Here is a 57,671-nt window from a genome sequence, read left to right as displayed (position 1 = left end):
CTACGCAAAACCTGTCCCTCTCCTTGGTAAGGAGAGGGATGTTCGTTAGGACAGGGTGAGGTTTTTGGGTAATTCTCGGTGCTTATTAAGACTCAATATTGAGATTCTATCCAAGGGTGAGAGACATTATACATCATAAATTTTTGTTGCAAATATTACGGTCTATCCCTAGCGTAAAGTGGACAATTTGACAATCTTTAATACTAAAACTACTTGGCGTATAGTCATAATCTGTCCGCACGCAACAAGAACGCAAGACACCTAATATATGGTTCGAGAACTCGAAAGAAAACGCCAGAGTGCAAAGTTTCCCGAAACTGCACCGGCTGCTAATCCCGTATTTTTTAGAACCTATAGCCGCCGTACAAAGGCGGGACTAAGGGAAACATGGGATGAGGTGTGCGATCGCACTCTACTCAGCTTAATCAAGCTAGGGAAGCTAACTCAACAAGAAGCTGCCATACTCGATCAGATGCAGCGCAACTTGAAAGCTATGCCCAGTGGACGCTGGCTATGGGTTGGTGGTACAGACTGGATAAGCAAACCAAAGAACTTTTCCGGCGCTTATAATTGTACCTCTACCAATCTCGAAGACTGGAGTGCCTTCGGATTAATGATGGATTTGGCAATGATGGGCTGTGGCACCGGAGCCGTCCTAGAACCACAATTCATTAACAAGTTACCCCCCATCCGTAATCATCTGAATGTCACTGTACAAGGTGAAATTGGCAGCACTCCTCAACAAAATCGGCGTGAATATACTGAAACTCATATAGAAGGCAACAGCGTCACTATTCACGTTGGAGATAGCCGTGAAGGTTGGGTTGAATCATATCAAACCTTGTTGGAACTCTCCACTAATGAACAATTTTCAACAGAAGTTGAAGTAATAGTTGATATCAGCGATGTCCGCAAAGCCGGAGAAACTCTTAACGGCTTTGGAGGAGTTGCTAATCCGGTGAAATTACCCGGACTTTATCAGCGTTGCGCCTCCATCCTGAATAAAGCTGTAGGACGACAATTAAATTCAGTTGAATGCTGTTTGTTAATCGATCAAGGCGCTGTAACAATTGTTGCTGGGAATATCCGAAGAAGTGCGGGGATGCGTCAGTTTGATTCTGGCGATCGCCTAGCAGCCACCGCCAAAGATAACTTATGGCAGCAAGATGAAAATGGCAACTGGCGAATTGATCCAGAGCGCGATGCTCTAAGAATGGCAAACCATACCAGAGTTTTTCACCGCAAGCCGACCTTAGAAGAATGTATTGATGCCGTCCGCAAACAGTATTATAGTGGCGAGGGAGCAATTCAATGGGCTGGTGAAGCTGTAGCGCGATCGAACATTGATTTGCTACCAACACAAGCTCTGAAAGTTGAATTTTTGCAAGCTTATGAACAAGGAACAGCAAAACAGTGGTTACAGGAACACAATTCCAATCTTGATGCTAATGAGTTAGAACATCGTTTAGCTCGCTACGGTTTAAATCCATGCATTACTGCTGACACTTGGATTCACACTGAACAAGGTGCGCGACAAGTTAAAGACTTGATAGGCAGACAGTTGAGCGTATATGTCAATGGAGAATTATTCAGCACTACAACCGATGGCTTTTGGTTTACGGGAGTCAAGCCTGTATTTAAAGTTATCACTCAAGAGGGCTATGAATTACGTTTAACCGGAAATCATCAGCTACTCAAAGTGACTGCTCAAACACAGAAAAAGCAATACTCTGAGTGGGTAGAAACTCAAGATTTGATCCCTGGTGACTATATTTTGGTTCATAACCATCGTGGGGTTCAACCTTGGGATAGTTTTGGTACTTTTGATGAAGGCTGGTTGCTTGGCAATCTGATTGGTGATAGAAGCATTGCATCAACACAATGGGGTAAAACAGCCTATCTCCGATATTGGGAAGATACCCAAGACGAAATGGGAAAATATGCTGTTACCTTACTCAAAAATGCTGTTAATTTTCCCAGTTCCACAGAATCTGGATGCTACCATCAACAGCTAAAACATCGAGTTATCAGCTCATCAGGCTTGGCTCGATTGACAGCAGATTATGGTGTTACTTTAGAACACAAAATACCAACAGACAAAATTGAGCAAGCCAGCTATGAGTTTTATCGTGGTTTTTTGCGTGGCTTGTTCGATGCTGATGGAAGTGTACAAGATAATCAACAAAAAGGTGTTAGTGTCAGACTGGCACAAAGCAATCTTGAAACCTTGAACATTGTTCAAAGGATGCTGGCGCGGTTGGGCATTATTTCAACGATTTATCAAGAGCGTCGTACTGAAAGCTATCGTCATCTTCCTGATAGTAGTCGTGAACCAGCCTTATATTTTTGTAAGGCACAGCATGAGCTTGTTATCTCCAATGATAATATCTATTATTTCCACAAAATTGTGGGATTTCAGGAGCCTAAAAAAGCTGCACGCTTACAAGAATTATGCAGTGGATACAAACGAAAACTAAACCGTGAGCGTTTTTCCGTTAAAATCAAGGAAATTGTGCCAGATGGTTTAGAAGCAGTTTATGACTGTACTGTACCAGCAGTTTCTCGATTTGATGCTAATGGAATTGTTGCACACAATTGTGGCGAGATAATTGGCGCCAACTTCCATTGTGTGAGTGGTAATACCTTGCTCATCACTAGAGATGGAATGCATAAAATCAAAGATGTTATTGGAGATGAAATTGAGGTTTGGAATGGTCAAAAATGGAGTCAAGTAACACCATTTAAAACTGGTAGCGAGCGCCATCTGTATAGAGTCAAATTTGCAGATGGTACTTATTTAGATGCAACCGCATATCATCGCTTCTTTGTCAAAGATAGATTTGATCAAGAATACAAAGAAGTGCAAACTAAGGATTTGATGGACGTTAGTAGATATGCCATTCATACTGAGCCTTTTACTATTCAGTATGAAGATGGATTAAATATCGATCGAAGCTATGCCTATACTTTGGGGATAGCTGTAGGAGATGGAACTACAGACCAAAATGGTAATGCCAAAGTTAGACTCTATAAACAGAAAGCAGCTTTATCTGTAATCGGAAGTAAGTCTGGTGAAAGAAACTATGACTACTTACCGACTTTTAAAGATGTAACAGACTTAGGTTTTTCTGGAGAATTTTTAAAGAGTTTAAAAACAAATCCAGAGTCACTGAATGTAATTGCTAGTTGGAATCGCCAAGCCATTTTACACTTTATCGCTGGTTTAGCGGATACAGATGGCACAAATACACATAGCAATGGCATTAGGATTTACATCTCTGATTACGAACGTGCGTATCGAGTGCAGTTATTACTAACTAAATGCGGTATCCGTTCTTCTTTAAATCTTTTAGCTCATCAAGGGTCAGTAACTAATTATGGTGTTCGCAGTCAAGATTTGTACTACTTGCAAATCACTGACTGTAAACAAATTCCTTGCCAGCGTTTGGATGTGAGCAAAGGGTGTGATACCAAATACAAAGGTAAATGGCAAATAGTCAGAAGTGTGGAAGAATTGCCAGGTTTACACGATACTTATTGCTTCAATGAACCGGAATATCACAAAGGAGTGTTTGGTAATACTTTAACTGGCAATTGTAATTTGTCTGAGGTTCACCTTAATCAAATCGACCCACATAACTACAAAGAACAAGAGGAGGCTTTCACTGCTGGGGCGTTATCTGTAGCAGCACTTTTAAATCACAAATTCCTGGAACCACGCTATCAATACAGCCGTGAATTAGACCCGATTGTGGGAGTTTCTTTTACAGGTTTATTTGATTTCTTTGTCCATGCTTTTGGTGTTGATTGGCTGCGCTGGTGGGAAGCAGGAAGACCTGCGACTGCACAAGGATTAGCTTTCAAACGTCAGGAAGAAAAATATCTAAGTTCCTGGAGAGATATTGTACATCGGGTTGTTTGGGATTATTGCGATCGCCACAATCTCAAACGTCCAAATCGCTGTACCACAGTCCAACCCAGTGGCACCAAGGCTTTATTAACTAATGCTAGTTCAGGATGGCATCCCCCGAAAGCCCAAAGATTTATTCGCCGCATTACCTTCGGCAAAAATGACCCAGTAGCCTTAGCTTGTATTGACTATGGTTACAACGTCATTCCCTCTCAATCTGACAAAGATGAACAGGGCAATTTGCTCAACGATCCCTTTGATTCACGAGTAAGTGAATGGTTAGTAGAAATCCCTGTTTCTGTATCTTGGGCTGATTTACCAGGGGCTGATGAAATTGATGTTTCTAAGTTTTCAGTTTTAGCCCAATTTGATTTTGTCCTTCAGGTTCAACGTTGGTATGTGACTCACAACACATCAGCTACTTTGGAACTTCGCTCTGATGAAATCGAACCTTTGGGACAGCGTATCTACGAAACTATCCAGAATGATCAGGGATATATTTCAGCCGCTCTTTTAGCCCGTTTTGACGATCTGCAATCATTCCCACGTTTACCATTTGAACCAATAGACAAACCAACCTACGATCGCTTGAATCAAGAGGTGAAAGCACGGCGCAAAACAGATGATTTCTGTGCAGTCTTAAGCCGCTACGATTCCGGCGAAATGGCTGAGGCTGGCCCTAGTGGTTGTGACTCTGATAAGTGTATGTTTCCCGATCAGCAACCAAGCTCATAAGGCAAAATGACTATCAACTTCGGGTAGGGCTATTTATCTATAGCGCTTCTCCAGTTGAGTGCAATACAGACCTAACAAGAACAGCCCCAACCCTTGTAGCGTTGGGGAGTAAGATTTAAAGCCTCTCTCCTAAAAGGAGAGAGGTCAAAGTGTATTTTCCATTCGAGAACCGCTATATTACAATAAAAAGCAGTGGTTTAACATGACATTTAACGGTACGCTATTCATCTCCACCCTCAATGGACTCATACTCTTGGGGATGAATAGCGGGGGATGAGGATTACATCTGGAATTGATTTAAAACATAAGTCTAATTGCTTTTACCAAGTCAGTGAGATGCCGTTGGATGTCCGTGAATGGACTTGTCCACAATGCAATACTCATCATTGGCGGGATGGGAACGCGGCAGCGAATATTAGGGCAGAGGGCATCAGAATGATAAAGGCTCCTATGTTCAGCCGTCTCTGCTGTAGGAGGGGAGGTAAGTCCTAGTCTTGGGCGAAAGTCTATAGTAGTGGCACTCCCCCGTGATTACAGAAGCCCCTCCCTCAGCCTACTTGCTGGGTGGGGTAGTTCACTAGTCACCAAGAAACTAACAACTCAAATGCTCTTATTGGGATTTTTTCTGGGTTTAGCGGTAGGCATTGGGTTTTGGGTTTGGCAGCAGGTTCAACTTCACCGCTACCTGGGGCGCTTACTCCGGCCGTTAACCTCGCATCTTTACAAGATGCGACTGTTGCTGATTCCTGGGCTGCGGCAGGAAATAGCGCTGGTGAAACAGCAACGGCAAGATTTGCAGCAGTCCTTGCAAACTTACCAAGACCTGCTCGATTTTGCACCAGTGGGATATTTGCAGGTGGATGAGGAAAATCAACTGCTGTGGTGTAATCGACAGGCACAGGAAATTTTGTATCTGCAAAGGTGGCAACCAGAACAGGTGCGTTTGTTACTAGAATTGGTACGGTCTTACGAACTTGACCATTTAATTGAGCAAACTCGTGATTCGCAAAAACCACAGAAGGGAGAATGGGTATTTCATCCATCTTGTGAGGATGCGGCAGAGATGCCAACAATAAAATCTCTGGCTTTGCGGGCGTCTAGCTTGCCTTTACCCAATGGACAAGTGGGAGTCTTTTTAGAAAATCGTCAACCCCTATTAGATATAAATCAAGTACGCGATCGCTCTTTTTCTGATCTAGCACACGAACTCAGAACGCCCTTGACTTCGATTCGCTTAGTTGTGGAAACTTTACAAAACCGTTTGGAACCACCTTTAAATCGCTGGGTTAACCGCCTAATGCAAGAAGTTGACCGACTGATTAGCTTGGTGCAAAGCTGGTTAGAACTTACGCAAATGGAAGCAAACCCAAACATCCAATTGCAAGCCAAAACTGTAGAATTGCGATCGCTGATTGCATCTGTTTGGGAAACACTAGAACCCTTGGCAGGGCGCCAACATTTGTCTTTTTCTTATTCGGGCCCAGAAAATCTGTGGATTAAGGCAGATAAAGCCCGTATTTACCAGGTTTTTCTCAACTTGCTAGACAATAGCATTAAGTACAGTCCTCCTGGTACAAGCATTGAAGTCCAAGCAAAAATTCTATCAACGAATAATGGGAGCAATGCTGCTTCCCCAATTATCGAAATAAATCTTATTGATTCTGGAGTCGGGTTTTCTGAGGCAGATTTACCCCACGTTTTTGAGCGATTTTACCGAGGAGATAAAGCGCGATCGCATTCCCCCCAAGATAGTAACTCCATAGGCGCGATCGTTGGAAATGGGTTAGGTTTAGCGATCGTTGAGCAAATTCTGATCGCTCACGGTGGTTCAATCAAAGCTATGAACCATCCAGAAACTGGCGGTGCGTGGATGCAACTCCAATTTCGTGAAGTTATGGCAAACTCCCTAAGCCAAGACTATAGTTAATAATATCTTCACCTTTGAGACAACAAGTAAGTGTGAAAGCTATCGATTATAGTCCCAATCCTCAAAGACCCCAACTCGCACGCGCCATTAGGCGCTTAGAACGGGATGTATTATGCATGGGTGCTTTGGTAGAACAATCATTTCGCCTCACTCACCAAGCGTTATTTGCTCGTAACTTAACAGCAGCTGGGGAACTTCCCCGATTAGATAAAAAAATTGATCGCTTTTATAGACAAATAGAATCAGACTGTACGGCGATTATGACGCTGCAAGACCCTACGGCTCAAGATTTGCGCTGCTTGAGTGCCTTTATGCAGTTGGTGCGAGACTTAGAGCGCATTGGCGATTATGCTGAGGATTTAGCTGAGATTGCGATTAAAATTTTTCCTTATCCGCCTCATACGTCTTTGCCAGACATTGAAGCTATGTCCCTTCACGCACAGGCGATGCTAGCAACTAGCTTAAAGGCTTTGGGAGATTTCGATGAAGCCGGTGGACGCCGTTTAAAGCACCTAGATGATACCGTAGACGATGCTTACGATCGCGTTTATCAGACTTTAGCCCAACAACGGGATGTGCCTGGTGTCGTCGAGCCAATTATACTGCTAGCACTGGCAATTCGTTGCCTGGAACGCATGGCAGATCACGCCACTAATATCGGTCAAAGGGTAGCATATATTGTCACTGGTCAACGCTCTTAATTGACGTGCTGCCTAGATCCCCGACTTCTTTAAGAAGTCGGGGATCTAAATCCAGGTTAAGTAAGCGCCATTCCACCCTACTATCTTCTAATTATTTGCGCCTACATACATACTTACTTAGTCTTCAGAAAATACTAAATAATTAAAAATAAGTTAACTAAATATTTTACTAAAAGCTTACCTATTCTTAAACTTGCACAATTAAAGTAACGGATAAACAACTGAAAAATTCCACCCTATCTCACTGATAGATACCTCAAACCAGAAGTTGTTTCCATGAAAAGATTTTGAGTTAGTCTCTAGCTCTGATTGAGAACAATACACTTCAGAAACATAGGTAAAATTTGATACAAATTATTAGAGTTTCTTAATCATTGTAAATAGCGAGATTCCCTGATAATTATGTAGTTACGGTTAATCATGTATTCCACAAGTCCTACTTCAAACTCTTCTGACGTGTCAAATAGCTCTGCTTTAAGCGGACAATTACCCCAGCAGATATTTACCCGTAGGGAAGTAATTCCACTTCAAAATGACGTGCTTTGGCGTATTGATCGCGGTGCAGTTCGTACCTTAACGTGGAGTGAAGACGGAACATTCATCACTCTCGGTTATTGGGGACTGGGGGATCTGATTGGATATCCTTTGTCTAGAGTCAAGCCCTACCAGATTGAATGTCTCACAGGGGTGGAAGTAAGCATTGTGCCACATCATTTGTGGCATCAAAATATTAATGCTTTGTTGTCTCATATTCAACAAGCAGAGGATCTCCTAAGCATTGTGCATCGAAAACCAATTTCGCTACGCTTATCGCAGTTTTTAGTCTGGTTAAGTGAAAAATTTGGACGTGATGTAGATAAGGGCAAGCTAATTGATCTAAATGTTACCCATCAAGATATTGCTGAAGTGTTAAATACTACACGAGTAACAGTTACCCGGCTCCTACAACAGTTGGAGGAAGAAGGAACAGTTTTACGTCACAAACGCCGTATTATTTTGCCCTTACCAAATAAATTAATTAAAAATTATAGTTCAGCAGTATGCTAATTGACTTGTATTAATCATAGGATAAAGGTATAATCATTGCTGTGATTGTGTGTAGAATCCACGAAAGGGAAGTGTTCAAAGCATTTTATCAGGATTGGATTATTGTAGGTGTGAGTGAGAGTAAAAACATGACAAAACAATTCTGGAATCTTTTTAAGGTTAGTCCGGTTATTGTAGCTGCTGCATTTTTCGCTGCAAATAGTGCCTTAGCTGCTGAAGTCAACGAACAGGTAACAAATGTTGCCCAGTTATCTGAAGCTCAAGATTCTAACGACATGGGTCAGGTAACATCAGTTTCGCAATTTTCAGATGTGCAGCCTACAGATTGGGCATTCCAAGCTTTACAATCCCTAGTTGAGCGTTACGGCTGTATTGCAGGTTATCCCAACGGTACCTATCGCGGGAACCGTGCTATGACCCGTTATGAATTTGCCGCAGGTTTGAATGCCTGTTTAGACCGGGTTAACGAACTGATTGCTACAGCTACAGCCGATTTGGTCAGTAAACAAGACTTGGCTACTTTACAGCGCTTACAAGAAGAATATTCTGCGGAACTAGCAACCTTGCGCGGTCGTGTCGATGGACTAGAAGCCCGCACTTCGGAGTTGGAAGCTAATCAGTTCTCTACTACCACCAAGTTGGTTGGGGAAGCGGTTTTCGCCGTATCTGATGTTTTTGGTGGAAATAGAGCAGTTGCTGCTGGTAATTCAAATCAAAACTTAGATTCTAATACCACTTTTTCTGACCGCGTTCGTTTGAACTTGTTCAGCAGTTTTACTGGTAAAGACCAGTTGCAAATCCGTCTGAATGCTAACAACACCATTTCTAATGCTGCTGTGAGCGGTACTAACATGACCCGCTTGGCCTTTGACGGTAATAACAACAACTCTGTTGTGATCGATAAAATTAACTATGCTTTCAACTTTAGTGACGCAGTGCGCGTTAAAGTTGATGCTACTGGTGGTGAGTTATACGAAAACCTCAACACCTTTAACCCTGACTTTGCTAGCTCTGCTAGAGGTGCGCTCTCCCGTTATGGACGTTTCAGCCCCATATATCGCCAGGGTCAAGGTGGCGCTGGTTTAACTGTTACCTTCAATCCTAAAGGCCCAATCAGCTTGAGCGGTGCTTATTTAGCTAGGACTGCTAACGACCCTAGCCTTAATAATGGCCTGTTGGATGGTGATAACGCAATCTTTGGTCAGTTATCTTTCCAACCCAGCAAAGCTTTTAATATTGGTCTAACCTACGCCCGCACTTATCAAACTAATCTTGTTAACAATACTGTTAACAATAACCTTTTCCAAGGTACAGGTAGTACATTTGCCAACAATCCCTTTGGGAATAACAGTCGTACCGAATCCAACAACTACGGTGTAGAGGCTACCTTCCAACTTGGCTCTAAGTTGGCTATTAGTGGTTGGGGAGGTTATACAACTGCCGATGCTATAACTGGCGCTAATGCTGGTGCAGACGCAGATATTTGGTACTGGGCTGGTTCACTTGCTTTGAAAGACTTTGGTGGAGAAGGCAACGTCTTAGGTATTATCTTTGGTCAACCACCCAGAGTCACTGGTGGCAGCATAAAAACAGCCGCCGGCAATACTAACTTAGACGACAATACCTCTTATCACTTAGAGGGTCTTTACAAGTTCAAGCTTTCCGATAATATTCAAGTGACCCCTGGTTTGTTGGTAATCTTCAATCCAGAGAACAACAACAATAACGACACTGAATATGTAGGCACTCTACGTACTACCTTCACATTCTAAAATTGGTGATGAAATATACAGTAGAATTCAGAATTCAGAATTCAGAAGGAAAACAGGGTTTATACCTCGCTTTGGGACGAATCGTTGTGTACTTCACTTTCCTTGAAATCTGCTGTAAAACGCAGAATTAGATAAACAAAACCCCACTTAAAGGTGGGGTTTTGTTTAGATTTTTCAATCTAGGGGAACCAGTATCATATTTGCCGTAATATAGCGCTTTTCAGATAGTCAATGGTAGAGCGATGCCTACGGCGGCAAGCTACGCCTCACCTACTATATAAATAAATATTGGGTAGTGCGATGCCTACGGCGGCAAACTACGCACCACCCAACCTAAAATAATCTTAAATCTAACGACTAATTGGCTACTTCAGCCAGTTCAATAACGCGCCCTTCATAGTCCTTAACCAAAAAATTCAGGGGCTTCTGGTTACGAATCTTAAATTTCAAACCGCGCGTTTCGACTCGCATTAAAATCATTTCTAGGCAGTCGTGGTCAAAACAAACGTGGCGTTGCTGATTTTTGCTACCTAAACTCGCGCCAGTAATGATGTGTAGCTGGGTATTTTTCTTCAATTGATACCACAGCCCATCATTGGCATTATTCAGCATTTTATTAGATAAGCTCGGCCCTGTAGACATATATAGTGGATCAATGCCAGTTGCGCCGATAGTTTGTTCGTAGTTGTAGTAGTAGTGCAATGGCACCTCAGCTGCTGGCAAATCTAGCAGCCCTTCATACAACTGTCGGGCAATCTCCAAATCTGACACCATTACAGTGTGTACTTTTGGGGCACTGGTGAGGAACATCCACATGGCACCAGCGTAAGCTGCTAGTAGCATTACCATAATGCCTTGGGTGGAAAATAGGCTATCTAAGGGCAGGGAAGGCAGAAAGGAGCCTAATGTCAGGGGACTGAGCAGGAACGATATCACACTAACCGCTATAACCATGAACAAATAAGGATTCTATAAGTGAGCCGATTTTATGATTGTCGATTAAGACTAAAATTAAGTCCTTGTTTCTAGTTTATCAATACTCAAGTAGTCTGAGTCTGGGCTATAAACTGGGCAACACCAAGATATTATGCGATTAACTACGGGAGTTCAATTCCCAAAACTATTTTAACAATTATCAACTCAAAGGCTTATGCAAATTCCTCATTTTCGCGAAGCTAATCACCCCCTGGTGAAGTCGCTGTTTCATCACAGTGACGATGAACTACTGACTCTATTCCAGCGTTATCCAGATGCAGGAAAGTATTTTACGGTGATTTTTTGCCGCTATAGTCCCATAGTCTATACCTTAATTCGGCATTCGGCGCGATCGCCTGTGCAGGCAGATTATCTGTTTGCGCTCACCTGGCGGCATATTTACTACGAACTCGGTGGACTACATTTAACAGACTCTCAATCAGGTGAGCAAGCCTTAACCATGCAAAATTGGTTAATTAATATGACAGCTTTCTGTATTAACGAGATTAAACTACCACCCACAGAGGCAATTCATTATTCTCTGCAAGCGACTTCGCCCCCACTATGGTGCTATGTAGAACAAGCGTTAGACCAACTACCACCAGTTTTACGATTAATGGTGTTAATGGCTCAAACTTTCCACTGGAGCGAAACTAGAATCGCTGCCTATCTGCAAGCCGAAGGAGAAGCGATCGCTCCTACTGAAGTAGCCAATTCTCTCCAGGAAGGCTATCGTATGTTAGAGGATAAATTACCCACAGATATTCGCGCCATATACTTTGGGGAAGATTTAAGTCAATCTTAGCTTAAGTATAAACGCGTATATTGATTGTACTCAATTTAAAAACTTAAAACCTCTTCTTAGACCTTCTGCTTAAACCCGCAACTTTACGGGTAATTTTTATGAAACAACGGCTTGTATTTCCCAGGCAAAAGGTAGGCTTAATTTGTGTCGGTAAGCCAGTGCGTTGCTCATCTCAACAGAGTTGTAGTAACTGGCGGGCGATTTCTCCTCCGCAGGTACTTTTACACAGTATTTTACTATTTACTTTTTTGCTGAGTCCGATCGCGGCGGGTGCGGTTGATATTACGCAACAACTCCATCGCCCTTTAAATAGTTCCGTCGGGCGACAATCAAGAGATGAAGCAGACAGCTTACTGGGTATCGGTCAACAACAATACGCTTCAGGATATGCTGATAAAACTATTACGTCTTGCTTACGGGCACTAAAACTATATCACTCAATTGGCGACCTGAAAGCACAAGGTCAGACTTACAATTTGCTTGCTAAGGCTTATGTCCAGCTAGGTAGTTTAAAAGAGGTGGAAGATTCTTTACGGCGAGGATTAGCGATCGCTCGTGATACTCAAGACTTCCAATCTCAGATTTTTGTGCTAAATAATATCGGTACATTTCTGCTGCAACAAGGCGAATCTGCTGCTGCTGGTAAAACAGTTGAAGATGCACTCACAATTGCTCACAATGTCAAAAACATTGAAGGGGAAGGACTATCTTTGAGTAATTTGGGATTAGTAGCAGCTAGGTTGGGAGATTATAACAGAGCGATTAAATTGTATGAAAATGCTTTAATTTTCCGTCGTCAGACTGGCGATGCCATCGGTGAAGCAAATACCCTAAATAATTTAGGAGATGCTTATTTAGCATCTAGAAATTATCAGGATACCATTGCTACTTATGGGGTAGCAATGCAGACAGCTAAAACTAACCGCGATCGCACTAATGAATTACGGGCAATTGACGGTTTAGTTAAAGCTCACAGTGCTGTAGGACGCTACGAACGAGCTTTGGATTTACTAGAACAACGTTTAACACTCGCTGAAGAATTCCAAAATTTGCCAGAAGAATTAAAATCTTTTGAGTCTTACGCTAAATTATACGAGCAGCAAGGTAATTACCTAACTGCCCGTAATTTTTACGAAAGGGCGATTATACTGGCGCGGACATTGAAAGACAGCAAACAAGAAACGCAATTGCTGGAGCAGGTAAGTAAAATGCTGCGGCGAAAGTAGGAGTACGGCATCGAAAATCTTTTACATCCTTGAAAGTAGGGGCAATACCCTGCGGTCAGCTAAAGCTACATGAATTGCCCCTACTGTTTTGCGTAAGTCCTATATAATTTAACCCACGCTCTGACTCTAACTTGATTAATTCAAGAACACTGAACCGTTTTTTTCAATTCTCATCGCACTTCTACCCTGTGCTGCATCGGTAGCTTCGTTAAATTTAACTTCTAAGCTTCCTGGTTCTGAAGAGGTTTGTGGAGTCACTAGCAACTGTCCGCCATCATCTCGTTGAAATGTCACCGTTACTGGTGCGTTTAAAGCTTGCAATATTACATCTGTGTTACCTTGTAGCGATCGCGGTGCCGTATCGCCAATCACTTGATAAGTTATATTAGCCGCAGTGTCATTCACAAACCTGACATTAACTTTACCATTATTTAGTGCGATCGTCGCGATCGGGGTTTGTGGTGGTTGGTTACTGGAATCCCCCTCTGGTATCGGCTGTTGATTTTGATCTCCAGGGGCTGGGACTGGTGATGTGACGCCTGGTTCTGTTGGAACTGGAACTTGACTTTGGCTTTGTGATGGCGTAGCAGAGATAGGAAGAAGCCCTTGAGCAGCTAATCTTTGTGTTATCGCATTGGGAGGACATCCCGGCGGCACTACAACCTGATTATTATGTGGTTCTTCGTAAAAAATCTTCGGACAAGGGTTAACTTTGGGAGCAGATTGTTGTGCTATTGCTTGAGGAATTGCTGGCAGACTAATCAGTAAGCCCCCACAAATAGCGCCAAACAACTCAGAGGACTTGCGAAATTTTTGAGACTTCATAATTGACTCCTAGAAAAACTTGATTTTTCTCTCTTAAATGTTTTTTAAAGCAGTAAATTAAATTAGGTTTAACTCATTAGTTCACATATCCAACTTTAGCAAGTGGCTCTATTTTTTGTATCTAACCAGAGGCTTGAAAATAATCTCAAGTTAGACATAAATTTTTTATCCTCAAGGCTGAAAAAGCTAAATCATTAGTGATAAATCCCAAAATTAACCAAAAAAAATAATAAAACAGAATTCAGGAGTCAAGTCAAGAGCTAGAATTCAGAATTTATTTAATTGCCATGAGCTTCGCCTGCCCTGACCCCTTCGACAAGCTCAGGGTAATACCATTTCACACAAACCCTGATACATATAGATTTCTCGTAGGGGCACAGCATTGCTGTGCCCCTACCAACGTATTTGTATCATCATTAAAGTAAAACGGGGTAAGACCTGCCGAAGTATTAATTCTGAATTCTGACTCCTGAATTCTTCTTTAAGCTTCTTCCCAAAGTTGGCGAACTTTATCAGGTAGCCAGCTAGCAATTTCCTGAATTCGTTCTGGCGATAATTCGTCTTTAGTAGCAGAAAACACCGCCTTAACAACCTGTTCGCGTTCTACATTTGGTGGCATTCCTCCTTCATTTGCCACCCGAAATAAAAAGCGATCGCTATTAATTTTAAAGATGCCAGGACCTTGCCAAGGTGGACGCACTCGACTTAAAAATCCGACAATTGGATTTGTATCGTGCCACAGGTCTGCAATATCCATTTGCAGCGATTTATCATCGGTGATTTCGGCTGGTTTTTGCAGTTCTTCCTCAACTCGGTCAGCAGCTTCTGTAGTCATCAGGTCACGCATTACCCGGAATACTACTTCGGTGATGTCTCTGGCATCGTAAAGATCAGGCAAACCACTTTCAGCCTTGACTTTTTCTAAAAATGGTATATCTTTTTCCTTGATCTCACTGGAAGAAGTTGGCATTTAACCCTCCAAAATATTATTCTTGATAGATGCATATTTGCCAAAATAAAATAGCAGTATTTACAACTACTCCGACAAAGCAGGAAGAGTAGAAATATCAAACTGTAGGAATTCAATAAATGGCTAAATATTGCAACTGTTGTTATATAAAGTAATAAATTTATTTACTTTTCTACATCTACCACAGGAAACAAAAATTTATTGCCGAATTAAGACTCAAGAGTTATTGGTAAAGTGACAGTAAACGTCGTACCCTTGCCAAGAGTACTTTCAACTTGAATATGCCCCTGGTGATGATCGACAATAGCTTGAGCGATCGCTAATCCCAATCCTGAACCAGTAGCGATCGCTGTTGCTGTATTCCCAGTTGTATGAGTACGTGCCGGATCTACCCGATAAAAGCGGTCAAACAAGCGTGGTAGTGCTTCTGTTGGAATTCCAACTCCGGTATCACTCACTTTAATTTGCAATTGGGCGCTGGTGTAACGTAGTCCAGAAACGCGATTTATTCCCTCTATCCGCGCTAATTCAACTTTCACCCGTCCACCTGCTGGACTGTAATGCAAGGCGTTAGCAATTAAATTTGTAAACAGCCGCACCAGTTGATCCCAATTGCCCACAAGGGTAAACCAATTTTCCAGTAATTCTGGGCTAGTTTCGGATGCGGGAGGATCAACTAAATCTAAAGAAAGGGCGATTTCTTTTTCAGAGACTAACAATTGTTGTTCTTCAACCACCTCCATCAGCAAAGCATCCATCGGACAAGCTGAAAAAGTATCTTTGCTAATACCACTATCCTGCCGTGCTAAAAACAGTAAGTCATTGACTAACTTACCCAAACGCTGCGTTAACCGTTCCACCACCTTTAACTGTTGCCGATACTGCAAAGAAGTAGTCGCTTCTGTCTCTGCTAAATCCAAGTCAGCAAGGGCAACTTGCACATTTGTTTGAATCAAAGTAATCGGACTTCTAAGTTCGTGGGAAGCATCAGCAGTAAATTGTTTGAGGCGTTGATAAGACTCATCTACAGGTTTCATCGCTTTACCCGAAAGAAACCAGCCACTGGCGCCAACAGAAAGCACCATTAACCCAATACCTAGCGCCAAATCAAAAATTAACTGGCGACTGGGTTTAGTGACTTCAAACCAGGGATGACTAACACGCAGATATCCTAATACTTGCCGTCCCACTTCTACCCGTTGTGTGACTTGGCGTAATAACAGTGGGGAGTGGCGAGTGGCGAGTGGGGAATTTTCACTATCTCCCTTGATTACCCGCACAGTTTCACCAGTGCGATCGCCATGAATGGGAATATTTAAAGGTTCGGATAAAGTTGACCAAAGTAACTTACCAGTTGGACTAAACCACTCTAGGTCAATGTGGTCATCTTCTACAGTGCCGGTATTGTCACGAAAACTAGCTTCTACATTAATTCGGAATCGATCAGCATGGTTGTTGATTGGCTCAATCACCAAAGATCGCTCGACTATTTCCACTACATGGTTAAGGGTATCATCAATCCGCTCAATTAGGGTACTACGAACATATAAATAAACGCCACTGGCAAACAGTAGTAGTAATACAGCAGTGACGGCAGTGTACCAAATTGCAAGACGGCGACGAGTAGCCTGAAACATATTTTTTCACCGACTTTTTAACTGAATATCCTCATAATTAATTACACAATGTCATTGCGAATGGAAAGATCGCGGTAGCGTCTGCAAGAGTAGCACAATCAAGCAACCAGAAACCCTGTGATTGTTTTTCTACACGGGTTATTTTATTAAGTATGCGTATGTAGATAAGATTTTATATAGCGAATTATACTATGCACGTTTTCTAAACTGTATTATAAGTTTCAGAATTCTTACTGAACTCATCCTGCGCTAGAACCCGTATCGTTGATTACATAGCCCACCGAAAAGGGTAAGCAATATTCGTAGTTAATGCCGTGTCAGATACTTTGAATTTCCTGCCACTCTAACCCGTCAAAGGCAGACTTTATCTCAGATCAAAACAAGTTCTGAGGAGTTAGGGTTGGATGTTATGAATTCGACGGACACGGTATTAAGGATAGATGCCAATTTGTCAACCAGCATATCAGCTATTTGGAGAATTAAGTATATGATGTTACGCCGTTTTGCTTTAGCTTCTGTTTTACTAATCGCTAGTTCTGCTGCTCCCGCAATGGCAGGTTCAGCTCCTGCTGACATTATTGTAGGAGCTACAGTTATTAATAGTTGCACTATCACTGCTGATCCCCTGGATTTCGGTGACTATGACCCACTAGTAGCTAATAAGACTCTTGATTTAGATGTCTCAGCAGATGTGAAAACAACTTGTACAAGTGGTTCTACACCGAACATTAGCTTAGGTCGGGGTTTAAATGATATTACTGGATCTGCTCTTGTCCCTGCACGTCGCTTGAAATCAGGAACCACCGACTACTTGGCGTACAACCTCCACTCAGGTTCAGTTACTGGACCTATTTGGGGAAGCGGTGGTATAGACCCTGTTGCTGACGACGGTACAGAGCAAACTACCACTGTTTTTGGTCGAGTTCCAGCTGGCCAAGTGGGCATTGTGGTGGGTACTTACGCTGATACTGTAGTAGCTACTGTCAACTTCTAACACCAAATACTTTTAGATGCTCTAGTGTCAGCACTCTCGAAAAAAAACTTGATTTTTTCAATCATAGCGGTGTTTGCCCATGAACAGCTTTTGTCACTTTGGTTCATGTAAAAATCAAAAGCCCTGATTTTATCGCTCTTGATGAATTTAAGCCTAAGTTGGATAGCCATAGAAGTTTGCAATTGCTTGGAGTAGGGGCGCACAGATGTGCGCCCCTACCCTGTATCTCATTCAAATGAAAATTGCTATATAGCGCTTCTCGTTTTTATGCAATACACTCTGATTTCACTTCCATTCCTCTCTCCTAAAAGCAGAGCCTCTAATCAAATAAAATTGCTATGGCTGCGCCTGAGTCTGGCTAAAGCGGAATATTTCAACAATTCATTCATTATTTACAAAAACTTTAATTTCTACAGTGTTTTTATTAATTATTTCAGTATTATCACTAATGCCAATTCAGTATATTGTTCATTAGATTACAGACTTGTATAATTCATAATTTGAAATAAAAATTCAGGGTTTCATCCCTGGCGAGAAGGCAAATGGGACTATCCCATATTGCTACAAATTTGCAGTGTTAAACAAAATTGGTAATGTTATGTTTTTCTTTAACAAAAAAAGTTCAATAATTTTGAGTTTACTGCTGAGTATGGGGCTGGTCATACCAGAGAAAGCTGGGGCGAGTAACTTCAGAGTCTCTCCGATTACAGTATCACTTTCTTCCAGGGTATCGAGTAAAGTTCTCACGGTACACAATGACAGTAATGAGACTTTACGCTTTCAACTTCACACCTATGCTTGGAAGCAAAATACTAAAGGTGAGATGCAGCTTGATGCTACACAAGACCTAGTAGCTTTTCCTGGCTTATTTGCCTTAAAACCTGGACAAAATCGCCTCGTGCGTGTTGGCACATTAACTCCTGTCAGTTCTATCGAAAAAACCTACCGCATTTTTATAGAAGAACTTCCCCCAGAAGCAAAACCTAATCAACAGCAAAATGTAGTCCGCATCTTAACAAAATTAGGAATTCCTATCTTTCTTCAACCTACCAAGCAAGTTGTAGATGGAGGCATTGAAAATATTGTTGTTAGCAAAAATCAGATAAATTTTCAGGTCAAAAATAGAGGCAACGTTCACTTTATTGCTCAGAAGTTGCGGATAAAAGGTATTGATGAGTCCGATAAAAGTGTTTTTGACCGCCAACGAAATGGTTGGTATGTTCTTGCTGATTCATCTCAGTCCTATGATCTAAAAATGTCTCAACAGGAGTGTAGCAAAACTCGAACTTTAGTAATTGAGGTCAAAACAACAGATAATAAAATGTTTACAGAAAAGCGGGAAATGCCCAAAGATGCTTGTAGTGCATCAAATTAAGCGTTATCCAGAGGCTAGCACAATTAAATCGTTCAAAAAATGCTTCTAATTTTAGAGGATATTTGAAAAGCTAATTTTTATCTATCCTGGCAATTAGAAATCCCGCGCCAGTTGCTCATAGGAAGAACCCGCCCAACGCAGTGTTTCCCCATCACTTGGAAAAAGACCGCACTGGCTTAGGCTATACAGACAAAACTTGCCTCCGCAGGTTATGAAACTCTTAATTTTTCCTGCTTCCCACGCAGGTGGACTTTGTTTGTGTAGTAGCGTTCGCGTCCGCGTGCCGGAGGCTCTATTCTATTCGCCAAAGACTTTTAAAACATCGTCTTAGAGAAACTTATTTAGTTAATGAGAAATTGGCATTCATTACAGTTTCTTGGTAGCCTCACTTTTTTTTTAGGTTCTAGCCTTGTAATCTGCTCTCAGGTGGCAGCACAAGATCAAAAAGCTATCTTAGAACTAACTGTTAACCAGGTTTCCCAAGGAGAAATTTTTGTTATATTACGGCAGAGCGATATTCTCGTTCGCACGTCAGACTTAGAAAAAGCACGATTACAAGGTTTCTCCGGTATTCGGGAAACCATAAATAATGAAATTTATGTCTCTCTTGTTTCACTAGCTCCTAATGTTAGCTATGAATATGATGAGAATAACCTAGCTTTGCGGATAACAGCCCAACCTCAATTACTAGGTTCTACCTCAGTAAACTTAGGACAAGAACCACCAAAAAATCTTGTCTATAGCAAAGACACGAGTGCTTTTTTTAACTATGCCTTCAATGTGCCGTTCAATGGGCAAGCATTTAATAACTATACTTTCTCTGGAGAGGCTGGGCTAAGTTTGAACGGCAACCTGCTATTTAGCAGCTTTTCGCGCAAAGGAGACGGCTCCTTTCTGCGAGGATTAACAAATCTTACTATAGATAGTCCCAAAAACTTGAATCGATTGGTAATTGGGGATACCTTTGCTAATACTGGGAATTTAGGGGGCGGACTGCTTTTGGGAGGTATTAGCTTCTCACGAGAATTTGAACTTAATCCTTATTTCGTTCGCCAACCAACCTTTGCACTATCTGGTGCTGTTGTCAACCCTTCTACATTAGAGATTTTTGTCAATGGTCAACGGGTGCGTCAGGAAGAATTGCCCCCCGGTCAGTTTCAACTAAATAATTTAGTATTACCTGTTGGTAACGGTTCTACAAAACTTGTTATCCGCGATGCTTTTGGTCGAGAACAGGTAATTACCTCACCATTCTATTTGTCTACAGGGCTTCTCAAGCCGGGGCTATCTAGCTATAGTTTTAACCTGGGCTTTCGTCGGCAGAATTTGAACTCTGATAGCTTGAATTATGGATCTCCTGTCTTCCTGGGTCAATATACTCAAGGTATAAGTAAATCCCTAACATTAGGAGGGCGTTTAGAAGTCTCGAGTAATTTAATCAGTGGTGGTTCTACTCTCACAACTGCACTGCCTTTTGGTGCGCTAGAACTATCTTTAGCCGCCAGTAGTGAATCAGGAGTTCCGGGTGCGGCTGCATCAATAGCCTATAGTTACTCCGGTAGAAGTTTTGGTTTCGGTAGTTCCCTGCGCCTATTCAGTGACAAATATGCCAACTTAAGCTTAAGTGCGTTAGACGATAGACCAAACTTAGAAACTAATGCCTTTATTTCTACAACCCTAAGTCGTAATGTGAGCTTAGGTTTACAGTATGCCTTATCTGATTTTCGCGATCGCGGACAGAGCAATCGAATTTCTCTATTCAATACTATTCGAGTCAGCGATCGGGCAAACTTATCTATAAATCTTAGCCGTTCTTCTCAACCTACAGGGTCTTCAATAAATGAGGTATTTATTGGGTTTAATTATTCTTTGGGTAACGCCAGTGCCAACGTGAATCAGAGCATCAATGATAAAAAACCTGTAACTACCTTATCTTTGCAAAAATCTCCTCCTGTTGGGGAAGGCTTTGGCTACCGCTTGCAGTTGAGTCCCAGCGAGGAACAACTACCAGGTAACGGTAGCTTAAAGTATCAAGCTCCCTTTGGTATTTATGAGTTAAATTATGATCACAACAGCAACGGCGGAAATGCAACTAACCTCAATGCTTCCGGTAGCATTGTAGCAATAGGAAACAATATCTTCTTTGCCCGTCCTGTCACAGAGGGCTATGCACTCATTCAAGTGCCAGGAGTTAGAGGAGTGCGGGGTTATATGAGTAATCAAGAAATTGGGCGAACTAATTCCAGCGGCAACCTTTTCATCCCAAACCTGCTACCATACTATGCTAATAATCTAAGAATTCAAGATGAAGATATTCCACTAGACTATAGGGTTGATGCTAACGAAAAAGTAATTGCGCCTAGCTTCCGAAGTGGAGCAATTGTTCGCTTCGCTGTACTACGTATTCAGACTATAATCGGCAATATTTCTATAGAAGCATCAGGAAAAACTATAATTCCTGTTTATGGTCAGTTAACTGTAACTATAAATGATAAACAAGCAGATTCACCTATTGGTAATCAGGGAGAATTCTATTTAGAAAATCTTGCTCCTGGTCGCTACATAGCTAATGTAGAATATGGACAAGGTGTGTGTACTTTTGATTTGAATATTCCGCAGTCTAACCAAAAAATAGTTAATTTAGGAAGCTTAAAATGTATACAGAACTCTGGAAAATAAGTAGCAAACTATGAAGAATCAGAAATCTATATTAATATTCGGAATTATTTTAAACTGCACTACTGCGTTACCTGCTTTATCCCAATGCAATGTAAGCGTTGATAGTGTAAAATTTGGTTCATACGATGTTTTTAATAATAGTTCCACAACGACTACTGGCACTATAAATTATGATTGTTCTTCGGCAATTCCATCTCCTAGCTCAATTACTATTGACCTCAGCAAAGGTAATGCTCCATCTTATACTCCCCGGCAATTGAAAAATGGAACTAATGTTCTTAATTATAATCTTTATCTAGACGCATCAGGACAATCGATTTGGGGCAATAATATAGATAGCCAACACTATATCAGTCCTAATCCAAAAAATACTGTAACTATTTATGGCATCATTCCAGCTAGGCAAAATGTCAGGATTGGAACTTATATAGATTCCATTACAGCTACAGTTAATTTTTAGCACTACTGAGTCTACTTTAGTTCGTTAATGCCAGCAGCTAACTTGATAATAGCTGCTGCATCATCAATGGTGAAAGCTTTTATACCGGGGTTAGTACCTTTGAGGATATCTGCAACATTATCAAACAGAATTCAGGAGTCAGGAGTCAGAATTCAGAATGAATTCTGTGCGACTGGCGGATGAATAATCGGGTTTAAGACCCCCAAAATTTTCTTGTTTTGTGGTCTTCAATCAGTCGTGGGTCTGAATCCCCGACTGATTGATTCTGACCGGAGCAACGGAAACGTCTCCGGCTCCGCTCCTGAATTCTGACTTCTTCTTCAACAGAAATATGGTTTGCGGGATCTAAGTCTCTCGAAAAACCTGTATTTCAGATGATTGAAAGCTGCTGTAAAACTTAGCTATTATTAACTGTTGCCTCAACATTCCGCTCAAGCACCATTTAACTTAATATGTTTATTGTCCCCCAGTTCAATGGGCTACATCTGCCTGCCCTTAGGTAATTATGGCAAAATCTAAGAAAAGCGCTACTCCCATCAATCTCAGCGATCCACAATATTATCTTAACCGAGAGTTAAGCTGGCTAGAATTTAATGGCAGGGTGTTACATGAAGCCTGTGATGATCGCACGCCCCTTCTGGAACGCCTGAAGTTTTTAGCAATCTTCTGTTCTAATTTAGATGAGTTTTTCATGGTGCGGGTTGCTGGTTTAAAGCAACAAGTAGAGGCAAAAGTCAGCCTATTAACTCCCGATGGTCGCACGCCACAACAACAGCTAGACGATATTCAGTCTAGCCTCAGTCCCCAGGTCAAGAAAGAGCACCAACATTTTGAGCAAGTACTTCGACCTCTACTAACAAATCATGGCATCCATATCCTAGATTACATAGATTTGAATCAAAAACAGCGGACTCATCTCAACAGTTATTTTGAGGAACAAGTCTTTCCAGTTTTGACACCCTTGGCTGTTGATCCTAGTCATCCCTTTCCTTTTATTTCTAATCTCAGTCTGAATCTGGCTGTTGTCGTCAAGAACCCAGACACCGAAGAAGAATTCTTTGCCAGAGTTAAAGTCCCCAGTGTTCTACCACGATTTTTGCCGATACCGCCTGAGTTGGGAACTGTGGACGAGGGAAAACCTGCCCATTGGACGGGAGTGCCTTTAGAACAAGCGATCGCTCATAACTTGGAATCTCTATTTCCAGGGATGAACATTCAAGAATATCATCCGTTCCGTATTACCCGTGACGCTGATTTGGTCTTAGAAGAAGATGAAGCAGATGACTTGTTGTTAGCTATCGAACAGGAACTGCGAAAACGGCGGCTAGGTGGAAGTCCAGTCCGGCTAGAAATTCAGTCCCAGACTCCTGAAATAGTGCGATTGCGATTATTACATGATTTGGAATTAACAGAAACTGATCTCTACGAAGTCGACGGTCTTTTAGGACTGCGGGATTTAATGTATTTTATGTCCTTGCCATTGCCAGAACTCAAAGATCCACCACGCCAATCTGTTGTACCATTACGTCTGCAAAGGCTGAGGGAACCGAGTTTAGATCCAGATACGCTGGAGACGGACGAAGGAAAAGACTTTTTTGCTGTGATTCGGGAAAAGGATTTGCTAGTACACCATCCCTATCAATCCTTTTCGGCTACAGTAGTGCGCTTTATTACCCATGCCGCCTATGACTCGAATGTGTTAGCCATCAAGATGACACTTTACCGGACTTCTGGTGACTCCCCCATCGTTAACGCCTTAATTGCCGCCGCCGAAAATGGTAAGCAGGTATCTGTACTGGTGGAATTAAAGGCGCGATTTGATGAGGAGAATAATATTTACTGGGCAAAACGACTAGAAAGAGTTGGAGTTCATGTTGTCTATGGTCTCGTAGGGCTGAAAACCCATAGTAAAACCGTCATGGTGGTACGGCGGGAAAAAGACCGGATACGTCGCTACGTGCATATTGGTACCGGTAATTATAACCCCAAAACGGCACGGCTGTATACAGATTTAGGATTGTTCAGTTGCCGTGAAGAATTGGGTGCTGATGTCACAGATTTATTTAATTTCTTGACAGGATACTCTCTGCAAAAGTCTTATCGAGAGTTGCTGGTTGCACCTGTGAATATGCGCGATCGCTTTTTGGCACTAATTCACCGCGAAATCGAAAATGTTCAAAATGGATTTACTGGACGCATTGTTGCCAAAATGAATGCCCTAGTCGATCCGGAAATTATCGCTACTTTATATGAAGCTTCCCGCGCCGGAGTGCAAATCGACTTAATTATTAGGGGCGTTTGCTGTTTGCGCCCAGGACTCAAAGACATTAGTGAAAACATTTGCATAATCAGCATTGTCGGTCGCTTTTTAGAACACTCTCGCATTTTTTATTTTCATAACAACACACAGGAGGAAATCTATATCGGCAGTGCCGACTGGATGCGCCGCAACCTAGATCGCCGAGTGGAAGTAATTACCCCAGTTAAAGACCCGGACATCGCCAAAGATTTGCAAGAAATCATGGGAATTATGCTCGCAGATAATCGCCAAGCTTGGGAATTACAAGCCGATGGTACTTACATTCAACGGCGTCCCTATGATGATTCTCCAGAAGCTAATTCACAAAAAATTATCATGAATATGGCATTACGCTCAACTGGTGTCGCCTCAAACCTGATTGATTAAAAAATAAGTTACTTCTACCTTGACAACTAGCTCAACTTAGTTTTATTAGAAAACTTGAATTTTTGAGAAGTTATCTAAGTTGTTTGTCATCGGTTCAAACAACTTATTCAACCATAGGATAGAGTCAGTGTTGGCACTTGTTCCCATAAACTAGAGAGGTTATTTTGAATAATTTCGTCTTTCCCCTCAATGTTAATGTTATCCTGTGAGCTTTCTACCTTGCGTGTTCTAGTAGTTGATGACCACGAACTGACTCGTTTAACCTTACAATTAGTTTTTTCTTGCCAGGAAAATATTCAAGTAGTAGGTTTAGCCAGTAATGGTGAAGAAGCTATAGAAATGGTTAAACGTTGCCATCCTGACGTGATTATTCTAGATTTACAAATGCCAGTCATGGATGGTTGGAGCGCCTCTAGTCACATTAAAGCTATATCTCCGAACACCCAAATCCTTGCTTACTCCTCAGTGGAAGATGTAAATTTTCAGGGGACAAAGGCAATGTCTAGCTTTGATGACGTTTGCAAGAAAGATATACCGACAAGGGAACTTATTGCCTTAGTTAGGCAGTTGGGTCAGCGTACAGGAAATGCTCCAGTTGCAGGATAAATTATACAGCTATGTTGCGATCGCCAACTCAGCCTGAGTTAAATTCTGGGGATTTGAGGACGTGATAGTACTGAGGAGCGTCGGTACACCCTGAAGTTTACGGTTAAACCGACGCAATTTTTGATAATCTCTACTCTACCGGAATGGTGCGTCTAAATTCATCAATTAATTCATCCAGTTCTTCCAAAGCCTGATTTACGTCAACTCTCAAAGTTCCCAGGTTTGGTTGTTCCAGTAGACTTAATAGGTACTCGCGTTTACTTTGAACTGCGACAATTCGTTCTTTTATAGTCTGTATATCCATTATTTTTTCCCATCTTTAACTACCTCTAAATTTAAAGTTAACTCAAAATCCAACATTCTGGGGCACTAAGTAGCTCAACCTAATTAAACATCAAATGCTCAGGAGATAGATACCCGACTTCTTAGAGAAGTCGGGTATCTATGTATTTTGTTTATTTATACCACCTACTTACTGACTTAAGTTAATATTCTTCCCTAATTTGTTAGTCATAGCCGATGATAATAAAACTGAGGTATTAATAATTTATACTAATTTAAGCTCATGCTACGCCAAATCTCTTTGGGAACACTCGGTTTAACTATCGGCGGCATCTTAACCATCATTGGCTTTGTCGCCTATGCTGCTAATAATGCCACACTCAATCTTGTCGGATTTTTTTACGGAATTCCTCTATTGTTGGGAGGGCTGGCGCTGAAAGCTAATGAACTTAAGCCAATACCATTTAGCGAAACTACGTCACCGTCAGCATTGATACTGCGCCAGCAGCAAGCAACTGAGACTCAAAATAAAATTCGCCAAGACATCACCCGATATCGCTACGGTCAAGATGCTCATCTAGATACAACACTTTCTTTTCTAGGTTTGAGTCCCACAGACCAGGAACGGCCAACAGTCACAGGGTTGCGAGAAACAGAAGTTAATGGGGGCTATGCCCTAATTTTAGAATTTGATTCGCCGCTAATACCAATTGATGTGTGGCAAAAAAAGCAGGAAAAAATGACCAACTATTTTGGTCCTGGATTGGAAATTCAAATAACGCAGCCATCTGAAAATACAGTTGAGCTAGCGCTGATCAATACTCAAAAAGAGTCAATATAATTTATGATTAATAATTCCTAATTTAAATCAGTGGTAGCTCCTGAACTCTCCACTGATTTAAGACCACTGAAGTGAACTACCTCGCCGTAAGACGGACGGGGCTTCCCAATTCATCAGGAATAGCCTCCAGAACTGCGTAGTTCTAGAAAGTCTTACATTCCCTCCACTACAAAGAAATATAGCTGCTGCCAGTGGCATTCTAGCAGGTCTGGTGTTAAAGAAAGATGTAATTAGGAAGATTTTCAGGAGTGAGATTATGCGCGAATCAGTCATTTATCAAGAAATCCTAGAAGAAGGCGAAGCCAAAGGCGAAGCCAAAGGCAAAGCTGAAACAACAAGAAAGTTGACTTTAAATTTGCTGAGAATTGGAATGAGTTTAGAACAAATTGCTCAAGTTACGGAATTATCTATTGAGCAAATTCAAGTTTTACAAGAGGAGATTCAAAAATCTTAATTTTAACTAATCGCTTTATAAAATACACGGCTATACAAGCAAAACCCGCAATCGCGGGTTTCAAAGTTTTTATGTGATATCTACCACTGAATTTTCCCACGCGCCAAGCGTTCTTCATAATCTTCTAAATTAGATAAATAGTCAGAAAAATCTGATTCCACTATTTCCACCGACTCACTAAATTGAAGCCATAATTCCCAGTTATTACTGCTATGCTTCATTAAATAGGAAGTCTATAAAATCACTTACTTCCTGAACTAAAGATTCTGGCATTTGCCGAATTTTACCAATGGTTTGGTCTTGTAGATTCATGATAAATATGTTCTGTTGGATTTCTCTTTATCCACAATAGTCAAAGACCTGGCTATTTCCAATTGCCAGGTGTAAAATATAAACTAAAACTCAGCACTTTGCGGTGTACGCGGAAACGGAATCACATCACGAATATTTCCCATACCAGTCATAAATTGCACGAGTCGTTCAAAACCCAACCCAAAACCAGCATGAGGGACAGTACCATAACGACGCAAATCGAGATACCACCACAAGTCTTCTGGGTTTAATCCTTGCGCTAACACGCGGCGTTCTAAAACTTCTAAACGTTCTTCTCGCTGGGAACCGCCAACAATCTCGCCAATTTTCGGTGCGAGAATATCCATTGCACGTACAGTTTTTTCATCGTCGTTTAAGCGCATATAAAAAGCTTTGATTTGCGCTGGATAATCTGTGACGATCGCAGGCTTTTTAAATAATTGTTCAGCTAGGTAGCGTTCGTGTTCTGATTGTAAATCTAAACCCCAACTCACCGGATATTCAAATTTAACATCAGCTTTTTCTAAAAGTGCGATCGCTTCTGTATAAGTTAAGCGCTCAAACTGATTATTAATAATATTTTCGGCTGTTGTCAACACAGATTTATCAATGCGTTCATTGAAAAATTCCATATCTTCTGGGCAAGTTTCCAACACATATTTAAAAATGTGTTTGAGAAACGCCTCAGCTAAATCCATATCGCCTTCTAAGTCACAAAAAGCCATTTCTGGCTCAACCATCCAAAATTCTGCTAAGTGGCGGGAGGTGTTGGAATTTTCTGCACGGAAGGTAGGTCCGAAGGTGTAGACGTTAGAAAACGCCATCGCCATCACTTCCGCTTCCAACTGGCCGCTAACTGTTAAATATGTGGGTTTAGCAAAAAAGTCTTGGCTGTAATCTACTGCTTGGTTTTCTGTGCGGGGAATATTCTTTAAATCTAAACTGGTAACGCTAAACAGTTCACCCGCGCCTTCGCAGTCGCTAGCAGTGATGATGGGTGTGTGTACCCACAAAAAGCCTCTTTCGTGGAAAAATTGGTGAATTGCTGTCGAACAAGCATTTCTGACGCGGAAAACTGCACCAAAAGAATTAGTCCGCGATCGCAAATGTCCAATGGTTCGCAGAAACTCAAAGGAATGGCGTTTCTTTTGCAGGGGATATGTATCGGGATCAGCTTCTCCGTAAACTTTCACTGTCTCGGCTTTCAACTCAATTCGCTGTCCTTTACCAAGAGAAGCCACTAATACCCCTGTCACCTCAACAGCAGCACCTGTATTCAGTTTTTTTAATGTAGCTTCGTAATCTGACAAATCCTGATTAATGACGACTTGCAAATTAGCTAGTGATGAGCCGTCATTGACTTCAATAAAAGCAAACCCTTTGGAATCGCGTTTCGTCCGCACCCAGCCTTGAACTTGGAGGGACTCATCAGGTTGACCACTTCGCAATATTTCTGCAATCCGTCGATTTACCATATTTTACAGCTTGTATTTCGTCAACGTCAGGAGTACGGATATTAAATAATCTTAACGATTTCACCCAATCCAAAATCCAAAATCGTTCGACTGAGCGTAGCCGAAGTCCAAAATCCAAAATTGAGATTACCCAGCATAAGACTTTAATATCCAGCCTATGATAACGCCCATTCCACCAAAGCGGACGACTTGCCAGAAAGGTTTTTTGAGGCTACGCCAAGAAAATAACTGGCTTTCTAAGTTTTGTTCTAGCATTTCCAACTGCTGTTGAATTTGCCGTAACTCTGCTTTGATTTCTGGTGTCTGAGATTTATTATGTTTCTGTTGATCCCGACGCTGTTGCCATTGTGCCTGTTGTTGGCGATCGCGTTGTACTTGATCATACCGCTCTTTTAAGGACAGGAGCGATCGCTCTACTTCTTCTAGTTCTTGTTCAAAATCTGGTTCGGGATTTTCCCCTGGCGGTTGTGATTGTTTAGACGACTTCATATACAAGTAGTAAACTAAGATTAAATGCGAGTCTGCCAATAGTCAAAATTAAAACTATGAGTTTTTGACTCAGCACTCAGCACTTAGCACTCAGCACTCATAATTATGTCTCAATCTACCCAGCTGCCGAAAACCAGTCAACTGAATGAACTTAGTACTCTGGAAATAGCTCAAGTCCTCATGGAAAGGCTGAGTATCTCCCCTAATGATTGGCATCGCCTCAAGTCTAACCGCAATTCCCGCGCTAATGAACAAGTGGCAGCAGCGATTGTGTATCTTTTAAAGAATCAGCCACAAGAAGCTCAAGCTAGATTAGAACAAGCAGTTGGTTGGTTAGATCGCTCTATTTCTGCCCCTCCTTGTCCAACTCATGGGAGTAGGGAGTAGGGAGTAGGGAGTAGGGAGTAGGGAATATAAAAAATCAATCAACTAATAACTTTCCTCACTCCCCACTCACCATTCCCCACTCCCCTTTTATCGCCGCAGAGATAATCCCCGGCGATTTTCCATTTGTTTACAAAGCCTCAATTCTGTGCCTTTGCGGTTCCACTCTACCTGATCAAAAATTTGATGGAGAAGAGATAAACCACGACCACTTTCTGCCTCATCTGGTGGCAGATAGTCTGTTGACTCTTCATCACTACTAGATGAAGGAGTAAAGCCGCTACCCTGGTCTGATATTATCCACCAATATTGATTATCTATTAAGGAAAAACGCACTACAACTGTTTTACTTGGATCAAGATTATTGCCATGTTTAGCGGCGTTTACTAGGGCTTCTTGAAGTCCTAACCGCAATTCTGCTTGTAACTTTGCTGGGATTTCTGCCAACAGTAAATCTAATATGGGACAAAGATAGAGGGTTGAGGCAAAACTAATAGTGCCCCAATAGCGTCCAACTGGACGGAGTGAAATAGTAATCACAAGAGAAACCCCATAGCTTTCAGTTAGCTAGACATCAGTTTGCTATTACAGGCACCCTGATAAAACTTGAGGTGGTCATGCTGCCTTCAAACTTGCGTCTTTAAAACTAAATTTTGAAAATGCTAGGGAGCATTGGCTTTATGTATGAGTTGGGATTGTTTAGATATATAGCGGCTGGAATAAATTTGATAATGAAGTCAGCATCTTAAAAAGATACTAGTAATTTCAGAGAGTATTGGCATACTCTAGTTAATTGCCGATCTGTCATTTAGACAATCCAATTTCACATTTTTAAGAGCCTATGCAACTTGAATTTCTTTAAACAAAATGAATTTCTATTTTTAGCTTAATTTAATTTTAGCATCTTTAGTATGCAGTAGACTAAAAATTTCAAATTTCAGTTTTTTTAAAGGAATTACTACCCTTGTCCAAATGTGATAGCACAAGAAAGGCGGCAGCTTCAACATGAGCAGTTTGAGGAAAAAAATCAGCAGGTTGCACCCGTGTGATAGTATATTGCCCATCTTGACAAAGCAATTTCAGGTCACGGGCGAGGGTAGATACTTTACAGCTGACGTAAACGATCCGAGATGGTTTCAATTGCCGTAAAGTGTCGATGACAGCGCGATCGCACCCTTTACGTGGCGGATCGAGTATTACTACATCTGGTATTGTGTCCATTTTGGGAAGCAATTTTTCTACTGCCCCGACTTGGAATGTCACATTATCAATTCCGTTGCGGTGGGCATTCAAAATAGCTTGGTCTACTGCTGCTGGTTGCACTTCTAATCCTGTAGCAATACGTACTTTTTTGGCGAGGGGTAAAGTTAAAGTCCCAATACCACAGTAGGCATCAACTAGCAACTCATGCCCTTGAAGATTGAGTTCTGATTGAATTACCTGCAATAGTGCCTCTGCTGTTTCTGTATACACTTGGAAAAATGTATCTGGGCGCACTTGAAATTCCAGTCCAGCAAAATTTTCACGCAGGTGTGGTACTCCAGCGATGCAACGGGTTTCTGATCCAAAGATAGCATTTGTGCGATCGCCGTTGCGATTGAGCGACACTCCCACTAACTGGGGATAGCGCTTTAACCATTCCTGGGCTTGGGTTTCAATTCCTGATAAATTCCAGTCCTTCACCACCAAAGTCAGCAACATTTCCCCAGTGTGTCGCCCAATGCGTAAACTGAGATGGCGAATTTTCCCTTGGTGACGCTGTTCGTCGTAAATTTGCCAACCCCGTTGTTGAATATCCTGCTTAACTTCGGCTAATAAAGGATTTAATCGGGCGTCTTGGACTGGACATTGATTTAAGTTAATTAATTGGTGGCTACCTTTTTGATAGTATCCAGCTTGTACCTGTCCTGTTGCCGATGTACCCAAAGGATATGTAGATTTGTTACGGTAATTTAAAGCAGAAGGGGCGGCGAGTACCCGATCTACCGGTGGTTGGACAAAACCGCCAATGCGTTCCAAAGCTTGGATAACTTGATTTTGCTTGGCTGCTAGCTGGTAACTATAATCAATATGCTGCCACTGACAACCACCGCACTTATCCGCCACAATACAACTAGGTCTAATCCGGTGGGGGGATCGTTCCAATAGCTCCTGGAGCTTCCCGTGGGCGTATTTGGGTTTAACATGTACTAAGCGGACGATCGCGCGATCGCCTGGTACAGTATCCGGGACAAACACAACACGCTCATCAGCGCGTCCCACACCATCACCTGTATCACTCAGATTAGCGATCGTCACTTCAATTAATTCACCCTGTTGCCAAATTATTTTAGTCATTAGTTATTTGTCATTGGTCATTTGTCATTAGTCATTGGGCATTGGGCATTGGGCATTGGGCATTGGGCATTGGTTATTTCTCCCTCATCTCCCTCATCTCCCTCATCTCCCTCATCTCCCCCACTCCCCACTCCCCACTCCCCACTCCCCCCAAAAAGATAAGTTCAATACATAAGTAGCTCCTATCTCTTCACTTGTGTACCTCCGACTCGCTAAACTAACAGATAATATTTCAGGTGATTTCAATCATCATGACTGTAATTAGCCAAGTTATTCTCAAAGCCGACGACGAACTGCGTTATCCCAGCAGTGGCGAACTTAAAAATATCAAAGACTTTTTGCAAACCGGCGTACAACGGACACGGATTGCGGCTACCTTGGCCGAAAACGAAAAAAAGATAGTTCAGGAAGCAACCAAACAACTTTGGCAGAAGCGTCCTGACTTTATCTCCCCCGGAGGTAATGCTTACGGAGAACGCCAACGCTCTCTATGTATCCGTGATTTTGGCTGGTACTTACGTCTAATTACTTATGGCGTGCTTTCCGGTGACAAAGAGCCAATTGAAAAAATTGGTTTGATTGGCGTGCGGGAAATGTACAATTCATTGGGCGTTCCCGTGCCTGGAATGGTAGAGGCGATCAATTCCCTCAAAACAGCCTCCCTTGGCTTACTGAGTGCGGAAGACTCTGCTCAAGCAGCACCCTACTTTGATTACATCATTCAAGCGATGTCTTAATACATACAAAGTGTGTGCTGGTTCTGTGAGTATACTTCCGGTCTACTAGAGTGAGTGCAATATCTTAGCACTCGCTAGACATAAGATCCCCAATTTGATCATACCTTCCCCACATTTGGTAGTGACTCTGGCAAAATCTCTGTCAAGTTATCAACCAGTTGTGGGGAAATTTTATGGGCATTGGGCATTGGGCATTGCTCAAAGGCGAAATGACATATACATACAAAAAACCGACAGTCCTTGATTAAGGCTGTCGGCAATTAAGTGTGTTCCCTATTAATGACTCGGCTAGAGTTCAGTTGTCATTAATTATCTCTAGTTAGCGATCGCAGAGAGACGATCCTAATCATACATAAATGTGATTCTCGTCACTTGATTGTTACAGCTAAACTGCATATACTCAAATAATCTCTGGTTTACAGTATATTTCAGCAACGTATAGTCTCATAAATTGCAGTTAAATTACTTAGTAAAATTATCTTTAAACATGGCGCTTCAATTTACAGAAAAGTAGAAGTGCGTAGCTTGCAGCACTTCGACCGCGCTCTGTTACCACCGTAGGCATCGCCTAAACACAAACCTATTTTCAGATGACTTATAGAAAGTCTGGCTTTGGTACTATCTGATTACGAAGCCATTCGGTAAACTTGTCTCGTCCTAACTCACCAGATGCAACTTGTCAAATTACCTGCTCTTGTTCATCCAGCGCTGCGTTAATCTCAAAACCATTCAACACTAGAAATACTTCCATCGCCGCGTGACCAATGCGTTTATTACCATCCATGAAAGGATGGTTTTTAATTAGGGAAAAACCCAGGGCAGAAGCTTTTTCAACTATTGTAGGGTAAAGTTCCTCACCAGCAAATGTCATTTGTGGTTGAGCGATCGCTGATTCTAATCCACCCATATTGGAAATACCTGCCGATCCACCTGACTGCTCAACTATGCGATGATAGAGTTCCAACACCTCTTCTAGGGTGAGATAGCGCATCACGCCAACCGCTTGTAAAGTTCAGTGTTTTTCTTGAGTACGTAATCCATCGCACCTTTGAAAGATGCGTTTGGTTTATTTAGTACTTCTTCAATACCCATTAGGACTAATTCTTCTATTGATACGCCAAGGTTTCTGGCGGTTTCTTGCAGCTTCAATAAACGCTCATCGGGAATTTTGATGGTAATGGTGTTCATGATCAAATAGGAGGCTTGAAGATACTAGTACAGCAAGGCGGAAATAAGCAGACCATTAAAAGCTACGAAAATTTGATTGATCCCAAGACTTAAAAATGGTATCTGTATTTACGCCGCACAGTACTAGTACTTTAGCACTGCAAAAATGTCAACCTCTAGGCGTAACTGCCTCAATAAGCTTATTTCGAGAGTAGACCTCTTGCAAAAGTCCCTAACACCCCACCCCCAGCCCCTCCCCGCCTGCGGGGAGGGGAGAATTTGACGTAAGTCAAAGGCGGGGTGGGGTTCTTTTTTTGATTTATGCAAGAAGTCTAGTGACTAAGAAATCGATAGAATAATGCTCTATCCCCCCAGAGTGCATTACTTCCATGACTGCAACCTCAAAACCAGCCTTTTCTGCGGAAGAAATCGCCGCAGAAGGTTTAAAGCCAGAAGAATATGAAGAAATTGTCCGCAGGTTAGGACGTCATCCCAACAAAGCTGAACTGGGAATGTTTGGGGTGATGTGGTCTGAGCATTGCTGTTACAAAAATTCACGCCCATTATTAAAACAGTTTCCCACGACAGGCGATCGCATCCTCGTGGGGCCTGGTGAAAATGCTGGTGTTGTAGATTTGGGCGACGGACTCCAACTAGCCTTTAAGATTGAATCCCACAACCACCCCTCAGCTGTAGAACCATTTCAGGGAGCCGCAACGGGAGTAGGTGGTATTCTCAGAGATATCTTTACAATGGGTGCGCGTCCCATCGCTCTATTAAATTCCCTGCGCTTCGGTTCTTTAGAAGATGCCAAAACTCAAAGGCTGTTCCAAGGCGTAGTGGCGGGAATTTCACATTATGGTAACTGCGTTGGAGTACCCACCGTTGGCGGCGAAGTTTACTTTGACTCTGCTTACTCTGGTAATCCTCTAGTGAATGTTATGGCACTAGGGTTGATGGAAACAGCAGAAATCGTCAAATCTGGAGCATCTGGCTTAGGCAACCCCGTGCTGTATGTTGGTTCCACCACCGGGCGCGATGGCATGGGAGGCGCGAGTTTTGCGAGTGCAGAATTGAGCGATCAGTCAATAGACGATCGCCCTGCTGTGCAAGTGGGCGATCCATTTTTGGAAAAGTCGTTAATTGAAGCTTGTCTGGAGGCGTTTAAGACAGGTGCAGTTGTCGCCGCGCAAGATATGGGAGCGGCGGGGATCACCTGTTCTACCTCAGAGATGGCGGCTAAAGGCGGTGTGGGAATTGAACTAGATTTAGATAAGATTCCCGTCAGAGAAACGGGGATGGTTCCCTATGAATATCTGCTTTCGGAATCTCAAGAACGAATGCTGTTTGTTGCTCATAAAGGGCGTGAGCAGGAATTAATCGATATTTTTCACCGTTGGGGACTTCAAGCCGTTGTTGCTGGTACAGTTATCGCTGAACCTATCGTGCGGATTTTCTTCCAGGGTAAAGTAGCAGCAGAAATTCCGGCTGAGGCTTTGGCGGAGAATACCCCACTCTATCACCGGGAATTATTGACAGAGCCACCAGAATATGCGCGTCAAGCTTGGGAATGGACTGCTGATTCCTTACCTGATTGCACAACTGCTGGAATAGAACTCCAAGGACACCTGCAAAGCTGGAATGATATTCTGTTAACTTTGCTCGATACACCCACGATCGCTTCTAAAAATTGGGTATATCGTCAGTATGACCATCAAGTACAAAATAATACCGTAATACTCCCAGGTGGTGCAGATGCATCTGTTATCCGTTTGCGCCCCCTAGAACAAATCCCCAATCTAAAATCCCAAATCCAAAATCTAAAATTAGGAGTTGCGGCGACGGTAGATTGCAACCCTCGTTATGTTTATCTTGACCCCTATGAAGGAGCTAAGGCAGTGGTGGCAGAAGCTGCACGCAATCTTAGCTGTGTGGGTGCAGAACCTCTGGCGGTGACAGATAATCTGAATTTTGGCTCTCCAGAAAAACCGATTGGTTACTGGCAATTAGCAGAAGCTTGTCGCGGTTTGGCGGAAGGTTGCCGAGAATTGGCAACACCAGTTACAGGCGGAAATGTCTCTTTGTACAATGAAACCCTCGATTCCCAAGGCATTCCACAACCCATTTATCCCACTCCTGTTGTCGGTATGGTGGGCTTGATTCCCGATATAACCAAAATTTGTGGTCAAGGTTGGCAAGCATCCGGCGATGTGATTTATCTTCTCGGATTGCCTCTGACATCCCAAATCAGTTTGGGAGCATCGGAGTATTTAGCTACTATCCACAGTACTGTTGCCGGACAACCGCCACGGGTAGATTTTGACTTAGAACGCCGTGTCCAAAAAGTTTGTCGTGAAGGAATTCGTAATGGTTGGGTACGTTCAGCCCATGATAGTGCTGAGGGAGGAGTAGCGATCGCCATCGCCGAATGTTGCATTGCTGGCAACCTTGGTGCCGAAATCAAGTTAGAAATAGCACCAACGCAGTTAAATCGCCTCGATGAGGTGCTATTTGCCGAAGGTGGTGCCAGAATTTTAGTTTCTGTAGCATCAGCACAACAAGAAATTTGGGAATCATATTTACAGGAACATCTCGGTCAACAGTGGCAAAAACTAGGTACTGTTGCTAATTTTGAGACGGATTTGGGGGTTTTCACCACTGATAACCAAGCCTTAATCAAAGTTAGTATCGAAGATATGAGCGATCGCTATTCCCATGCGATCGCCAGACGTCTCGCCATGCCCACCACTACTTCTGAATACTGAATCCTGAGTATTTAGACTTCACTCATCACTCATTACTCAGAACTATTAGCGTCTCTGAGCATAATTACGGTACTGTTTTAATAGATGGTTAAAGATTTGTTAAGAACTCTACCACCATCTATCCAGATAATCCCAGTGACTTGACTACCGATTTTAGATTTGGAATTTTAGATTTTGGATTGGTGGCGTTGCTTCTGGTTCATGTCTTGCTCCTAGTGGGCGAAACAAATCTAAAATAGCCAGTCTCAAATCCCAAGCCGCATCCCTACTATGGTGCGATCAATCCAAAATCGTCAATCTAAAATCCAAAATTGATTGACCCCCCCACCAGGAGCAAAGCTAGCATGATTTCTATTCATTCTGTCACTTCGGATGAATACCCCGATCAGACCAACAACCCAATCAATAGTCATGAAAATCAGTCTGACAAGCCAGAAGAAGCTTGTGGTGTTTTTGGCATCTACGCCCCAGGAGAAAACGTTGCTAAACTGACCTACTTTGGATTGTATGCCCTCCAGCATCGGGGTCAAGAATCAGCTGGTATTGCCACCTTTGAGGGAACACAAGTACATCTTTACAAAGATATGGGCTTGGTGTCTCAAGTTTTCAATGAATCCATCTTGGATCAGTTACCTGGTAGCCTTGCTGTTGGTCACACTCGTTATTCCACCACAGGTTCTAGCCGCAAAGTTAATGCCCAACCCGCAGTACTGGAAACTCGTTTAGGTTCATTGGCATTGGCACATAATGGCAATTTAGTCAATACTGTGCAACTGCGTCAAGAGTTGGTTGAGAATAAATGTAACTTAGTCACGACAACAGACTCAGAAATGATCGCTTTTGCGATCGCAGAAGCCGTCAATGCTGGCGCAGATTGGCTAGAAGGTGCAACTCAAGCATTTCACCGTTGCAAAGGAGCCTTTAGTTTAGTCATTGGCACTCCCATTGGTGTTATGGGTGTCCGTGACCCCAATGGCATTCGCCCCCTAGTAATTGGCACTTTGGCTGGTAATCCAGTCCGTTACGTTTTGGCTTCGGAGACTTGTGGTTTAGACATCATTGGAGCCGAATACCTGCGAGACGTAGAACCAGGTGAATTAGTTTGGATTACTGAAGAAGGTTTGGCTTCCTATCATTGGAGTCAAAAGTCCGAGCGGAAATTGTGTATCTTTGAGATGATTTACTTTGCCCGCCCTGATAGCATCATGCACAACGAGAGTTTGTACAGCTACCGAATGCGGTTAGGGCGGCAACTAGCTAAAGAATCTGCTGTAGATGCCGATATTGTCTTTGGTGTTCCTGATTCTGGTATACCTGCTGCGATCGGATTTTCCCAAGCTTCTGGTGTATCCTACGCCGAAGGACTGATTAAAAATCGCTATGTTGGGCGAACTTTCATTCAACCAACCCAAATGATGCGCGAGTCAGGTATCCGCATGAAACTCAACCCCCTCAAAGACGTGCTGGCAGGTAAACGAGTGATCATCGTAGACGACTCGATTGTACGGGGTACTACCAGCCGTAAACTAGTCAAAACCTTGCGTGATGCTGGTGCAGTAGAAGTACATATGCGAATTTCTTCTCCGCCTGTAACTCATCCCTGCTTCTATGGCATCGATACCGATTCTCAGGATCAGCTAATTGCTGCTACCAAGTCAGTAGCGGAAATTGCCAAGCAACTGGAAGTAGACAGCCTCGCCTATCTTAGTTGGGACGGAATGCTAGAAGCGACACGAGAAGACACCAATAGTTTCTGTTCTGCCTGCTTCACCGGAGATTATCCCGTAGCGATTCCTCAGCAAGTGAAGCGTTCTAAGCTGCTCTTAGAAAAGGTAGTAGTGTAGGGGCTAGTAGCGCTTTGCGTAATTCGTAATTCGTAATTCGTAATTAAGTTTTAGCAAGGGTTTCAGGCATTAAAAATGAATGGGCGGCTTATTTACGCCGTACTGGACTAGAGAATGAGGAACAAGGGGAGGAAAGAGTGAATAATAACTCCTCACTCCTCACTATTAACTAATTTTCAATTTCCACTCAGGCTAAAATAGGTAAATACTCTAACAATACCTTTGCCAAAATAAGAGCCTACAACAATTTCGGCAAAAACTGGCAAAATTCCCTATACATAAGCATTTAGCGTCCTAGGTGGCTGAGACTGCCAGAACCTTTATACTGTGGGCAATACGTTAAAAAAACCTTGTGGTCAACCTGAAAGGAATTTTTAGGACTTATTGTTTTTGCCAAACCGAGCGAGAACAGCGAGTTAATAGTGAAAGCGTCATCAACTCACCCTCGTAAATTGGCGAAGGTATTGACTCTAACAGAGATGATTTATGAACCAGCCGATATCTGAGAGAGTGCGCTGGACTACCACCGACTTAGAATTGTTTCCAGATAACGGGAATCGCTATGAAATTATCGACGGGGAATTGTTTGTAACTAAAGCGCTTCACTGGAATCATCAAAAAGCCTGTGCCAGAATTTGTACTACCTTGGATAATTGGTCACAAGTTACTTCTTTGGGAGAAGTTGTGACTGCTCCAGGAATAATTTTTGGCGATAATGATAATGTGATTCCTGATGTTGTTTGGGCTAGCAATGAAAGATTGCCCCTACTTTTAGACGAGGCCGGGCATTTGACTGGTGCACCAGAACTCGTTGTAGAGGTGCTATCTGATGGTAGTGAAAATGAAAAGCGGGACAGGGAACTTAAACTAAAGCTTTACTCAGCAAGAGGTGTGAGAGAATATTGGATTGTGGATTGGCGCAAGCAACAGGTGGAAGTATATCGACGCGAACAAGCAAGTTTAAAGTTAGTTGCTACGTTGTTTAATGGTGATGAATTGAGTTCACCGATATTGCCTGATTTTAACTGTGCGATCGCACAATTATTTACTTAACGAATTAGTCTATAGTTATTATTCTCATCTTCCTTTTAGTGCCAGAAACTTATTCTTCTTGCTCCAAGAATTGTCGAGCAATACGTCCCCAATCAACACGGGTATCTTGAGCCATTTGCCGTCGTCTACCATCAGGTTGTTCGTCCTCATATCGCGCCCAAGCCATGAGTAACAACTTTAGCCCCTCCAGAGAATTTGTTAGACGAGAGCGAAGCGTTTCTTCATCGACTCCCTCAACATCCTTTTCTAGAATCTCAACCAAGTTTTTATATGCAGGGTGATTAGTGTTTAAGGTAACGATAATCGCACCGCCTTTTGGCTTGACCGAAAAGAAAGCAGCTGTTTCTAAATCAGCCTCAGCAAAAACGTATTTTAAGCCATCATCAACAGTCTTTGCTGCTAGTAGAATTGCTTGGCTTTCTGTCACACCTTGCTCGTTTAAAGTTTCTTCAATACCTTTTTGGCGCTTTTCCTTTGGTAAAGACTCTTGTTTATCACTTTCACCTTTATGACCTTCTCTTTTCCGCTCTTCTGTAACTACAGTCGCTACTTCTTCTGCTTTAGTCATTTCATATCGTTTCGATCCACCACTGCGAGAACCTTTGGTTTGTGCTTCAAGTAAACGACGGATAATACCAAGCTGAGACCTTATCTTTTGAGCAATATCTAGCAGTGGGCCTCTAGGATCGTCATCTTCTCTAAACTCTTCTTTGAGTTGACTGATTGTTTTCCCCTCTTTAAGAAGAAATTCAATATCAGGATTTAGTAATTCAGCAAAATTACGAGCAAATTGTTTATTATTGGTGACACCAAATAAGTCATCAAGTGCTGGAGGAAACTCTACCTCAATTCCCCACCAACGCTCTGTTGGGTTAGCATTGACTAAAGTTTGATCTAGTTCAAGTTCGCGACCCGCACGAACTACCGAAATGCCAACATTCTTAGCAGCATGTTGTCCGTGAGGAAGACTTCCTGGGTTTTGTCCGCCGGGAGCTTGACGCGCCTCTTCTTTAGCATAAGAAAAGCTAATTTTCACTGAATGTTGTTGACCGCGAAAATCAATTGTTAAAGTAATTTCATAATGTTTTTCTCCTTCCCAAGGCTGAAACATTGGAGTGTCATGAAAAGGCTTAGGGCAAGAAGTTGTTGCGATTAAGTAACCAGGATCGTTGGGTAAGGCGAACTTTTCGGTGACGTTGCTTGGATTTTGAAAATCAAAATAAATCATCCGAATAGAAACTTGATTGCTTTCTAAGAATCTGCGATATATCCTGCCAATAAGTAGTTCAGAATTATTAATAATGGTAGCTCCGGTTCTCCATATGCAACGGTCAATATTAGACCAAACGACCAATGTTCCACTTTGACCAAAACTATTGCTAACTCTACTCCAGATACTGGGAACTGGTTTTAACTCTGGATTTGGAACTTCAGTCTGAATCTTTTTTTGAATTTTGTCTAGGTCTAAGTAAGTATAAAGAGCATTTTCTACACCGTTCTTCCAACTCCAGACTTCTACTTTTTGGCATTGAGAAACTGAAGAAGATGGCAATCCCATGCCAAAACGCCCAATTCCTGTATGCTTTTCTTCTTCTAAATACATTCCGTTCCCAAATTGGAGTGCTAAACGCAAAGTAGTTGAATCCATCCCATTACCATTGTCTAAAACGGCTATTTGATGAATGCGTGTCCGTCGCCTTTCTTCTATTAACATTTGCGTCTCACCACAAAGAAGCTCAACTTGAGTGGCTCCGGCTTGTATGGAATTATCTATGAGTTCAGCAAGCGCATAAGCGGCATTTTTGTAACCGTTGTCTCGCATTGCTCTCACTGCTAGATGTGCCGGAACTATGTCATGAGAATTAATAGCCATACATTTAGTTATTTGTATAATCAATCTCAATTACAGTTATACTTCGCTAAAACCCTGCCTTAGTATTTATTTTGATTTTGTATGTAAAAAAACTGCTAATATTGGCAGAGCAAAGCCCTAGCAGTTTCCCCCCTATTAGCTCCAAACATCTTCCCAGTTGTTGAATGCTTCTGCAACAGAACCAAATCCCGGTAAGTCACTATCAACAACGGTCACAATCTCAGCAGTTTCATTACCACCTGCTTTGACACCACGAATGACGCGTCCTACCATCTGACCGTACAGAACAAGCGACTTTGTAGGACGTGCAATCACAGCAGCACTGGTTTTTGGTGCATCAAATCCAGTTGTAAGAACACCGTAATTGCAGATAATCTGAGTTTTAGCAGAGTCATCTTTAAAACTGTTAATTATACGAGAGCGTTCTTGTGGGGGAGTATTGCCAGTTACGGAATAGGCTTGCCATCCTCTGGTTCGCAGTACCGTAGCAAGAAGGTTTGAGTGCTGTACGGAGATAGTGAAAACCAAGATTCGTTGGTGACGCTGACCAAGATCCTCGATTTCTAGAAGAATGCGAAGATTTCGCTTTTCGTTTTCAGCCAAGCGGTCTAGAATCTTCTGGGGCAAATCCAGTTCCTCTTGAATTAGTTGTAAATCTTTTCCAGATAAACTCAACCCGCTTTGATAAAAAAGTGGACGGTATATTGCCCGTGCTAGATATTGTTCTGAAACTAGGTAATCTATAGGATTGTCATAACCTGGAACTTCCAAGGTAACTTTGCGTTTAGCAAAGAATTCTGAAAGTTCTGTATCTGACTTAATATCTGCCCAAGTCCGACCGGGTGTGGCTGTTAACCCAAGCAGACCTGTGTATTGATAGGGTACGACTAGGGAATCTAGAACTAGTTTATAAGTTTCGGCAATAGCTTGATGTGCTTCATCAATGACAACTAGCGAACAACATCTGCCCAACTGGTTGATAAATTGGATACTGCGTTTTGTGCGGCTGTAGATTTTAGAAAGCCCAGCAATGATTATACCGTCTTGTAGTTCATCCAAATCGAGTTTGTGATTGCCCCAAAAGCGATATATCGATACTTGGCGATCGCCCAGATATTTCCACGCTTGCTGAAATTCGGTTGCTGCTTGTTCGCATAGTTCTTCACTGTATGCCAGCCAGATAACTATAGTTGGTTCGTTTAGACGCAAGTGATCTGCAATGATATTCATGGCAGTACGCGTTTTACCTGCTCCAGTGGGCATATGCAGCAGCACTCGCCGTGGTTCTTGTTTAAGGTGCTGTTTGACTTTTCGGGCTGCTATGCGTTGATGAACAAACAAAGGATACAGTGAAGCTACTAATTCTGATGAAAGAGTTTCGATAGACTCCTCAATTTGTGGCACAGTGAGTTCAAAAAACTCAAAAAGGGCACATTCCCGGTCAGAACCACGACGCACTTGTACTTCATTGAGAGCTTGGAAGACATCACCAGTATTTGAAACCTGCATAATTGTAGCTAGAATCTTGGCTTGTTCTGGACGCAACAAATCCAAAAGCAGGGTACGACTGTCTTTTGATAGGAGCAGGCTCTCAGGAGTATGCAAACCCATCAAAATTTCTCGCAGGTATGTAGGAGTAACTGCGCTAGGGTCTAGTAACTTAATTAAACGGACTGCTGCACTACCAAGCAAAATTTGTAGTATTTCATCATCAGCTCTTGATACTAAATCATCAAATTTCAACTAAACCCCCATGCAAGCTGCTGCTTTACCCAATGCTGTCCATAAACGACTTGTAAACTCTGATGAGCGATTTAATTCTACTTACTTATCAATACCTTCGCCAATTTACGAGGGTGAGTTGATGTATTAACTCCCTTGTCTATAAGGTTTGGCAAAAATAATAAGTCCTAAAAATTCCTTCAAGTTTTCCCGCAAGTGTTTTTTAACGTATTGCTTGCAGTATGAAGGGTTTGAGCATCCAAGCTCCGTTGTCAACTAAACGCTTATGTATGGGTGATTTTGCCATTTTTGCCGAAATTTTTGTAGGCTCTTATTTTGGCAAAGGTATTGGCTAAAAACGAGTTAATTTTTGTAATTCCTAACTTTCATCAAAACTGACCTAATTGCAAATTGTAATTAATACTGAAGAACCAGCCATCAAAATCAATGTTTTCGTCGGTTGAACTACCTAAACTCACTCCAGCCTGCACATTCATATTAGTGGTATCGGATATTTGGTAATTTAAGTGCCCGAATAGGCGATGGAATTGATCTTCTCGATCGCGCTGTGTAAAGTCAGAGAAGTTCGCCTGGTAGTCAATACCAACCTGGAGAGGCTTTTGCAAATAGTAGTTTAGAGAAACCCAAAAGGAATTGATTATCCGATTACGACTTAGGGGATCAGCAAAATTTACACTCAATTCGTAGAAGCTATCTAGGGTTAATTTTGGAGTTAAGGAATCTCGCCGTCCCAAAGACAGTTCCAGGGAATTCTCATTTAAAAAGCGATCGCCTGCTTTAAAGCTATCCAAGCGATCGCTGTTATTGGCATAAAATAACTGTTGATTACTCCAACTGATTTCTCCGTACATTCGCTGGGATAGCTGCTGGTAAATACTGAGATTGAATCTTACTTGGTTGTAATGGTATTGTGACTGATTTAGATAACGAATCAGATTGCCATCAATTGAGCCGTTTAAATAAGTCTTAGATCCTAAAGGGAAATATGCAGAGGCTAACGTCAGTCCAGAAATAACAAAACCATCTTCTATTGGACTATGATTTGAGGAAAAAATGTTATTTGTCTGGAAGTAGCCTACACGGGCTTGTAGAGAGCCTATGGGTTTAAACTGAACTACAGGTTGTTGTGTTGGTGGAAGTGGCTGCTGTTCTAAGGGTAGTAACCGCACACGCAACCCCAATTCGCGATCGCTATCAGACTCAGGTTGTAGTTTTGGCGATCGTAGCAGCTGTATTAGCCTCTCTAGCCTTTGAGAGTAATTTATCTCAGGTGTATTTAATAGTTGCTCTTTTGAGTCTGGAGGAGATGTAGGCAAATTACTTGGCTGCGATTCTAGCTGTGGCGGGTCATCTTGCTTTTGAGTATCTTCAGGTTTTCCGGTTGTGCCTGGGGCTTGAGTTATTTCTCGTGTTTGCTGTGCCAGATTTAACGGCATCTGGGAATCGAAAGGATGCAACTCACTGGCCTGCTTGCACAAAGAGTTAATTACCTCTTGCTCCAACTTCTGACATAACTGCTGATAATTTAACTGTGTGCTTGCTAAATTTTGAGGATGCCAAATATCTGTATTTGCAGATTCTGCCGCATCTACTCTAATGCAACACCAACTTCCACCACTGGACGCTAAAAAAATACAAAAAAACAAATTCTTCCAGTTCTTGAGTCGCATCTGATTAGATCGCGTTGATCGCGTTTGGCAAATGTAGACCTACAAGCTCTATCGGAAGTTCCGACTCAGAATATACAATTGAGTGCATCTATTTTAGCTTTGTAGGTATATACTGAGACTACAAACTCAAATTGCTGCTTTTCGGATTTTTTCCGAGATTTTTTTGCAAAACTGAGATGCTCCGATCCAATTTTTGCTGAACTTTAGTGAAATACAGCCAGTGATTCATTTCACAACAGATCCCAAACAACTCCTTTTCCCACATAACTGATGACCCTGTGGCTGATCTGATGAGAAAGGATTACCTGTAAGGTACTGCTCATTTAATTGTTTATATCAAGTACTAACTTTGAAATCTGTCACAGATTTTATTGCATACTATGTCAGTTTGAGAAGAAAAACTTAAATAAACTCAACACATAGTTTATTTGTTATCTATTTTATGCATTAAATGTAAACTAAAATTCAAACAATTTTACCTAAAAAACTTCCTCTAACAATTAGCAACAGCTTAAAAATTTAACTTTTTTGGTATTAGTTGAAATTTCCAAATTCTCAAACTATGTTTCATAAATCGTTTCCACTATTAGTGATTGGTTTATGGGGAGTTATAGTACTGCCTTTGCCAAACCGGGTAAATGCCATAACTCCTCTGACGCGAGCAGAGATTCAGAACCTCCGCAACTTGGTACAACTGATACCCAGAGATAGACAGAAGAAGCGTCCTGCACGCAAATCAGATGCAATGATTCCTGGGGATGGGTTGTCAACTGGTCGAGCTTCCCTCGCAGACTTGCGTTTTAACGACGGCTCTTTGGCACGAGTTGGGGAACAGGCAATATTTGAATTTTTACCAAAGACTCGCAGCTTTAGACTATCAAATGGAACCGCATTGCTGCTTATCCCACCTGGAAGGGGGCAAACACGTATACAAACGCCAAGTGCAGCAGCAGCAATTCGTGGTTCAGCATTATTTGTACGCTACAACCAACAAACAGATACCACGATTGTGGGTGCGCTGACAAATAGCGGCATTGAAGTTTCTAATAAGGAAGCTTCTCAAACTCAGGTGCTGCAAGCAGGACAGATGATGGTTATAGTTAAAGGCAAATTTCAGGGCTTATACGATTTTGATCTCAGAAATTTTTATCAAATGAGCGATTTGGTTCGGGGATTTGATTTGACTAAACAAAATCTTACGCCTAAGTCCGACCCCGCGATCGCTAGCGTTCAAGCTGAAACTGCTGCGGCTTTGAATGCACAGTCGCCAATAACAGGTCAGGGAGTAGTTGAAAACCCATCTTTTGCAGACCTAACTACTAGTCCTTCAACTTCCTCCACCAACCACATTATTACAAACGATTCCCCAGTCCACCCTATTGAAGATAATTCCCTATTAAATTCCTTTGAGGATGCAGGACAAGTCCTTTCAAATACTCAGCAGCGTCCTGGGAAAAATAACGCTAATAGGACGGTAAATCCTCCAGTAATTCCTCCAGTCACTCTTCCAGTAATTCCTCCAGTCGAGCCTCCAGTAATTCCTCCAGTCACTCTTCCAGTAATTCCTCCAGTCACTCTTCCAGTAATTCCTCCAGTCACTCTTCCAGTAATTCCTCCAGTCACTCTTCCAGTAATTCCTCCAGTCATTACTCCAGTAATTCCTCCAGTCACTCTTCCAGTAATTCCTCCAGTCGAGCCTCCAGTAATTCCTCCAGTCATTACTCCAGTAATTCCTCCAGTCGAGCCTCCAGTAATTCCTCCAGTCGTGCCTCCAGTAATTCCTCCAGTCGAGCCTCCAGTAATTCCTCCAGTCGTGCCTCCAGTAATTCCTCCAGTCATTACTCCAGTAATTCCTCCAGTCGTGCGTCCAACCACCTGAAACTCTCCCAGAACCGAAGTACTAGACGCCCACTGAAACGGGAACAGCAACCCCTTTCAGACTATTCGGAAATATCAACCACATCAAACTGCTGAGGTAACTTGTATTAGAACGTCTCATCAGTTGATTTCTCATTGTTGAGGACAGGGTAAACTACCTGACCTTGTTAGGACTTTCAGACTTGTAGGAATATTTTATAAACTTAGTTTTTCCAACGTAGCAGCTGCATAGATTTATACTCAGCGCTAGAGGCAGAATTATAACAAGTGTTAACTACTGCCTTTACAGCCACCAAAGCAAAAAGTGATATTCCCTACGACGAGATAGCATCTGCTAACGCTAGATTAATTCAAGGACAGGACTTACACAGGATTTACCGGATATCCTAATATAGTTCAATCGCATTCTGTGTAAGTTCCCAGGAACTAACTTGTTGCTAAAGAGATACATAAATTTATGACTTTTGATTACGACCTGTTTGTAATTGGTGCGGGTTCTGGAGGTTTGGCGGCTTCCAAACGGGCGGCTAGCTATGGGGCAAAAGTAGCGATCGCTGAATATGATTTAGTTGGTGGCACTTGTGTAATTCGCGGTTGCGTTCCCAAAAAACTCATGGTCTATGGTTCTCACTTTCCTGCACTGTTCAGTGACGCCGCAGGCTATGGCTGGAAAGTGGGTAATGTAGAGTTTGACTGGGAATATTTCATTACATCTATAGATAAGGAAGTTCGGCGACTGTCGCAACTACACATCAGCTTTTTAGAAAAAGCGGGTGTGGAACTAATTCCTAGTCGCGCTACATTGGTAGACCCCCACACCGTAGAAGTTGATGGACGCAAAGTTACAGCAGACAAAATTTTAATTGCTGTTGGTGGGTATCCTGTAAAGCCAGATTTATCAGGGATGGAATATGGCATTACCTCTAACGAAATCTTTCATCTAAAAGAACAACCAAAACACATAGTTATTATTGGCGCTGGTTATATTGGCACAGAATTTGCCTGTATTATGCGCGGTTTAGGTTCTGAGGTGACGCAAATTACCAGAGGTGAAAAGATTTTGAACGGGTTTGATGATGACATTCGCATAGAAATCGAAGAGGGCATGACAAACCACGGAATTCGGCTGATTAAGAATAATGTGGTAAAAACAATTGAACGCGTACCAGAAGGGTTTAAACTAACTTTATCAGGGGACGACCAAGAACCACTAATTGCCGACGTGTTTTTAGTTGCGACCGGTCGAACTCCCAATGTAGATGGACTAGGTTTAAAAAACGCTGGGGTTGATATTGTCGCTAGTTCTATCGAAGGGCCTGGATATCCTACCACAAGTGCGATCGCAGTCAATGAATATAGTCAAACTAGTCAACCGAATATCTTTGCCGTTGGCGATGTCACTGACCGAATTAATTTAACTCCCGTAGCCATTGGTGAAGGTCGCGCCTTTGCCGATAGTGAATTCGGGAATAACCGCCGTGAATTCAGTCACCAAACTGTAGCCACGGCCATATTTTCTAACCCAGAAGCCGCGACAGTCGGCTGGACAGAAACCGAAGCACGGGAGAAATTTGGCGATGCTGTAACAATTTATCGCGCTCGCTTCCGCCCCATGTACCATAGTTTGACTGGTAAGCAAGAGAAGACAATGATGAAGTTGGTGGTTGATAGCAACACTGATAAAGTGCTAGGCGCTCACATGGTAGGTGAAAACGCAGCAGAGATTATCCAAGGTGTGGCGATCGCAGTTAAAATGGGCGCAACCAAAAAAGACTTTGATGCCACTGTCGGTATCCATCCCTCAGCCGCAGAGGAATTTGTCACAATGCGGTAATAAAAGTTAGGAGTTAGGAGTTATGAGTCATGAGTTTAAGAAAGGAACTCATAACTTAAAATTTAAAATTCCTAACTTCTCACTCCTAACTATCTTTTGCCTTGCACTACATATATCTTCACGGCTTTGCTTCCAGTCCTAATTCTGCCAAAGCGCGGGATATAAGCGATCGCTTTACCCAAATTCAGACAAAGGTGAAAATTCCCGACTTGAATGCTGGTGATTTTTCCCAGTTGACAATCACTCGTCAGCTAACTCAAGTTGCCGCCCAATTCAATAATGATTCTACACCAGTAACACTCATTGGCTCAAGCTTGGGCGGTTTGACTGCTGCTCACTTGGGACAGCAAAATTTAGAAGTGCAACGCTTAGTTTTGCTAGCACCAGCTTTTGGTTTTTTATCCCATTGGCTACCCAAGTTAGGGGGTGAGCAAATACAGAGTTGGCAGCAAGAAAAATATATCATGATCTACCACTATGGGGAGCAGCGATCGCTTCCTTTAAGTTACGATTTCGTTACAGATGCCGCGCAATACCAAGAAAAGCTTTTGCAACGTCCCATCCCCACACTGATTTTGCATGGAAAAAATGATGAAGTCATCCCCATCGAAGCCAGTCGTGACTTTGCGCGTTCGCGTCCTTGGGTGGAGTTAGTCGAACTCGATAGTAACCACGCCTTGGGTAACGTTATGGAAGAAATTTGGCAGGCAATTCGCCTCTTTTGCCAGTTACCTTAAAGCTGTAAAATAAAACTCACACATAACTAATGTTCTTAGTCATTTGCGCTTTGTTTAGTTACTAATGACCAATGACTAATGACCAATGACTAATGACTAAAATTATGCTTCCCTTCATCCGGTCAGATTTAGCACAATTCACCGCTTATAAACCCCACCCCAGTAGCGATACAGCCGCATCTGTCCCGGCGCAGTTCGATCGGCTGGATACAAATGAAAGCCCCTACGATTTACCACCTGAGTTAAAACAGAAGCTGTCCTGGACGTATCAGCAAGTAATTGAAACAAATCGTTATCCCGATGGCGGACATGAAACACTTAAGGATGCGATCGCACAGTACGTCAATGAATCAGCCGGACTCTCATCGTCCTTGTTTACTGCTGCCAATATTTCTGTTGGCAATGGTTCAGATGAACTAATCCGCTCATTATTAATCGCCACTTGTCTAGGAGGAGAAGGTTCAATTCTCGTTGCCAATCCGACTTTTTCTATGTACGGAATTTTGGCACAAACTTTGGGTATTCCTGTAGTGGCGGTGGGTAGAAATGAAACAAATTTTGAAATTGACTTAAAAGCAGCACAGTCTGCGATCGAACAAACTCAAAATCCCCCCATTCGCGTAGTTTTCGTAGTGCATCCCAATTCGCCGACAGCCAATAGCTTAACTACGGCAGAGTTGGCATGGTTAAGAAGTTTGAGCGAGCATATTTTGGTAGTAATTGATGAAGCTTACTTTGAATTCAGCGAAACTACCCTAGTAGGTGAATTAGCACAACGCTCTAATTGGGTAATATTACGTACTTTTTCTAAAGCCTTCCGATTGGCAGCTCTCCGTGTTGGCTATTGCGTTGCTCATCCCGAAGCGATCGCCATCTTAGAAAAAGTTCGCTTACCCTACAATCTCCCCAGCTTTTCCATAGCAGCAGCATTAGTTGCTTTACAAAACCGTACACTCTTGCTAGAGTCAATTCCCCAAACCTTGAGTGAACGAGCCAAACTCATCGAAATTTTGTCCCAGCAACCAGAACTACAAATTACTGCCAGCGCTGCTAACTTTATTTACCTACGTCTGAAACCAAATGGCTTTAATTCACAAGATGCTGCATTAAAAACTTTCCACCAGAAACTTAGAACACTCGGCACTCTTGTGCGACACATAAGTGGAGGATTGCGAATTACTGTTGGGACAATAGAGGAAAACGCCCGCACCGTTAATCGAGTCCAAGCTGCTTTGGCAAATTTGGAATTTTAGCAATTGACTTAGTAATGAAATCGGTTGTCCACCTCACTACCCAAACGGCGTACTATTCCGACTGTTTGTGGCAGCACACCTACTAAAAAAGCAAAAGCAACATCCGGCAGAAGAGCCACTATTTCTGGTGGAAAGTATTGTTCAAACTGATCGAGAATCTTTTGGACTCGCTGCCCAGGCACTGGGTTTTCTGTAATTTGTTTGATCAATCGAATCCACTGTCGCCTAATCAAGTAAGCCTTCTGACGTTCTTCATTACATTCAGGAGTTAATAAAGACAGATTACCTATGGGCAATGCCCTTTGGCAATCACAATCGTAATCCCCACCCACAGCAGCCCCAGGACCAGCAAACTCTGCATGGTAGCGCTTAAAAAGTATTAATCCATTTCGTCTACGACTATTGACGATGAAAACTTTTCCACTGTGTAAACGTGTAAGGATATCCGAGCCTTGCGATTGCTCAGTTCCATCTGCCATGACAACAGAGTCAAGGAAACTAGTTTCAGGGTAATAAGTTGATATCATAGAGGTCTGATAGCGTCGATGCTGTTCGCTATCCATGTTTTTTAAACTTTCAACGAATTTGGTAGTAGTATGCACTTCAAAACGTAACTAGTTGTTATGTTAAATCAGCTTTTTGAATTCTTTTATTATCAAGAGTCTTTTAGTCAATTTAACTAAGATAGTAATAAACAGGCATTGTTTGGTAATTGAGTAATCATATTTTATGAGATATAACTAGATTTGTCTCCAAATTCGGAGAGTGTTTTCTTAAAGTTTTTATAAAGATAAATATCTTAATTACAAAGTTATTATGAGGGATTGCTGATTTTCTAAATTAATTGTAAAGCTATTTCCATTATAATTTATTTATTTCTCTATATAAAATACTCTCAACTAAAATAGTTATTATTTAATGACAAATAAAAAAAGACATAATATAACGTTTGATGATTTAAATTAAGTTTTCCAAAGTTATACTTTTATGAATAATAAAAACTCTAAATAAAATATCCTTAAAAGAATTATCTAAGGCTGTATATCTAGCTATTTAGCTATATTTAGCTAATATTGACTGAGTTCTTAACTAGATTAATTTGTACTTTGATTATCGATATTGGTGAGAGATTTTCTCCAAACTAATTACAACATAAAAATTTACAATTGCCAAAATAAAATTCAGATAGTGGAATCAGCACTCAGATGCTTGTGCAAGAACATCTGGCTTGAGCGTCCTAGTAAAAACGTATTCCAATTGGATTCCACTTTATCCACCCGATATCCCGCCTTGAAATAAAGTTGCCTTGCCTGATGATTATTTTCTAAAACGTGGAGATATAAGTCTTGAAATCCCCACTCGCGAGAGACTTTTTCACAGCTAGTCAGTAACCCTGAAGCCACACCATGTCTACGGTATTTTGGGTGAACCGCTAAATTAGATAAGTAAGGAAAACCCATACCAACCTGGCTCCACGAATCACTGTAACGTACACCTAGTTCCACACTTCCCACTAAATTATTAGCCGCGCCAGTACTAGTTTCAAAGGCGACTAAACAAATATGACGCGGCAAAGGTGATGCCATGCGATGCCTTAAGTCTTCATAAATACCCAAACGTAGCAATGGAAAAGCCCATCCCCACATACCCTTTTGGGAGTGAAAGCTTTCAGCAATAATTTGGGCAACGCCGATTAAATCAGCAGGTGTAGCTGTACGAATTTGAAATTGGCAGCAAGCTGGATCGATTGGCTGTTGCTGGTATGGATGAAAAAACCGATATTTCAAGGCGAGTTTAGTATTGATTTTATTCAACGAAAATGTTCTCAAATATCCTCAAACACCATTTAAACTGAATAAAAACTTCATATCTACCCAGGAGATTGAACTGATCTAAGATTGCTAATGTGCTTTTGCCTGTGGAGCATACAAAGTTTTAGACTTGAGTTTGGGGCTTTATAGCCTGGATTTTTGAAAGAGTCTTAGAAGTTACAGCTTCATAAATCTACAATCTTTCCCTTGCTTTAGGTAAGGAGGATATCAGTGTGTTCACCAGAAAAACATCTGTAAAGTCGTACCGTACAGGTTTAGGTGAATGGGTAGATAAATAGCATAACCTGTCCGTAGGCATAACCTACAAAATTGTTAAGTAAGTACACCACCGACAAACTCTGGTTGCAAGCCACCTTTGGTTGCAGTACTGAACTTGTTTATGCAATTGCTACTACACTAACAGGACTTTGCTACTAGGTTATGGGAACAGGCTGTACAGCTACTGGGGAAGAATCTGCAAGATTCCTAATCCCTAACTTCTTAACCACTACGACTTGTCTTAATGATAGTTCTGATTGCTAAATTAGAAAGAGGTATTTGTCTAATAGTATACTTTGGCTTTAAATCTTATTGTTTTAATATTACTGACTCTACCATGACTACCAAAAATAAAATTTACCTGCAAGTGTTAGTAAAACGGCTGCGGAGGGAAAACTTAGTATGCAGCTATCATCTGGATTTTTCAGCTAGCTATGAGCGCTGTATGTGATATCAGACATTGCTCACAGGAGGTGAAAGAAGATTTGGCAAGCAAGCATCGACTCTGTAACCCTAAAACTGACTATGAAAGCAATTACACTGCACCAAAGCAAACGGTAATGGGCATAAGCCATTGAGACGAATTACTGTGAGTAAACACTCCTACACTCAGCAGTCATGTAACCAAACAGCCTTATTGGTCAAAATGCTCTGCTCTTACCTGACTCAGAAAAATCCTTACCTGATCAGATTATTCTTTATCCGACTGCCGTTGCAGCAGGAAGGCGGTGCATGAAATCCCCAGCAAACAGTAAGCCGAAAATTTTGGTTGTCGATGATGAACCAGACAACCTTGACTTGCTTTACCGCACTTTCTATCGTGACTATAAGGTGCTAAGGGCAAACTCTGGGCCTGCGGCACTTGATCTGCTGGCTCAAGAGGGAGAGGTCGCAGTGATCATCTCCGATCAGCGGATGCCGATGATGAGCGGTACAGAATTTTTGAGTCTCACAGCAACTCAATATCCAGATATTATTCGGATTATTTTAACTGGCTACACCGATGTGGAAGACTTGGTGGAAGCAATCAACGCTGGTAAGGTATTCAAATATGTCACTAAACCGTGGGAAGCAGAGGAACTCAAAGCAGTGGTACGCCAAGCTTTGGATACCCACAATGTCCTCAAAGCCCGCACCCGCGAACTTACCCGTACACTCCGACAAGAATCGCTGCTGAATACCGTAACAAATACGATTCGCAGTGCTTTAGACTATCGCCAAATTTTGCAGGCAATTGTAGACACAGTGGGCCATATGTTGGAGGTGGATGTATGTCTGTTGCGTCCCTTTCAAGATGAGCAGTTGGCGGATAAGGGATTCATTTATCAGAAAGCTCTTTCTGAAGAAGCAGGGGAAGTTGCAATAAGTCTTTCCCCTCTCTCCCCAAAGGGGGATCTGAGTCCCAGCATCCCCAGCCCTCTGCCTATTTTGGCTCAGACGGTGTGGGAAACCCGCGAAGTCCAGGTGATTCACGATGTGATCGATGATGAGCGTATTCACGGGAATACTCCCGAACTGCGCCAACGTGAGGCAGCTTTTGCAGCTGCTAACATTTGTTCTAGTTTAGTTGTGCCATTGATCTGCCAACAAGAACTAATGGCAGTGCTGGCATTGCATCAGTGTTCTGTACCTCGCTTCTGGGGGGATGATGAGGTGCAGTTAGTGTTGATGGTAGCGGATCAGGCAGCTTTAGCTTTGTCTCAAGCTTATGCTTACGAACAAGTACGTGGACTTGCCAAGCGAGAAGCCCTAATTAATACGATTACTAGCGCGATTCGCTCTAGCTTAGACCCCCAAGATATCTTTGCGGCGATTACCCAGCAATTGGGACAAGCTTTACAAGTCGATGGTTGTGTCCTGTCTTTGTGGACAGAGGAAGATGAGTTTGCCGAGTGTGTGGGCTTGTATGACAGTTTTCAACAACCGGAAAATTTGCGTAGGCACAGCCCACCCCAGGCATTGCCAGTCCCAGAGAAAAATTTAAGTAGCAATAAGAACTTATTAACTCAGAGAATACCCTACTCTCAAGCATCTATACAGGAGAATCCAATCCTCCAACAAATGCTAAAGACACATGAACCAGTGGTAATTGGTAATGTCAGCCATTCTCTCTCAGGAGTGCAGGGTTTTGATTTGCCTTTGAAAATGCCAGGGCGATCGCTAATGTTTGTGCCATTATTGGCTGATGGTAAATGTATCGGTAGTATTACCCTGCATGAAGGTAACAAAGTCCGCCGATGGCTGTTATCTGATATTGATTTGGCGAAAGCAGTAGCAGCTCAAGCCGCGATCGCTGTCCAGCAGTCACACTTGTATCAAAAAACTCGTCAACAAGCTGAACGCTTACTGGAATTAGATAAACAAAAAACCGAATTTTTCCAAAATATCTCCCATGAGTTTCGCACTCCCATCACCTTGATTCAAGGGCCTTTAGAGTCGGCGGTGGCGGCTGGTGAGGGATTATCTTACTCCCAAAGTGCGATCGCCCTGCGTAACTCCCGCCGCCTGCTGCGACTGGTAAATCAACTGCTGGATTTACAACGTCTGGATGCGGGGAGAATGCAGCCTAGTTTCCATCCCTGCGATTTAGTCGAATTTGTCAGCCAAATTGTCGAGTCTTTTCGCCCCTACTGTGAGAAAAAAGGACTGCATCTGACTACCTACTTAGATGAATGTCCTACGGTGTACTTGGATATGGAAAAATTTGACAAGGTGGTTTATAACCTTCTGTCAAATGCCATGAAGTTTACTCCTGAAGGTGGGACGATCGCCGTCAGACTAAAATCTGAGGGCAATCGTTGCATATTGCAAGTACAAGATACTGGAATTGGCATTGTTAAAGAACAAATTCCCTATCTATTTGAGCGCTTCCGCCAAGCTGAAGGTTCAGCAAACCGCTCCTATGAAGGCAGTGGTTTGGGTTTAGCTTTAGTTAAAGAATTGGTAGAATTACATGGCGGTCAAGTCACTGTAGAATCAGTTTACGGCGAAGGCACTACCTTTTGTTTATGGCTTGTGACTGGAAATGCTCATTTACCTGCACAGCAAGTACTAGAAACGTCTATCGAACTGAACACCAGCCGCGCTAGCGTAGAATTGGCTGATTTAGAACTGGTAGAGTCAACAACAGACAATATTGAAGATATTACAAGAAACTTCTCCCCCACTATTGATACTCAAGACTTAACACTTAAGACCCAGCAACGCCAGACCGCTCAACAAGGGGAACCCCTGCAGACGGCTGGCTCCTCAATTTTAGTTGTAGATGACAACCCGGATCTGCGAAACTATGTATCTGAGATTTTCCGCCGCAACGGCTATCATGTGCATACAGCTCGTAACGGTTCTGAAGGGTATGCGATCGCTAAGGAAATTATACCCAACTTGATTGTGACTGACTTAATGATGCCCTTGGTGAGCGGACTTGAGATGATTCAGATGATCCGCAATCAGGACAAGTTGAGAGGAACACCAATCATTCTGCTGACAGCGAAAGTAGACGAGGAAACCCGCATCGAAGGTACAGAACATGGGGCGGATGCTTATTTAGCAAAACCATTCAATGACCGGGAACTTTTGGCGGAAGTTCGGAATCTTTTAGGATTGAAGGAAAATGAACGGCGAATCGTGGAGTTAAATACTTATCTAACAGAATCGGTGCTAAAGCGCTTTTTACCGGCTGTGTTAGTGCAAAAAGCCGCAACCGGAGATTTAACCTTAGATTTGCGCCCAGAACCACGCTTAATTACAGTTTTGTTTAGTGATATCGTCGGTTTTACACAGTTAGCAAATACTCTCAGATCCCGGCGAGTAGCAGAGTTGCTAAATGAATATTTAGCAGCCATGACCAAGGTTGTATTTAGCAATGGCGGCACTGTAGATAAATTTATGGGAGATGCTATCTTAGCTTTATACGGAGCGCCAGAAGAACTAACCCCTAATGAACAGGTACGTCGTGCCATCAATACAGCTAGAGCAATGCACCACTCTCTGACTGAGTTGAACCAGCGCTGGCGAGATCAAGGTGTATTCGATGGCGACAAACTTACTGGCGTACAGTTCCGGTGCGGTATCCACCAAGGTACTGCTGTTGTGGGGATGTTTGGTAGCGCTGAACGTGCCGATTATACTGCCATCGGCCCAAGTGTGAATATTGCTGCAAGGTTGCAAGTTGCCGCTCTTCCCGGTACTATTCTGGTTTCTGCTGCCGTGGCAGATTATTTGCAGGAAGAAGAAATTACTAAAGGTAGTCCGCTAGAACTTAAAGGAGTAGATGAAACAGTTTTGACTTTCGTTGTTAAACCAGAGATAATCTTTAATCGCTAAAATTTAAACTGGTATTTTAAAGCATTAGCAATGAATAAGAGTGCCTAATCATATCCAGTTTCGATAATATGACACCATCGGTTGCAGACAAAACTCCAATTCCAGCCAAGGTCTGGAGACGACACACCGACCCACCCGGTCTGTGGATTTCTGTCGTTATAGCTTCAGTCTCTCTGCACTTGCTGGCGTTCTGGCTGATGCGCTCATCTAATGCATTTAGTCTGTGGTTTCCCCAGCAAAGTCAATCTGCTGTTCCCATTGAATTGATAGACATTACTCCCAAAACAAAATCAAAATTAATAGCCAAAACAGTTTCGCCAAAGCCACTATCCTCAACTCAAAAGTCTGTAACAGCACCTTCACCACAAACAGGACGAACTCCGCCCAGAAATCAAGATTTTGGCCTAATAAATTCTGCGGATAATCTCCAGAAAAAGAACCGAACTTACGCCTCTCAACCTAATAGCAAACCTTTTAAGCAACAGAGAGTTTCTACGCCGACACCTACAGCCACACCAGAACCTACAGCCACGCCAAAACCTACAGCCACACCAAAACCTACAGCCACTCCAAAACCCACACCTACAGTTCCAGTCGGTAATTTACCTTGGAACCGCCGTCAAGAAATCAAACTGGGAAAAGGAACGCCACTACCAACAGGTATTCCATCAAATCCACCAGTTTCGGAAGCTGAAAATAGAAAAACTCCAGCAACTCCCACCAGACAAACCTCGCCAACTCGAACTAGAGAAACTCCAGCAACTCCCACCAGACAAACCTCGCCAACTCGAACTAGA

General features: G+C 42.3%; 45 protein-coding genes and 2 pseudogenes. 27 read left to right on the top strand and 20 right to left on the bottom strand.

Annotated elements, in window-relative coordinates:
- Positions 1-268: 268 nt before the first annotated feature.
- The 6 genes and pseudogenes from nrdJ to V7L05_RS10405 all read left to right on the top strand — a co-directional run bounded on the left by nrdJ (position 269) and on the right by V7L05_RS10405 (position 10,092).
- Positions 269-4,645: a ribonucleoside-triphosphate reductase, adenosylcobalamin-dependent gene (gene nrdJ, locus V7L05_RS10430; protein WP_335164087.1), complete on the top strand. Its 4,377-nt coding sequence runs from the start codon at positions 269-271 to the stop codon at positions 4,643-4,645.
- 309 nt (positions 4,646-4,954) lie between these two features.
- Positions 4,955-5,226 (top strand): annotated as a pseudogene (locus V7L05_RS10425) (zinc ribbon domain-containing protein); the annotation flags it as partial.
- A gap of 23 nt (positions 5,227-5,249) precedes the next feature.
- Positions 5,250-6,572 carry a sensor histidine kinase gene (locus V7L05_RS10420; protein WP_335164092.1) on the top strand — a complete coding sequence of 441 codons (1,323 nt, stop codon included), beginning with the start codon at positions 5,250-5,252 and terminating at the stop codon, positions 6,570-6,572.
- A gap of 32 nt (positions 6,573-6,604) precedes the next feature.
- Positions 6,605-7,273, top strand: coding sequence for a phosphate signaling complex protein PhoU (phoU, locus tag V7L05_RS10415; protein ID WP_335164086.1), 669 nt, complete (start codon positions 6,605-6,607; stop codon positions 7,271-7,273).
- Positions 7,274-7,693: 420 nt separating this feature from the next.
- The gene (locus V7L05_RS10410) at positions 7,694-8,320 is read left to right on the top strand and encodes a Crp/Fnr family transcriptional regulator (protein WP_335164085.1); all 627 of its coding nucleotides are present in this window, start codon (positions 7,694-7,696) and stop codon (positions 8,318-8,320) included.
- A gap of 128 nt (positions 8,321-8,448) precedes the next feature.
- Positions 8,449-10,092 (top strand): iron uptake porin, encoded by a 1,644-nt coding sequence (locus tag V7L05_RS10405; RefSeq protein ID WP_335164084.1) that lies wholly within the window; start codon positions 8,449-8,451, stop codon positions 10,090-10,092.
- A 357-nt stretch (positions 10,093-10,449) separates the two neighbouring features.
- Here the strand turns inward: V7L05_RS10405 and V7L05_RS10400 are convergent, their stop codons facing one another.
- On the bottom strand, positions 10,450-11,046 hold the full coding sequence (locus V7L05_RS10400; RefSeq protein ID WP_334951678.1) for a glyoxalase-like domain protein: 597 nt from the start codon (positions 11,044-11,046) through the stop codon (positions 10,450-10,452).
- Positions 11,047-11,242: 196 nt separating this feature from the next.
- Here V7L05_RS10400 and V7L05_RS10395 point away from each other — a divergent pair, with 196 nt between their 5' ends.
- Positions 11,243-11,872 carry a sigma-70 family RNA polymerase sigma factor gene (locus tag V7L05_RS10395; RefSeq protein ID WP_335164083.1) on the top strand — a complete coding sequence of 210 codons (630 nt, stop codon included), beginning with the start codon at positions 11,243-11,245 and terminating at the stop codon, positions 11,870-11,872.
- Positions 11,873-11,970: 98 nt separating this feature from the next.
- On the top strand, positions 11,971-13,098 hold the full coding sequence (locus V7L05_RS10390; protein ID WP_335164082.1) for a tetratricopeptide repeat protein: 1,128 nt from the start codon (positions 11,971-11,973) through the stop codon (positions 13,096-13,098).
- Between the two features lie 135 nt (positions 13,099-13,233).
- Here V7L05_RS10390 and V7L05_RS10385 read toward each other — a convergent pair whose 3' ends face one another.
- From V7L05_RS10385 to V7L05_RS10375, 3 genes are all read right to left on the bottom strand, one after another.
- Positions 13,234-13,923: a hypothetical protein gene (locus V7L05_RS10385; RefSeq protein ID WP_335164081.1), complete on the bottom strand. Its 690-nt coding sequence runs from the start codon at positions 13,921-13,923 to the stop codon at positions 13,234-13,236.
- Positions 13,924-14,404: 481 nt separating this feature from the next.
- Positions 14,405-14,893: a DUF2267 domain-containing protein gene (locus V7L05_RS10380; protein WP_334951674.1), complete on the bottom strand. Its 489-nt coding sequence runs from the start codon at positions 14,891-14,893 to the stop codon at positions 14,405-14,407.
- Between the two features lie 209 nt (positions 14,894-15,102).
- Positions 15,103-16,530, bottom strand: a complete 1,428-nt coding sequence (locus V7L05_RS10375; RefSeq protein ID WP_335164080.1) for a sensor histidine kinase — start codon at positions 16,528-16,530, stop codon at positions 15,103-15,105.
- A gap of 409 nt (positions 16,531-16,939) precedes the next feature.
- Here V7L05_RS10375 and V7L05_RS10370 point away from each other — a divergent pair, with 409 nt between their 5' ends.
- The 6 genes from V7L05_RS10370 to V7L05_RS10345 all read left to right on the top strand — a co-directional run bounded on the left by V7L05_RS10370 (position 16,940) and on the right by V7L05_RS10345 (position 25,330).
- On the top strand, positions 16,940-17,524 hold the full coding sequence (locus V7L05_RS10370; RefSeq protein ID WP_335164079.1) for a Csu type fimbrial protein: 585 nt from the start codon (positions 16,940-16,942) through the stop codon (positions 17,522-17,524).
- A 649-nt stretch (positions 17,525-18,173) separates the two neighbouring features.
- On the top strand, positions 18,174-18,899 hold the full coding sequence (locus V7L05_RS10365; protein ID WP_335164078.1) for a fimbrial biogenesis chaperone: 726 nt from the start codon (positions 18,174-18,176) through the stop codon (positions 18,897-18,899).
- Positions 18,900-19,325: 426 nt separating this feature from the next.
- The gene (locus V7L05_RS10360; RefSeq protein WP_335164077.1) at positions 19,326-21,578 is read left to right on the top strand and encodes a fimbria/pilus outer membrane usher protein; all 2,253 of its coding nucleotides are present in this window, start codon (positions 19,326-19,328) and stop codon (positions 21,576-21,578) included.
- A gap of 10 nt (positions 21,579-21,588) precedes the next feature.
- Complete coding sequence (locus tag V7L05_RS10355; protein ID WP_335164076.1) at positions 21,589-22,038, top strand: Csu type fimbrial protein; 450 nt, start codon at positions 21,589-21,591, stop codon at positions 22,036-22,038.
- A 505-nt stretch (positions 22,039-22,543) separates the two neighbouring features.
- A complete protein-coding gene (gene ppk1, locus V7L05_RS10350; protein ID WP_335164075.1) occupies positions 22,544-24,724 on the top strand; it encodes a polyphosphate kinase 1 in 2,181 nt (726 codons plus the stop codon).
- A 189-nt stretch (positions 24,725-24,913) separates the two neighbouring features.
- Positions 24,914-25,330 carry a response regulator gene (locus V7L05_RS10345; RefSeq protein ID WP_335164074.1) on the top strand — a complete coding sequence of 139 codons (417 nt, stop codon included), beginning with the start codon at positions 24,914-24,916 and terminating at the stop codon, positions 25,328-25,330.
- A gap of 130 nt (positions 25,331-25,460) precedes the next feature.
- Here the strand turns inward: V7L05_RS10345 and V7L05_RS10340 are convergent, their stop codons facing one another.
- The gene (locus V7L05_RS10340) at positions 25,461-25,634 is read right to left on the bottom strand and encodes a hypothetical protein (protein WP_229463280.1); all 174 of its coding nucleotides are present in this window, start codon (positions 25,632-25,634) and stop codon (positions 25,461-25,463) included.
- Positions 25,635-25,895: 261 nt separating this feature from the next.
- Between V7L05_RS10340 and V7L05_RS10335 the strand changes: the two genes are divergently transcribed.
- Both V7L05_RS10335 and V7L05_RS10330 read left to right on the top strand, forming a co-directional pair.
- Positions 25,896-26,453, top strand: a complete 558-nt coding sequence (locus V7L05_RS10335) for a DUF2854 domain-containing protein (RefSeq protein WP_335164073.1) — start codon at positions 25,896-25,898, stop codon at positions 26,451-26,453.
- 256 nt (positions 26,454-26,709) lie between these two features.
- Positions 26,710-26,907 (top strand): hypothetical protein, encoded by a 198-nt coding sequence (locus tag V7L05_RS10330; RefSeq protein WP_335164072.1) that lies wholly within the window; start codon positions 26,710-26,712, stop codon positions 26,905-26,907.
- Positions 26,908-26,987: 80 nt separating this feature from the next.
- Here V7L05_RS10330 and V7L05_RS10325 read toward each other — a convergent pair whose 3' ends face one another.
- The 4 genes from V7L05_RS10325 to V7L05_RS10310 form a co-directional block, all read right to left on the bottom strand.
- Positions 26,988-27,128 carry a hypothetical protein gene (locus V7L05_RS10325; protein ID WP_335164071.1) on the bottom strand — a complete coding sequence of 47 codons (141 nt, stop codon included), beginning with the start codon at positions 27,126-27,128 and terminating at the stop codon, positions 26,988-26,990.
- Positions 27,118-27,219, bottom strand: coding sequence for a DUF2281 domain-containing protein (locus V7L05_RS10320; protein WP_335164070.1), 102 nt, complete (start codon positions 27,217-27,219; stop codon positions 27,118-27,120). The genes V7L05_RS10325 and V7L05_RS10320 overlap by 11 nt, the downstream gene beginning before the upstream one ends.
- Positions 27,220-27,302: 83 nt before the next feature.
- A complete protein-coding gene (asnS, locus tag V7L05_RS10315; RefSeq protein ID WP_335164069.1) occupies positions 27,303-28,694 on the bottom strand; it encodes an asparagine--tRNA ligase in 1,392 nt (463 codons plus the stop codon).
- 126 nt (positions 28,695-28,820) lie between these two features.
- Positions 28,821-29,183, bottom strand: a complete 363-nt coding sequence (locus V7L05_RS10310; RefSeq protein ID WP_335164068.1) for a hypothetical protein — start codon at positions 29,181-29,183, stop codon at positions 28,821-28,823.
- 105 nt (positions 29,184-29,288) lie between these two features.
- Between V7L05_RS10310 and V7L05_RS10305 the strand changes: the two genes are divergently transcribed.
- Complete coding sequence (locus V7L05_RS10305; protein WP_334951663.1) at positions 29,289-29,570, top strand: DUF6439 family protein; 282 nt, start codon at positions 29,289-29,291, stop codon at positions 29,568-29,570.
- A gap of 87 nt (positions 29,571-29,657) precedes the next feature.
- Here the strand turns inward: V7L05_RS10305 and V7L05_RS10300 are convergent, their stop codons facing one another.
- The 3 genes from V7L05_RS10300 to V7L05_RS10290 all read right to left on the bottom strand — a co-directional run bounded on the left by V7L05_RS10300 (position 29,658) and on the right by V7L05_RS10290 (position 32,035).
- Positions 29,658-30,107, bottom strand: a complete 450-nt coding sequence (locus V7L05_RS10300; protein WP_335164067.1) for an ATP-binding protein — start codon at positions 30,105-30,107, stop codon at positions 29,658-29,660.
- A gap of 390 nt (positions 30,108-30,497) precedes the next feature.
- Complete coding sequence (gene rlmD / locus V7L05_RS10295) at positions 30,498-31,904, bottom strand: 23S rRNA (uracil(1939)-C(5))-methyltransferase RlmD (protein WP_335164066.1); 1,407 nt, start codon at positions 31,902-31,904, stop codon at positions 30,498-30,500.
- Positions 31,905-31,921: 17 nt separating this feature from the next.
- Positions 31,922-32,035 (bottom strand): histidine kinase, encoded by a 114-nt coding sequence (locus V7L05_RS10290; RefSeq protein ID WP_335164065.1) that lies wholly within the window; start codon positions 32,033-32,035, stop codon positions 31,922-31,924.
- A gap of 120 nt (positions 32,036-32,155) precedes the next feature.
- On the opposite strand from V7L05_RS10290, the gene V7L05_RS10285 reads away from it, so the two are divergent.
- Positions 32,156-32,641: an allophycocyanin subunit alpha-B gene (locus tag V7L05_RS10285; protein ID WP_335164064.1), complete on the top strand. Its 486-nt coding sequence runs from the start codon at positions 32,156-32,158 to the stop codon at positions 32,639-32,641.
- A gap of 98 nt (positions 32,642-32,739) precedes the next feature.
- Here the strand turns inward: V7L05_RS10285 and V7L05_RS10280 are convergent, their stop codons facing one another.
- The 3 genes from V7L05_RS10280 to V7L05_RS10270 all read right to left on the bottom strand — a co-directional run bounded on the left by V7L05_RS10280 (position 32,740) and on the right by V7L05_RS10270 (position 33,829).
- Positions 32,740-32,901 carry a hypothetical protein gene (locus tag V7L05_RS10280; RefSeq protein ID WP_335164063.1) on the bottom strand — a complete coding sequence of 54 codons (162 nt, stop codon included), beginning with the start codon at positions 32,899-32,901 and terminating at the stop codon, positions 32,740-32,742.
- Between the two features lie 419 nt (positions 32,902-33,320).
- Positions 33,321-33,632, bottom strand: a complete 312-nt coding sequence (locus V7L05_RS10275; RefSeq protein ID WP_335164062.1) for a type II toxin-antitoxin system death-on-curing family toxin — start codon at positions 33,630-33,632, stop codon at positions 33,321-33,323.
- Positions 33,632-33,829, bottom strand: coding sequence for a DNA-binding protein (locus tag V7L05_RS10270; protein ID WP_335164061.1), 198 nt, complete (start codon positions 33,827-33,829; stop codon positions 33,632-33,634). The genes V7L05_RS10275 and V7L05_RS10270 overlap by 1 nt, the downstream gene beginning before the upstream one ends.
- 368 nt (positions 33,830-34,197) lie before the next feature.
- On the opposite strand from V7L05_RS10270, the gene purL reads away from it, so the two are divergent.
- The 3 genes from purL (at position 34,198) to V7L05_RS10255 (ending at position 39,470) form a co-directional block, all read left to right on the top strand.
- Positions 34,198-36,573: a phosphoribosylformylglycinamidine synthase subunit PurL gene (gene purL / locus V7L05_RS10265; RefSeq protein WP_335164060.1), complete on the top strand. Its 2,376-nt coding sequence runs from the start codon at positions 34,198-34,200 to the stop codon at positions 36,571-36,573.
- 344 nt (positions 36,574-36,917) lie between these two features.
- Complete coding sequence (gene purF, locus V7L05_RS10260) at positions 36,918-38,417, top strand: amidophosphoribosyltransferase (RefSeq protein WP_335164059.1); 1,500 nt, start codon at positions 36,918-36,920, stop codon at positions 38,415-38,417.
- Positions 38,418-38,903: 486 nt separating this feature from the next.
- On the top strand, positions 38,904-39,470 hold the full coding sequence (locus V7L05_RS10255) for a Uma2 family endonuclease (RefSeq protein WP_335164058.1): 567 nt from the start codon (positions 38,904-38,906) through the stop codon (positions 39,468-39,470).
- Positions 39,471-39,519: 49 nt separating this feature from the next.
- On the opposite strand, the gene V7L05_RS10250 is transcribed toward V7L05_RS10255, so the two are convergent.
- From V7L05_RS10250 to V7L05_RS10240, 3 genes are all read right to left on the bottom strand, one after another.
- Positions 39,520-41,343, bottom strand: coding sequence for an ATP-binding protein (locus tag V7L05_RS10250; protein WP_335164057.1), 1,824 nt, complete (start codon positions 41,341-41,343; stop codon positions 39,520-39,522).
- 135 nt (positions 41,344-41,478) lie between these two features.
- A complete protein-coding gene (locus V7L05_RS10245) occupies positions 41,479-43,086 on the bottom strand; it encodes a DEAD/DEAH box helicase (RefSeq protein WP_335164056.1) in 1,608 nt (535 codons plus the stop codon).
- Between the two features lie 368 nt (positions 43,087-43,454).
- Positions 43,455-44,756, bottom strand: coding sequence for a hypothetical protein (locus V7L05_RS10240; protein ID WP_335164055.1), 1,302 nt, complete (start codon positions 44,754-44,756; stop codon positions 43,455-43,457).
- A 562-nt stretch (positions 44,757-45,318) separates the two neighbouring features.
- Here V7L05_RS10240 and V7L05_RS10235 point away from each other — a divergent pair.
- From V7L05_RS10235 to V7L05_RS10220, 4 genes are all read left to right on the top strand, one after another.
- The gene (locus tag V7L05_RS10235) at positions 45,319-46,635 is read left to right on the top strand and encodes a FecR family protein (protein WP_335164054.1); all 1,317 of its coding nucleotides are present in this window, start codon (positions 45,319-45,321) and stop codon (positions 46,633-46,635) included.
- A gap of 456 nt (positions 46,636-47,091) precedes the next feature.
- A complete protein-coding gene (gor, locus tag V7L05_RS10230) occupies positions 47,092-48,468 on the top strand; it encodes a glutathione-disulfide reductase (RefSeq protein WP_335164053.1) in 1,377 nt (458 codons plus the stop codon).
- Positions 48,469-48,569: 101 nt separating this feature from the next.
- The gene (locus V7L05_RS10225) at positions 48,570-49,205 is read left to right on the top strand and encodes a YqiA/YcfP family alpha/beta fold hydrolase (RefSeq protein ID WP_335164052.1); all 636 of its coding nucleotides are present in this window, start codon (positions 48,570-48,572) and stop codon (positions 49,203-49,205) included.
- 104 nt (positions 49,206-49,309) lie between these two features.
- Entirely contained in the window at positions 49,310-50,458 is a 1,149-nt protein-coding gene (locus V7L05_RS10220; protein ID WP_335164091.1) for a histidinol-phosphate transaminase, read from the top strand.
- 8 nt (positions 50,459-50,466) lie between these two features.
- On the opposite strand, the gene V7L05_RS10215 is transcribed toward V7L05_RS10220, so the two are convergent.
- Positions 50,467-51,021, bottom strand: coding sequence for a hypothetical protein (locus tag V7L05_RS10215; RefSeq protein WP_334945366.1), 555 nt, complete (start codon positions 51,019-51,021; stop codon positions 50,467-50,469).
- A gap of 618 nt (positions 51,022-51,639) precedes the next feature.
- The gene (locus tag V7L05_RS10210; protein ID WP_442937131.1) at positions 51,640-52,272 is read right to left on the bottom strand and encodes a GNAT family N-acetyltransferase; all 633 of its coding nucleotides are present in this window, start codon (positions 52,270-52,272) and stop codon (positions 51,640-51,642) included.
- Between the two features lie 1,008 nt (positions 52,273-53,280).
- Here V7L05_RS10210 and V7L05_RS10205 point away from each other — a divergent pair.
- Both V7L05_RS10205 and V7L05_RS10200 read left to right on the top strand, forming a co-directional pair.
- Positions 53,281-56,874 (top strand): response regulator, encoded by a 3,594-nt coding sequence (locus V7L05_RS10205; RefSeq protein WP_335164051.1) that lies wholly within the window; start codon positions 53,281-53,283, stop codon positions 56,872-56,874.
- A 68-nt stretch (positions 56,875-56,942) separates the two neighbouring features.
- A pseudogene (locus tag V7L05_RS10200) lies at positions 56,943-57,671 on the top strand (hypothetical protein); the annotation flags it as partial.

Source organism: Nostoc sp. (genome assembly GCF_036917755.1).
In the GTDB taxonomy this organism is placed as follows: domain Bacteria; phylum Cyanobacteriota; class Cyanobacteriia; order Cyanobacteriales; family Nostocaceae; genus Nostoc.
This window is presented reverse-complemented; position numbering and strand designations above follow the sequence as displayed.

What these genes read in the sequence shown, in the direction of transcription:
- nrdJ (WP_335164087.1), top strand. Translation starts at nt 269, where the DNA reads ATGGTTCGAGAACTCGAAAGAAAACGCCAGAGTGCAAAGTTTCCCGAA.
- V7L05_RS10420 (WP_335164092.1), top strand. Translation starts at nt 5,250, where the DNA reads ATGCTCTTATTGGGATTTTTTCTGGGTTTAGCGGTAGGCATTGGGTTT.
- V7L05_RS10410 (WP_335164085.1), top strand. Translation starts at nt 7,694, where the DNA reads ATGTATTCCACAAGTCCTACTTCAAACTCTTCTGACGTGTCAAATAGC.
- V7L05_RS10405 (WP_335164084.1), top strand. Translation starts at nt 8,449, where the DNA reads ATGACAAAACAATTCTGGAATCTTTTTAAGGTTAGTCCGGTTATTGTA.
- V7L05_RS10400 (WP_334951678.1), bottom strand. Translation starts at nt 11,046, where the DNA reads ATGGTTATAGCGGTTAGTGTGATATCGTTCCTGCTCAGTCCCCTGACA.
- V7L05_RS10395 (WP_335164083.1), top strand. Translation starts at nt 11,243, where the DNA reads ATGCAAATTCCTCATTTTCGCGAAGCTAATCACCCCCTGGTGAAGTCG.
- V7L05_RS10390 (WP_335164082.1), top strand. Translation starts at nt 11,971, where the DNA reads ATGAAACAACGGCTTGTATTTCCCAGGCAAAAGGTAGGCTTAATTTGT.
- V7L05_RS10385 (WP_335164081.1), bottom strand. Translation starts at nt 13,923, where the DNA reads ATGAAGTCTCAAAAATTTCGCAAGTCCTCTGAGTTGTTTGGCGCTATT.
- V7L05_RS10380 (WP_334951674.1), bottom strand. Translation starts at nt 14,893, where the DNA reads ATGCCAACTTCTTCCAGTGAGATCAAGGAAAAAGATATACCATTTTTA.
- V7L05_RS10375 (WP_335164080.1), bottom strand. Translation starts at nt 16,530, where the DNA reads ATGTTTCAGGCTACTCGTCGCCGTCTTGCAATTTGGTACACTGCCGTC.
- V7L05_RS10370 (WP_335164079.1), top strand. Translation starts at nt 16,940, where the DNA reads ATGAATTCGACGGACACGGTATTAAGGATAGATGCCAATTTGTCAACC.
- V7L05_RS10365 (WP_335164078.1), top strand. Translation starts at nt 18,174, where the DNA reads ATGGGGCTGGTCATACCAGAGAAAGCTGGGGCGAGTAACTTCAGAGTC.
- V7L05_RS10355 (WP_335164076.1), top strand. Translation starts at nt 21,589, where the DNA reads ATGAAGAATCAGAAATCTATATTAATATTCGGAATTATTTTAAACTGC.
- ppk1 (WP_335164075.1), top strand. Translation starts at nt 22,544, where the DNA reads ATGGCAAAATCTAAGAAAAGCGCTACTCCCATCAATCTCAGCGATCCA.
- V7L05_RS10345 (WP_335164074.1), top strand. Translation starts at nt 24,914, where the DNA reads ATGTTAATGTTATCCTGTGAGCTTTCTACCTTGCGTGTTCTAGTAGTT.
- V7L05_RS10340 (WP_229463280.1), bottom strand. Translation starts at nt 25,634, where the DNA reads ATGGATATACAGACTATAAAAGAACGAATTGTCGCAGTTCAAAGTAAA.
- V7L05_RS10335 (WP_335164073.1), top strand. Translation starts at nt 25,896, where the DNA reads ATGCTACGCCAAATCTCTTTGGGAACACTCGGTTTAACTATCGGCGGC.
- V7L05_RS10330 (WP_335164072.1), top strand. Translation starts at nt 26,710, where the DNA reads ATGCGCGAATCAGTCATTTATCAAGAAATCCTAGAAGAAGGCGAAGCC.
- V7L05_RS10325 (WP_335164071.1), bottom strand. Translation starts at nt 27,128, where the DNA reads ATGAAGCATAGCAGTAATAACTGGGAATTATGGCTTCAATTTAGTGAG.
- V7L05_RS10320 (WP_335164070.1), bottom strand. Translation starts at nt 27,219, where the DNA reads ATGAATCTACAAGACCAAACCATTGGTAAAATTCGGCAAATGCCAGAA.
- asnS (WP_335164069.1), bottom strand. Translation starts at nt 28,694, where the DNA reads ATGGTAAATCGACGGATTGCAGAAATATTGCGAAGTGGTCAACCTGAT.
- V7L05_RS10310 (WP_335164068.1), bottom strand. Translation starts at nt 29,183, where the DNA reads ATGAAGTCGTCTAAACAATCACAACCGCCAGGGGAAAATCCCGAACCA.
- V7L05_RS10305 (WP_334951663.1), top strand. Translation starts at nt 29,289, where the DNA reads ATGTCTCAATCTACCCAGCTGCCGAAAACCAGTCAACTGAATGAACTT.
- rlmD (WP_335164066.1), bottom strand. Translation starts at nt 31,904, where the DNA reads ATGACTAAAATAATTTGGCAACAGGGTGAATTAATTGAAGTGACGATC.
- V7L05_RS10285 (WP_335164064.1), top strand. Translation starts at nt 32,156, where the DNA reads ATGACTGTAATTAGCCAAGTTATTCTCAAAGCCGACGACGAACTGCGT.
- V7L05_RS10275 (WP_335164062.1), bottom strand. Translation starts at nt 33,632, where the DNA reads ATGCGCTATCTCACCCTAGAAGAGGTGTTGGAACTCTATCATCGCATA.
- V7L05_RS10270 (WP_335164061.1), bottom strand. Translation starts at nt 33,829, where the DNA reads ATGAACACCATTACCATCAAAATTCCCGATGAGCGTTTATTGAAGCTG.
- purL (WP_335164060.1), top strand. Translation starts at nt 34,198, where the DNA reads ATGACTGCAACCTCAAAACCAGCCTTTTCTGCGGAAGAAATCGCCGCA.
- purF (WP_335164059.1), top strand. Translation starts at nt 36,918, where the DNA reads ATGATTTCTATTCATTCTGTCACTTCGGATGAATACCCCGATCAGACC.
- V7L05_RS10255 (WP_335164058.1), top strand. Translation starts at nt 38,904, where the DNA reads ATGAACCAGCCGATATCTGAGAGAGTGCGCTGGACTACCACCGACTTA.
- V7L05_RS10250 (WP_335164057.1), bottom strand. Translation starts at nt 41,343, where the DNA reads ATGGCTATTAATTCTCATGACATAGTTCCGGCACATCTAGCAGTGAGA.
- V7L05_RS10240 (WP_335164055.1), bottom strand. Translation starts at nt 44,756, where the DNA reads ATGCGACTCAAGAACTGGAAGAATTTGTTTTTTTGTATTTTTTTAGCG.
- V7L05_RS10235 (WP_335164054.1), top strand. Translation starts at nt 45,319, where the DNA reads ATGTTTCATAAATCGTTTCCACTATTAGTGATTGGTTTATGGGGAGTT.
- gor (WP_335164053.1), top strand. Translation starts at nt 47,092, where the DNA reads ATGACTTTTGATTACGACCTGTTTGTAATTGGTGCGGGTTCTGGAGGT.
- V7L05_RS10220 (WP_335164091.1), top strand. Translation starts at nt 49,310, where the DNA reads ATGCTTCCCTTCATCCGGTCAGATTTAGCACAATTCACCGCTTATAAA.
- V7L05_RS10215 (WP_334945366.1), bottom strand. Translation starts at nt 51,021, where the DNA reads ATGGATAGCGAACAGCATCGACGCTATCAGACCTCTATGATATCAACT.
- V7L05_RS10205 (WP_335164051.1), top strand. Translation starts at nt 53,281, where the DNA reads ATGAAATCCCCAGCAAACAGTAAGCCGAAAATTTTGGTTGTCGATGAT.